This window comes from Laspinema palackyanum D2c, assembly GCF_025370875.1.
GTDB lineage: Bacteria > Cyanobacteriota > Cyanobacteriia > Cyanobacteriales > Laspinemataceae > Laspinema > Laspinema palackyanum.
In genome coordinates this window covers 339412-397082 of sequence record NZ_JAMXFD010000003.1, presented here as the reverse complement: position 1 = coordinate 397082, position 57671 = coordinate 339412, and the positions used below count along the sequence as shown (strand labels likewise).

The 57671-nt window shown below is 48.0% G+C and carries 47 protein-coding genes and 2 tRNA genes (1 of these 49 running past the window's edge); 19 read left to right on the top strand and 30 right to left on the bottom strand.

Going from position 1 to position 57671, the window contains the following annotated elements; genetic code table 11:
* A protein-coding gene (locus NG795_RS06800; protein WP_367287896.1) for a GumC family protein crosses the window boundary here: on the top strand, window positions 1-1560 show its 3' portion. It extends 762 nt beyond the left edge of the window; the window shows 1560 of its 2322 coding nt (coding positions 763-2322); its start codon lies beyond the left edge, outside the window; it ends in the stop codon at window positions 1558-1560.
* Between the two features lie 139 nt (window positions 1561-1699).
* Here NG795_RS06800 and NG795_RS06795 read toward each other — a convergent pair whose 3' ends face one another.
* The gene (locus NG795_RS06795; RefSeq protein ID WP_367287895.1) at window positions 1700-2119 is read right to left on the bottom strand and encodes a Tery_1686 family protein; all 420 of its coding nucleotides are present in this window, start codon (window positions 2117-2119) and stop codon (window positions 1700-1702) included.
* A 189-nt stretch (window positions 2120-2308) separates the two neighbouring features.
* Between NG795_RS06795 and NG795_RS06790 the strand changes: the two genes are divergently transcribed.
* On the top strand, window positions 2309-2695 hold the full coding sequence (locus tag NG795_RS06790; RefSeq protein WP_367287894.1) for a histidine kinase: 387 nt from the start codon (window positions 2309-2311) through the stop codon (window positions 2693-2695).
* Window positions 2696-2915: 220 nt separating this feature from the next.
* On the opposite strand, the gene NG795_RS06785 is transcribed toward NG795_RS06790, so the two are convergent.
* Together NG795_RS06785 and NG795_RS06780 are read right to left on the bottom strand one after the other, a co-directional pair.
* A complete protein-coding gene (locus NG795_RS06785) occupies window positions 2916-5318 on the bottom strand; it encodes a GAF domain-containing protein (RefSeq protein ID WP_367287893.1) in 2403 nt (800 codons plus the stop codon).
* Between the two features lie 490 nt (window positions 5319-5808).
* Window positions 5809-7317 carry a UbiD family decarboxylase gene (locus NG795_RS06780; protein ID WP_367287892.1) on the bottom strand — a complete coding sequence of 503 codons (1509 nt, stop codon included), beginning with the start codon at window positions 7315-7317 and terminating at the stop codon, window positions 5809-5811.
* A 68-nt stretch (window positions 7318-7385) separates the two neighbouring features.
* Here NG795_RS06780 and NG795_RS06775 point away from each other — a divergent pair, with 68 nt between their 5' ends.
* Both NG795_RS06775 and hppD read left to right on the top strand, forming a co-directional pair.
* Window positions 7386-9224: an NYN domain-containing protein gene (locus NG795_RS06775; protein ID WP_367287891.1), complete on the top strand. Its 1839-nt coding sequence runs from the start codon at window positions 7386-7388 to the stop codon at window positions 9222-9224.
* A 72-nt stretch (window positions 9225-9296) separates the two neighbouring features.
* The gene (gene hppD, locus NG795_RS06770) at window positions 9297-10430 is read left to right on the top strand and encodes a 4-hydroxyphenylpyruvate dioxygenase (RefSeq protein WP_367287890.1); all 1134 of its coding nucleotides are present in this window, start codon (window positions 9297-9299) and stop codon (window positions 10428-10430) included.
* Between the two features lie 111 nt (window positions 10431-10541).
* On the opposite strand, the gene NG795_RS06765 is transcribed toward hppD, so the two are convergent.
* The 5 genes from NG795_RS06765 to mnmA form a co-directional block, all read right to left on the bottom strand.
* Window positions 10542-12809 carry a caspase family protein gene (locus NG795_RS06765; RefSeq protein WP_367287889.1) on the bottom strand — a complete coding sequence of 756 codons (2268 nt, stop codon included), beginning with the start codon at window positions 12807-12809 and terminating at the stop codon, window positions 10542-10544.
* 278 nt (window positions 12810-13087) lie between these two features.
* Window positions 13088-13231 carry a hypothetical protein gene (locus NG795_RS06760; protein ID WP_367287888.1) on the bottom strand — a complete coding sequence of 48 codons (144 nt, stop codon included), beginning with the start codon at window positions 13229-13231 and terminating at the stop codon, window positions 13088-13090.
* Between the two features lie 54 nt (window positions 13232-13285).
* Window positions 13286-13507: a hypothetical protein gene (locus NG795_RS06755; RefSeq protein ID WP_367287887.1), complete on the bottom strand. Its 222-nt coding sequence runs from the start codon at window positions 13505-13507 to the stop codon at window positions 13286-13288.
* Window positions 13508-13701: 194 nt separating this feature from the next.
* Window positions 13702-14883: a sulfate adenylyltransferase gene (sat, locus tag NG795_RS06750; protein WP_367287886.1), complete on the bottom strand. Its 1182-nt coding sequence runs from the start codon at window positions 14881-14883 to the stop codon at window positions 13702-13704.
* Window positions 14884-15238: 355 nt separating this feature from the next.
* A complete protein-coding gene (gene mnmA / locus NG795_RS06745) occupies window positions 15239-16297 on the bottom strand; it encodes a tRNA 2-thiouridine(34) synthase MnmA (RefSeq protein ID WP_367287885.1) in 1059 nt (352 codons plus the stop codon).
* A gap of 192 nt (window positions 16298-16489) precedes the next feature.
* Between mnmA and NG795_RS06740 the strand changes: the two genes are divergently transcribed.
* The 3 genes from NG795_RS06740 (at window position 16490) to NG795_RS06730 (ending at window position 20978) form a co-directional block, all read left to right on the top strand.
* Window positions 16490-17308, top strand: a complete 819-nt coding sequence (locus NG795_RS06740; protein WP_367287884.1) for a hypothetical protein — start codon at window positions 16490-16492, stop codon at window positions 17306-17308.
* Window positions 17309-17433: 125 nt separating this feature from the next.
* A complete protein-coding gene (locus tag NG795_RS06735) occupies window positions 17434-19002 on the top strand; it encodes an NAD(P)H-hydrate dehydratase (protein WP_367287883.1) in 1569 nt (522 codons plus the stop codon).
* A 1337-nt stretch (window positions 19003-20339) separates the two neighbouring features.
* Window positions 20340-20978 (top strand): hypothetical protein, encoded by a 639-nt coding sequence (locus tag NG795_RS06730; protein ID WP_367287882.1) that lies wholly within the window; start codon window positions 20340-20342, stop codon window positions 20976-20978.
* Between the two features lie 6 nt (window positions 20979-20984).
* Here the strand turns inward: NG795_RS06730 and NG795_RS06725 are convergent, their stop codons facing one another.
* The 4 genes from NG795_RS06725 to murA all read right to left on the bottom strand — a co-directional run bounded on the left by NG795_RS06725 (window position 20985) and on the right by murA (window position 23837).
* Window positions 20985-21230: a hypothetical protein gene (locus NG795_RS06725; RefSeq protein WP_367287881.1), complete on the bottom strand. Its 246-nt coding sequence runs from the start codon at window positions 21228-21230 to the stop codon at window positions 20985-20987.
* A gap of 210 nt (window positions 21231-21440) precedes the next feature.
* Window positions 21441-21522 (bottom strand) — tRNA-Leu (locus NG795_RS06720).
* Complete coding sequence (locus NG795_RS06715) at window positions 21501-22376, bottom strand: M48 family metallopeptidase (RefSeq protein WP_261206399.1); 876 nt, start codon at window positions 22374-22376, stop codon at window positions 21501-21503. Before NG795_RS06715 ends, NG795_RS06720 begins: the two co-directional genes overlap by 22 nt.
* Window positions 22377-22460: 84 nt before the next feature.
* Complete coding sequence (murA, locus tag NG795_RS06710; protein ID WP_367287913.1) at window positions 22461-23837, bottom strand: UDP-N-acetylglucosamine 1-carboxyvinyltransferase; 1377 nt, start codon at window positions 23835-23837, stop codon at window positions 22461-22463.
* Window positions 23838-24205: 368 nt separating this feature from the next.
* Here murA and NG795_RS06705 point away from each other — a divergent pair.
* Both NG795_RS06705 and NG795_RS06700 read left to right on the top strand, forming a co-directional pair.
* A tRNA-Leu gene (locus tag NG795_RS06705) sits at window positions 24206-24289 on the top strand.
* A gap of 23 nt (window positions 24290-24312) precedes the next feature.
* The gene (locus NG795_RS06700) at window positions 24313-25110 is read left to right on the top strand and encodes a TrmH family RNA methyltransferase (RefSeq protein WP_367287880.1); all 798 of its coding nucleotides are present in this window, start codon (window positions 24313-24315) and stop codon (window positions 25108-25110) included.
* 24 nt (window positions 25111-25134) lie between these two features.
* On the opposite strand, the gene NG795_RS06695 is transcribed toward NG795_RS06700, so the two are convergent.
* Entirely contained in the window at window positions 25135-25392 is a 258-nt protein-coding gene (locus NG795_RS06695) for a hypothetical protein (protein WP_367287879.1), read from the bottom strand.
* 272 nt (window positions 25393-25664) lie between these two features.
* Between NG795_RS06695 and NG795_RS06690 the strand changes: the two genes are divergently transcribed.
* Entirely contained in the window at window positions 25665-25811 is a 147-nt protein-coding gene (locus tag NG795_RS06690) for a hypothetical protein (RefSeq protein WP_367287878.1), read from the top strand.
* 73 nt (window positions 25812-25884) lie between these two features.
* Here the strand turns inward: NG795_RS06690 and msrP are convergent, their stop codons facing one another.
* The 3 genes from msrP to NG795_RS06675 form a co-directional block, all read right to left on the bottom strand.
* Window positions 25885-26874, bottom strand: coding sequence for a protein-methionine-sulfoxide reductase catalytic subunit MsrP (gene msrP, locus NG795_RS06685; RefSeq protein ID WP_367287877.1), 990 nt, complete (start codon window positions 26872-26874; stop codon window positions 25885-25887).
* A 164-nt stretch (window positions 26875-27038) separates the two neighbouring features.
* Complete coding sequence (locus NG795_RS06680) at window positions 27039-28169, bottom strand: calcium-binding protein (RefSeq protein WP_367287876.1); 1131 nt, start codon at window positions 28167-28169, stop codon at window positions 27039-27041.
* A 309-nt stretch (window positions 28170-28478) separates the two neighbouring features.
* Window positions 28479-29861: a cytochrome P450 gene (locus NG795_RS06675; protein ID WP_367287875.1), complete on the bottom strand. Its 1383-nt coding sequence runs from the start codon at window positions 29859-29861 to the stop codon at window positions 28479-28481.
* A 124-nt stretch (window positions 29862-29985) separates the two neighbouring features.
* Between NG795_RS06675 and NG795_RS06670 the strand changes: the two genes are divergently transcribed.
* The 4 genes from NG795_RS06670 (at window position 29986) to NG795_RS06655 (ending at window position 37724) form a co-directional block, all read left to right on the top strand.
* Window positions 29986-30495, top strand: coding sequence for a DUF1648 domain-containing protein (locus NG795_RS06670; RefSeq protein ID WP_367287874.1), 510 nt, complete (start codon window positions 29986-29988; stop codon window positions 30493-30495).
* 190 nt (window positions 30496-30685) lie between these two features.
* Window positions 30686-31798 (top strand): pPIWI_RE_Y domain-containing protein, encoded by a 1113-nt coding sequence (locus NG795_RS06665; protein ID WP_367287873.1) that lies wholly within the window; start codon window positions 30686-30688, stop codon window positions 31796-31798.
* Entirely contained in the window at window positions 31799-35095 is a 3297-nt protein-coding gene (locus tag NG795_RS06660; RefSeq protein ID WP_367287872.1) for a pPIWI_RE_Z domain-containing protein, read from the top strand.
* The gene (locus NG795_RS06655; RefSeq protein ID WP_367287871.1) at window positions 35085-37724 is read left to right on the top strand and encodes a pPIWI_RE module domain-containing protein; all 2640 of its coding nucleotides are present in this window, start codon (window positions 35085-35087) and stop codon (window positions 37722-37724) included. The genes NG795_RS06660 and NG795_RS06655 overlap by 11 nt, the downstream gene beginning before the upstream one ends.
* A gap of 119 nt (window positions 37725-37843) precedes the next feature.
* On the opposite strand, the gene NG795_RS06650 is transcribed toward NG795_RS06655, so the two are convergent.
* Genes NG795_RS06650 through NG795_RS06635 form a run of 4 tightly spaced genes read right to left on the bottom strand, consistent with a single transcriptional unit; the run spans window position 37844 to window position 39168 of the window.
* Window positions 37844-38023 (bottom strand): HepT-like ribonuclease domain-containing protein, encoded by a 180-nt coding sequence (locus NG795_RS06650; protein WP_367287912.1) that lies wholly within the window; start codon window positions 38021-38023, stop codon window positions 37844-37846.
* A 12-nt stretch (window positions 38024-38035) separates the two neighbouring features.
* Window positions 38036-38161: a ribonuclease HepT family protein gene (locus NG795_RS06645; protein ID WP_367287870.1), complete on the bottom strand. Its 126-nt coding sequence runs from the start codon at window positions 38159-38161 to the stop codon at window positions 38036-38038.
* Window positions 38148-38465: a nucleotidyltransferase family protein gene (locus NG795_RS06640; RefSeq protein WP_367287869.1), complete on the bottom strand. Its 318-nt coding sequence runs from the start codon at window positions 38463-38465 to the stop codon at window positions 38148-38150. The genes NG795_RS06645 and NG795_RS06640 overlap by 14 nt, the downstream gene beginning before the upstream one ends.
* A 10-nt stretch (window positions 38466-38475) precedes the next feature.
* Window positions 38476-39168, bottom strand: a complete 693-nt coding sequence (locus tag NG795_RS06635; protein ID WP_367287868.1) for a Uma2 family endonuclease — start codon at window positions 39166-39168, stop codon at window positions 38476-38478.
* A gap of 52 nt (window positions 39169-39220) precedes the next feature.
* Between NG795_RS06635 and rsmD the strand changes: the two genes are divergently transcribed.
* Window positions 39221-39778: a 16S rRNA (guanine(966)-N(2))-methyltransferase RsmD gene (gene rsmD, locus NG795_RS06630; RefSeq protein ID WP_367287867.1), complete on the top strand. Its 558-nt coding sequence runs from the start codon at window positions 39221-39223 to the stop codon at window positions 39776-39778.
* A 77-nt stretch (window positions 39779-39855) separates the two neighbouring features.
* On the opposite strand, the gene petG is transcribed toward rsmD, so the two are convergent.
* Window positions 39856-39969 (bottom strand): cytochrome b6-f complex subunit V, encoded by a 114-nt coding sequence (gene petG, locus NG795_RS06625; RefSeq protein ID WP_254563350.1) that lies wholly within the window; start codon window positions 39967-39969, stop codon window positions 39856-39858.
* Between the two features lie 235 nt (window positions 39970-40204).
* Here petG and NG795_RS06620 point away from each other — a divergent pair, with 235 nt between their 5' ends.
* Entirely contained in the window at window positions 40205-40630 is a 426-nt protein-coding gene (locus NG795_RS06620) for a c-type cytochrome (RefSeq protein WP_367287866.1), read from the top strand.
* Between the two features lie 42 nt (window positions 40631-40672).
* Here the strand turns inward: NG795_RS06620 and NG795_RS06615 are convergent, their stop codons facing one another.
* The 6 genes from NG795_RS06615 to ffh all read right to left on the bottom strand — a co-directional run bounded on the left by NG795_RS06615 (window position 40673) and on the right by ffh (window position 47062).
* Window positions 40673-42430, bottom strand: coding sequence for an ABC transporter ATP-binding protein (locus NG795_RS06615; protein ID WP_367287865.1), 1758 nt, complete (start codon window positions 42428-42430; stop codon window positions 40673-40675).
* Between the two features lie 293 nt (window positions 42431-42723).
* The gene (locus NG795_RS06610) at window positions 42724-43485 is read right to left on the bottom strand and encodes a DUF6816 family protein (RefSeq protein WP_367287864.1); all 762 of its coding nucleotides are present in this window, start codon (window positions 43483-43485) and stop codon (window positions 42724-42726) included.
* 19 nt (window positions 43486-43504) lie between these two features.
* Window positions 43505-44458: a PhoH family protein gene (locus NG795_RS06605; RefSeq protein ID WP_367287863.1), complete on the bottom strand. Its 954-nt coding sequence runs from the start codon at window positions 44456-44458 to the stop codon at window positions 43505-43507.
* A gap of 222 nt (window positions 44459-44680) precedes the next feature.
* Window positions 44681-45118, bottom strand: coding sequence for a KH domain-containing protein (locus NG795_RS06600; RefSeq protein ID WP_367287862.1), 438 nt, complete (start codon window positions 45116-45118; stop codon window positions 44681-44683).
* The gene (rpsP, locus tag NG795_RS06595; RefSeq protein ID WP_261196634.1) at window positions 45099-45359 is read right to left on the bottom strand and encodes a 30S ribosomal protein S16; all 261 of its coding nucleotides are present in this window, start codon (window positions 45357-45359) and stop codon (window positions 45099-45101) included. The genes NG795_RS06600 and rpsP overlap by 20 nt, the downstream gene beginning before the upstream one ends.
* Before the next feature lie 272 nt (window positions 45360-45631).
* Window positions 45632-47062, bottom strand: a complete 1431-nt coding sequence (gene ffh, locus NG795_RS06590) for a signal recognition particle protein (protein ID WP_367287861.1) — start codon at window positions 47060-47062, stop codon at window positions 45632-45634.
* Window positions 47063-47726: 664 nt separating this feature from the next.
* On the opposite strand from ffh, the gene NG795_RS06585 reads away from it, so the two are divergent.
* Both NG795_RS06585 and NG795_RS06580 read left to right on the top strand, forming a co-directional pair.
* Window positions 47727-50162 (top strand): VIT domain-containing protein, encoded by a 2436-nt coding sequence (locus NG795_RS06585; RefSeq protein WP_367287860.1) that lies wholly within the window; start codon window positions 47727-47729, stop codon window positions 50160-50162.
* A 134-nt stretch (window positions 50163-50296) separates the two neighbouring features.
* Complete coding sequence (locus NG795_RS06580) at window positions 50297-52000, top strand: DUF262 domain-containing protein (RefSeq protein ID WP_367287859.1); 1704 nt, start codon at window positions 50297-50299, stop codon at window positions 51998-52000.
* Between the two features lie 22 nt (window positions 52001-52022).
* Here the strand turns inward: NG795_RS06580 and thiD are convergent, their stop codons facing one another.
* The 3 genes from thiD to NG795_RS06565 all read right to left on the bottom strand — a co-directional run bounded on the left by thiD (window position 52023) and on the right by NG795_RS06565 (window position 55352).
* Window positions 52023-52880, bottom strand: coding sequence for a bifunctional hydroxymethylpyrimidine kinase/phosphomethylpyrimidine kinase (gene thiD / locus NG795_RS06575; protein ID WP_367287911.1), 858 nt, complete (start codon window positions 52878-52880; stop codon window positions 52023-52025).
* A gap of 99 nt (window positions 52881-52979) precedes the next feature.
* Window positions 52980-54266, bottom strand: coding sequence for a cell division protein FtsZ (gene ftsZ / locus NG795_RS06570; protein ID WP_367287858.1), 1287 nt, complete (start codon window positions 54264-54266; stop codon window positions 52980-52982).
* Between the two features lie 189 nt (window positions 54267-54455).
* Window positions 54456-55352 (bottom strand): cell division protein FtsQ/DivIB, encoded by an 897-nt coding sequence (locus NG795_RS06565; protein ID WP_367287857.1) that lies wholly within the window; start codon window positions 55350-55352, stop codon window positions 54456-54458.
* 801 nt (window positions 55353-56153) lie between these two features.
* On the opposite strand from NG795_RS06565, the gene NG795_RS06560 reads away from it, so the two are divergent.
* A complete protein-coding gene (locus NG795_RS06560; protein ID WP_367287856.1) occupies window positions 56154-57536 on the top strand; it encodes a P-loop NTPase fold protein in 1383 nt (460 codons plus the stop codon).
* Window positions 57537-57671: the final 135 nt, after the last annotated feature.

Here is a 57671-nt window from a genome sequence, read left to right as displayed (position 1 = left end):
AAACTAGATGACCAGCTATTAGACGCTCAAGCTCAACTGGTTCAGCAGCAACAATTGTATGAAACGTTGCGGCGACAAATTGGACTCGAACCGGGGACAGCGATCGCCGCTTCAGTTTTAAGTGAAGCTCCCACCTATCAAGCTCGACTTAATCGACTCAAAGAACTAGAAAATAAAATTGCTGCTGAGTCAACTCGGTTTACCCCAAACTCACCCCAAGTCCAAGTTCTCTTAGAAGAGCGACGAACCATCGAGTTACTTTTAGGACAGGAAGCTTCGGAAGTGTTAGGGAGTCAGCTACCGGGCGGCGTAGTGGGTAACCCCCAAGCTCCCTTCCAAAACACGGTTCGCACGGGCCTGATTCAGGAAATGGTCAAAGCTGCCAGCCAAATTCAAGTCCTCCAGGTGCGAAATCAAGTTCTTGGGGAGGCGGCAAAAATGTTAAGCGAATACCGCGAACAATTTCCCATTATTCTCCGCCAGTACACAGATTTGCAGCGGGAACTCCAGATTGCTAACACAACCCTCACTGAATTATTAGCCCGTAGGGAAGGGTTGCGGGTGGATGCAGCGGAACGAGAGGTGCCTTGGGAAGTAATTTCCCAACCGACGATTCCTCGGGATGAAGATGGAAATCCGGTTCCGGTTTCGCCAAGTCTGCCTCGGAACATGGTTTTAGGGGCGATGTTGGGGTTGATGTTGGGATTTGGGGCGGCATTATTAGCCGATCGCTTGGATAATGTCTTCCATTCTCCGGAAGACTTAAAAGAGGCGACGCGCTTGCCGATTTTAGGGTTGATCCCGGCGAGCGATCGCTCGGTGGTTCTCCCCTCTGCGGATGCTCGCGGTAGTGCTGCCTTCCAAGATGTCCGCGATTTTGGCTTTTTAGAAGCATTCCGCGCACTCAATGCTAATATCCGCTTCCTGACTCCTGGTAAACCCCTGCGCTCAATGGCGATCGCCTCGGCAATTCCTGCTGAAGGTAAATCAACGGTAGCCGTCAATCTCGCCGAAGCTGCTGCCTCAATGGGACAGCGAGTGTTACTGGTGGATGCCGACTTGCGCTGGCCCCAAGTCCATAAACGATTGGGATTACCCAACCGTCAAGGGTTAACCCATCTGATTGCGACGGAAATGGATATGAATGAGGCCATTCAGCGATCGCCCGTGGAACCCAATCTGTTCATCCTGACTGCCGGTGCGACACCCCCAGACCCCATCCGGTTGTTGTCTTCTGAAAAAATGCACAACCTGATGCAGCAATGGCACGCTTTATTTGACCTGGTGATTTATGATACCCCTCCCCTCCTCGGGGTCGTAGATGGTCGAGTTTTAGCCGCCTATACCGATGGAATTGGGTTAGTGGTCAGCATGGGTCAAACCGAGAAACCCGCCCTCCAACAAGCGATCGCCGAATTGCAAACTGGCAATACCAGGGTCCTGGGGATTATTGCCAACGGCGTTCAAGGACAAAACAGCTCCTGGGACTATGGCGATCGGCACTACAATGGACGCGATCGGGAACTGGAAGCGGAGGAAGAAGAGGCTATTTCTCTTTAATCCCAAGGATAGGGAGAATACACAAGTTTGTAGTAACGACTTCAGTCGTTTCTTCGTGACTTGGCTCCAGCCAAGTCACGAGTATTGCTCCAACTCCCCGATCCACCAAGGACAAAGGATCTATCCCCGTCTCCTCAAACTACCCATTAAACAACTCAAAAGTCTGCTGGCAAAAGGTTTTTAACTTGTCCTGTACCTCAGTAACGGGCTCCGTTGCTCCTACAAAGCGCCAGTTTTCCACTGTTGAAAATCGCCATTGTTGTCCTTGATGATTGTAACCGGCTGATTCCACTCCGATCGCCCGGCGATCGCCATCCAAGGGGTCCTCATGAAACCGAATTTGAACTAAAATACTCCGACTCTGCAATGAGCGACTCCATCCGGGAAAGTGAAATCCAATATCAATGGAATCAGGATCCACCAGTTCTTGGGTATTGGGGTCATTCACCCAAGGTTTCAAATCCGCCCGTGCGTCAGGAAACTGTAACTTAAAAAGATTAACGACTGCCGCAATCTTGCTGGCGAGTTCAAAATTTTTAACCTGTTCTGCTGCATTCACGCCCAATTATCCTCCACTGACCAATAGATATTGATGTTAAAACGTTTAGATTGAGGGTCGTCTTTTACGACTCGGTAAAAATTTCATCGGTGTAAATGAACGGCACGGGGTGGCTTTAGGCCAAAATATTATGTTGATAACGGTATCGCAAGTATTGGTACCGTTTCCGAACGAGTAGGAATCACACCCATGTCTATACCCTGTCAAATCGTTGTAGAAGGAAATCCGGCAATCATCTATGCCAGTAGAAATGGAGCGCCGGACAAGGTTCGCCGCATTCTCAAACCCTTTCTCGGTAAATTTTGCCAAGAACGAGAGGCGGCTGGAGAATACCACGATACACCGGAGTGCTTAGTAGCGCAGATTGTAGTTCGTTTCGGCTTTGAAATCTGTGAGGATGATTTCTCTAACCTCAAAGTCACGATGAACTATGACCCCAATGCCGAATACATCTACTCGGTAGGAGCTGATTTAACCGTCCAGGTTTGGATTCCAGAAGAAGACTATCGTCAAAATCCCGCTTTGGGATTACAAGGGTGTCGTCTGTTACCCGAGGAAGGTTGGAAAATCGAGTAAATCTGTCAATCGGTCAGAATTGAGAGGGGCGTGAGGGTTTGCCCCCATCCGTCGTTCGGACTTATGCACTGAGACTGTGGAGAGGGGCAACCCTGTGGCTCTAAACCCTTGATGCCTAATCAATCATCAATCACTCATAATCCATGATTGTGTGTGGTAAGTTCGGTCTGCCCTCTACTGTAGCCAGACCCTCTTCGGGGGAACGGAGATCGCCATCCCCTCACTCACCAGGAGGTTGCGCGCCATTGAGTGCCAGATCCGGCAATGAACTGGGTGCAGGAAGAACCTGAACCCGGGCGAATTTGAGGCCAGAGACTCCGGGTTGGGGTTCGACAGTGCCAAAGTCAATCCGCTCTGCCACCCAACCTTCCCGGGCTAAATAGCGCAAATACTGTTCATATTCTTCCCATTCCTTGTTAGTCGCATAGACCACGGTTAACATCCCCGGGCGGGTAATCCGATCGCCGGTTTGTGCTTCTACTCCCTTATCAATTCGTTTTTTGACAATCTCATACCGGGTATCCCGGGTTCCCCGAACATCAAAAAGTCTCTCTGTCTTTTCATCATGAAAAATATCCACGGTGCAATCTTGCACCAAAACCAAATGGGTCACTTCTAGGGTCGTTTGGTAATCGGCTTGAATTCTCAATGCTACGCGAGCACAGTCACAAACGGCCCGAAGTTGTTCATAACGTAAACTGTGCAAATGAAAGCGCGAAAAGGATGGATTAATCGCTGCCCCTGCATAAATCATGTGATCAATGCCATCACTACATTCCACATCACAGTAATGAGGAATGATTTTTTGCATTTTCTCCTGCCAAATCTCCCAAGTGTCTCTTAAGCGCGCATTAATTTGATTGACGGTCTCGTCATAGCGCGATCGCGCCATATAAACGCACTCATGTTCATTATCACAAGCGGCTCGATAGGTTGCCACAGCCTCTGCTGCTAAGGGTGAACAGTGGGAAAAATAGTCAAAATACCCTTCCAAATGCTCTTTCAAATACTCGATCGCCGTGACTTCTGCATCCACGGTGACCCCCCGTTGGATCGCTTCAATTCGTTCTAACAAATCCAGTCTCAGTTGTTCCACAAAACTCTGTTTCTCCTCAGCACAAACCTCCTCTACCACGGCTAAGCCGAGGTGAAACTGCTCGATTAAATCGGCTTCAATGGCTCGGTTCCGCTCGTCTGAGGACCCGCGAATATCCGATATCCCATATAGCGGATAAAGTTCGGCAAAGACGATCGCCTCCGGTGGCAATCCCCAACTACGCCGTTCTAACTCCTGAATAAACCGCCATTCTACAGAGGGATGAATGTTAGTAAATTGGGTCAACTGTTGTTGGACAATTTGGCGTAAGGCCACCGTAAACGGCGCAATCAGTTCCTCTCCCCGGCGAATATCAATGGGATGGAAATGATGCGGATTGGTCTTGGTTAAACCGACTAATCCAACCATTTGCTGGGATTGGGACGGCGATCGCTTTGCTAATCCTGAATTATTTCCGCTCACTTGGACCACCAGGGGAATCAATAACAAGGAACGCACTCCCCCCTCGACCAGTTGCTTCTCGCATTCCCCGGTCCAATCGGCACTTAAATCGGTGACATTCCATATCCGATTGGCTTCAGCCGCTTGCAGGAAGTGGGACCCTTGGAGGGACTCCAGAGCATAACTGGTGACGCTCAAGTTTCTCGATTTCGTTTCTACAAACAGGCGGACGGGATCTCGTTCGGTACTGAGGATAAAGCTGTTGTCACATCTAAACAGGGATTTCAGGTGCTGATTAATTTGCCGAAAGCGATCGGGACGTAAAATCGAGTGGGTACTAATCAGTAACCGGGAAATCTCCCGAATGGTCTCCCGAAGGGTCACATCCACCCCTTCTAGGATGAGTAACCCTTCAACGCGATAATTCTCCCAACAGACTTGCTGTTCTAAGCTTTCTAAGGTAGAGAGGTCCGTAAAACTTTCTGAATTTTCGCGTCCGGAGTGCTGTTCTAGGCGTAAATCTGCAAACTCATCTTGAGCTGGATCGAGGGGAATAATTTTAAGTCCTGCCACATTCACCCAAAACTCGATCATCCTCGGTTCTGAGTAGTTGGGGCTATTAAAGCTAACGATCGCCGGTTCATCCCATCCCAACTGACTCTTGAGGTCAATTCCATAGCGATCGCCCAAAATTCGCAACAGCACTTGACGCCGATATAACTGTTCCAGGCCCTGGCGATCGCCTTCACTCAGGTGTTCCTGTAGCAAGTGGTGCAACAACATTTGGCGATCGTCCTGGCTTTGTTGATCCAGACTCGGCTGAATTCCCGCCAGTTGACACAAGGCTGGGTTGCCATAACAGAGGGTAAAATTTTGGGGTTCAAACGCTGCGATTAAGAGTTTCGTCCCCCGTCCCAATCGACTGAGACAGTCTAAATTGTTCTTCCAAATTCTAATTTTTTCCCCTTCCGACGATGCCGATAAATCCCCAGACAGGCTCTGCCACAGTGCATCCTCATCGGACAGTGATTCCTGATTAGCTGTCGGAGAAATTTCACCTGAAAGCGGGTCTATCTCCCCATAGGAGTCTATATCTCTATTGAAGATTGACGTAGAATCATTCATGATTTTGGGATAGATGCTGTTTGGGCCTGCTGGTCTTCACACTGATGCCGTTGCCTGGACTTTAGTTATTTTTGAACCCTGTATTCCCCCGCTTCTGGAGAGGCTCCCCTCGTGATTATTCGGTGACTCTGCTCCACTGAACCGGCGTAGAAATTAACCCTGACTTTAATGTATTATTCTTGGCTCCAGGCCATTTTCTCATTCAAGTGATATGACCAGCCTATTATATTTTCTTTCTTAGAATGATGATATCCGATTTCGAGGGAAGTGCCAAGCTAGAGTCTTCCCTCTGTTGGGAGGGGTCCGCGAAAATTTTTAGGCTATTTCTATTTGGCCCATTTGAGAACAACAGTTGAGCGGCTTAATCCTAAATCTAGCTGGGAAATATTGGTTTTAAATTAGCCCGCCTGGGCGGGCTTTGTGATTACCGATTCGACCAGACAAAGGTGAGGCAAGTTTTCATCGTAAAATTTGGGCTAATTTAACCGGCTTATTTAATGTCATATCCAAATAAGTTGGGATTAACTTCGGCCAATTTTAAATCAGCTAAACCATACTCGACCCAACGGCGATCGACCATTGCTGCTACCTCGGGATCTGACTCTAAAGGTTCTCCCCATTCATGTTCGGTTTCGGGTGGAATTTTGGTAGTGGCATCGATACCCATGCGTCCGCCTAAGCCAATTTTTTCACTGGCAAAATCTAAACTATCAAAGGGAGTATTGGGTAAAATAAAGACATCGCGTACCGGGTCAACTTTAGAGGAAATGGCCCAAACCACTTGGCGGGGGTCACGAATATTAATATCTTTATCTACCACAATTACAAATTTGGTGTAAGTAAACTGGGGTAAGGCACTCCAAAAGGCTAAGGCGGCCCGTCTCGCTTGGCCTGGATAGGCTTTATCAATGGAAATAATCGCCGCTTTGTAACTTAGGGCTTCCATTGGCAGGAAAAAGTCTACAATTTCCGAGACTTGTTGTCGCAAAATTGGGGTATAAATTCGATTGAGGGCGATCGCCATCATCGCTTCTTCTTTGGGGGGACGTCCGCTAAAGGTGGTCAGATACACCGGATTTTGGCGATGGGTCATGCAGTGAAAGCGGACCAAGGGGGAATCTTCAACCCCGCCATAATAGCCCATGTGGTCGCCAAAGGGTCCATCGGGGAGGACTTCCCCCGGGGTAATGGTTCCCTCTAGGACAAATTCTGAGTCTGCTGGAACTTCTAAATCCACGGTTTTGCATTTGGCGAGGGCGACCCCAGAACCGCCATAGAGTCCGGCAAATAGCCATTCGGAAAGGTCTACGGGAATGGGGGTGGCAGCGGCCATAATGATTAAGGGATCGACCCCGAGGGCGATCGCAATTTCCAGTTTTTTACCCTGTTCTGCGGCTTTTCGCAAATGTCTGGCCCCACCGCGTACCGATAGCCAATGCACCGTCATGGTATTGTGAGATTGCAACTGCAAGCGATACACGCCGACATTAGGCGTTCCTGTCTCACAATCTTTGGTAATCACCAATCCCAAAGTGATGATTTTCCCTGCATCTTTGTAATAGGGACGAATTAAGGGTAACTGGTTTAAGTCTAAGTCATCCCCCTGAATCACCACTTGCTGACAAGCGGGGAAAAAGTCCCGTCCGGGTTTTGCCTTGAGGACATCAAAGAGCACTTTGCCAAACTCTACCGCCTGGGCAATTTTTTTCGGGGGTTTAGGCTGTTGTAATAGGGCCAGTTTCCTGCCGAGTTCCTCTAATTCTAGGGGTTTTTCCATGTTCATCGCCCAACAGACTCGTTCCTCGGTCCCTAAGAGGTTGATTGCGACGGGATGGGCTGATCCTTTAACATTCTCGAATAGGAGTGCGGGTCCTCCAGCTTGTAGCATCCGGTTGGAAATCTCGGCTATCTCTAAATCCGGGTCAACGCAGGTGGTAATCCGCCGGAGTTGTCCCCTATTTTCTAGGAGGTTCAGGAATTCCCGTAAATCTCGTGCCATGTTTATCCATCAATCGAGCTATCGTCTTTTATTATGATGGAATACTGTCACTTTCTACGGGAATCGCTATGCGAGACGATCCGAGTTTGACTACTCATCAGGGATTAGAGGCGATCGCGCCTTTAAGTCGTTTAATTTCTCAAACCCTTTTAATCGCCTATCAGCGCCATCCCGAATGGCTGCATGAAAAATTTAGAAATTACTCCTGGCATCGCCCCGAATTTTCAGATAAATTATCAGAAAAAATTGCCACTGAACTGGGACAAAATAATCAGGACATAGACACCTTGGTTCGCAAATTCATGAAATTGTTAGAATCGTTCATGAAACCTCCATTTTTTGTGTCTTATGAATTTTTAGAATTAATCCAAAACTTTCAAGCCTTACTTAAATTTCCCGCTTCAATGGTCCCGGGTGAATCACCCCTGGCCCCGGGTACTCTGACGGTTCAATCAGACCTTGAAACTCAAAGTTTAGAACAATTTGCCCTACGCTTGGGCTTTAATCTGCCCGAGGCCGTATCTTTGGGAATGGCAGCCCACTTTAATGCATTCAAAAAATCCTCGGTAGGGGGGATTGCTATTTTACTTTTAGATGCTGAGAATTTATCCTTAGATGAACAAGCAGAAAAATTTTTAAAACAAGTCTGTCAATATGATTTACAAATTAAAATTGCGTTTGCTAATTGGCAAAGAATGGGAAAAAAGGATGTTCAACTCCATAAGCGTCATTATGAACTGATTCATGTTCCCCCGGGGAAAGATAGTGCGGATGTGAAAATGGCAACGGTGGGTTCCTCTATTTTTGTCCACTATCCCAATGCAAAGGAGGTGTTAGTTTGTTCATCCGATGGAGTCATGACTCATTTATGTACTACGCTTCAGACTCACGGTTTAAGGGTTTATTTAGTTCGCAAACAGGGAAAAATTTTAACCGTTTTAAACACACAGACGGGTAAAACTCAGACTTATGGGATGGAGGAAATTAACCCGGTTTTTTCGGTGGAAGAATGCGTTAAAATGTTCAAGGGTATCCTCACTGCTGAACAGACAAGAAGCGGTAAACAGTGGATTAAATTTTCCCGAGTTTGTGCGCTATTTCAGGACCGTTATCACATCCCCCTGAGTCAAGTAACGATCGCCTCAGAACCCGGGAAAAAAGCCCGGGACATCTTTTGCGATCGCCCAGATGATTTTGTGGTCCATCAAGTCCCAGGAGATCCAGAATTTTATATTGCTTTATTCGATGGCATGGCGTTAAAATCCAGCCCAGATTTTAATGCTCAAACCCTGTGTCTAAAACCCCCTACGATACCGCAGGATTCCCTCCCCAATGGGTTTGATGGGAGAGAAGAAGTCGAACTGGCATTAGAACGGGCGATCGCTTCCCTGCACAAGAAATATCCCGGAATGCCTATTTCCACCGGAATGCTAGGTTCAGAATTTAAAGAACTCTACGGTCAAAACCCGAATTGGATTATTAAAAAATTAGGACTCGGGGGAAATTTTAGTAAATTTTTACAGTCAAGTTCCAGATTTTCCCTGACCCCCTCCCTTCAGACAGGTGAAGTCATTATCCGGGAAAAACACAGCCCTACTCCTAAAACTTCACCCCTGATATCGGGCATCAATTCTGCATCTTCTTGGGTCATCAATACCCCGGCCGACTTAGAAAAATGTTTAATAGACTTACTGGTGAAATTAACCGAAAATTCTCCGGGAAATTCCCTTCCTCTCTCCGCCCTAGCGAGTGAATTTAACGCGGAATATGGAGTGCCTATTACCCAAATTATGAAACCCTTGCAAATCAAGGGAAAATTAACCCGCTTTCTGGATTTATCTAAAGCCTTTAAATTAAAAAAAATCGGACAAGTCTATCAAGTCGCCCTAGTGTCCCGCACTCCTTAACCCCTCCGGTTTTTGAGGAAACGAGTAAAATTAAAGGGCATTAGAGTTATTGAGGGCAGTGATATCGGATTCATGGAAATCGATCACATTCACTTTTACGTTAAAGATGCTACGGCACAACGGGACTGGTTCGTAGATTACCTAGGATTTGAGGCAGTCGCCAGTTTCACCGACACCGACACTCACACGGAACTGATTCAAAGTGGTTTAGTTCGGTTTGCACTCTCTTCCCCCTTGTCTGTTGCTTCTCCGATTGCGGAATATCTCGATCGCCATCCTCCGGGAGTCGCTGATATTGCCTTTGCGGTTCAGGATTTAGCATCCTGCTTGAATCAAGCAACTGCTGCCGGTGCCAAAGTCTTACAACCCATCCAGGAACAACCCTCGTCTTTTCCCCCCTTAAAATGGGCAAAAATTGCCGGATGGGGAGAATTGAGTCATACCTTAATTCAACGGGGTGACCCCAAGGGGGCGATCGGGAATTTTACTAACGAGATTTATCCGTTTTGGACCGAGGAAAACATTGAAGAATCAATCTACTCTGACCCCAAAAATCTCGCTCACCCTATCTCTCTCCCTCTCCCTAATAGTCTTTATCTCAATATCGACCATTTTGTTTTAAATGTCGAAAAAGGAGACTTAAAAACTGCTTTATGCTGGTATGAAAAAGTTTTCGGTTTTCAAGGTCAACAAACCTTTGATATTCAAACCGAACGGTCTGGATTACACTCTCAGGTGATGATTTATCCCGACAGTCTAATCCAGTTCCCCATTAATGAACCGACATCCGATACTTCTCAAGTTCAAGAATTTTTAGAACTCAATCGGGGTCCAGGAATTCAGCATATTGCCTTAAAAACGAATAATATTCTGGGAACCGTTGCTCAGTTACGGAAAAATGGAGTCTCATTTATTGATGTGCCACCCACCTATTATGCAACCCTGCGCCAACGTCTGGGATTTGATGAAGGGTCGGCAGAGTGGCAGGACATTCAAAGGAAAAAAATTTTAGTAGATTGGCTTGCTGAAACCCCCAATTCCCTGTTACTGCAAACCTTTACTCAACCCATTTTTGAACAACCGACTTTCTTTTTTGAAGTGATTGAGCGCCGAGAGGAGGCGGCAGGATTTGGCGAAGGAAATTTTCAAGCTTTATTTGAGGCAATCGAACGAGAACAACTGAAACGAGTGGAACATTCGGCCTAATCTCCCTAATCGAACTAGGTTGAGGCCCTGAAGAGAAGAAACCGGGTTTTTTACCGAAATTGGTTACCAATTGCCAAAGATGGGGTAAAAAACCCGGTTTCTAATGCCCTGTTAAATCGCCCGATAGATAAAGCTGAGAGTGGCCCAGTGATCCACATGAAGCGCCCAGCGATCGGGGGAAGAGTTGGCATTAGGGAGACTGGCAATGCTGGCAGTATGGAGGTCCTGTAAAATCGCTTGCGCGATCGCCAGGGGATTGGTCACGGGAATCAGGGGTTGGGCATCTCCTTGGGGACGCATGACACCGGATAAGGCGGAAAAGGTTTTAGCAAACGGACTGGATGAAAAAATTACTTGGGTTTCTGTTAATCCCGCTTGACCATGAACCACCCAGGATCCGGTTCCCGAACCCGTAGGAATCGTCAAAGTTTCCCCGGGAAGCAGTAGATTTTGTTCTAAGGTGGGCTGAGTTTGTCCAGTATTAGAACTGTTCGGGTCATCAGACGGATAGAGAACCACCGCATTGCCACTGTTTTCTAAGGAAAACAAGAGGCAGTACAGGGGGCGATCGCTATAATTAAAGGCCCGATACCGAATCCGACTCCCCAAGGGAACCCCTAACGGACTATTCCCGTTCCGCGACAGAGGAACCGCAGATAACTTGGGGGCTTCCCAAGGGGCGCGACGGGTTTCGCTTTGGACGATCGCCTTGCCGTCAGGTCCCAAAGTTTCCAAGTTGACCCGCACTCCCAACCGAGAAGACCCCTCATTAGCAGTCAAGCGCAATAATTTAGTTGCCAGTAACGTTTGCAGTTGCGGCACTAACCGTTGAGCAGAGGATTTAATCGCTTCTCCCTGTTCTCCCATCGTATTCAGCAGCAGGTTTTTCCCCAGGGAAAACAGCGCATAACTGCCGGGGGGAATTATCGGTAAGGCGGAACTCGGCAGTTGCGCTAACATCGCCTCTTGAGCTCGCCCAAATAAATAGTCTGCCGGTTGTTCTCCGGCAATCACCGTGGTCACTCGGGGAATTCCAGCAAAGGCACTGGTGGCATCCACCCGTTCGATGCGTTGCAATCCAGCATCTAAGGCAATGGTTAAGTTGATATTCCGGGGAATGGTCCGGACTGTTTCTTGGACGACTTGACCGACTTTCACCGGGTTGGGAGACGGAGGGGTTGATTTGTCCGACCCTAAAACTTGCGCTTTAATGGTTAATCCGTCTCGCGATCGCACCTGTAAGCGGTAGGATGGCGCATCGGTTCCAGCTAAAGCAACCGGGGTTAACATTGAATTGACTTCTAAGGATTCGATCGCCTGGATCGGAAGTCCTCCCAACCATAAAACTGCTGTTTGACCATTGTCTTCTATCGCTGTAACAGCACCCTCGGCACTCGGTTGATTAAAGGCAAAACTCGGTAAGGTTTCATCAGGAGGATTGTTCCCTTCCCCAGGCGGTGGCGCTTCTAATGTTTTTAAAAGTTGGGGTTGTTGCAGGGGAAAACCTGCAATTTGCTGGACGGAACAAGAGGCTTTTTGGAGACTAGATTGCAGCGTATTAGCGGGAGTTGCTAACCACAGTTGCTGGGTGATGGCATAAGTAAAGACTCCGGCGCTAAAGCCATTCCATCGCCCTTCCGTGGCTAACTGATTGGCACCGGAGGCGGCCAAAACTACCCCTTTAAGGGAAGAGGGCGATCGCGGAAACAATAAGGTGGGTTTCGGGCTAATGGTTTCCAGAAAGGCAAGTTCGGCATCACTGGGATTGCCTGTGGGAACCCCTTGCTGGGAACGAATTCGGAGATTTCCTTGGAGGGTGGTCCCCGGATAGCTGTAGCTGGTATCCAAGACAGCGATCGCCCGGTCCGTTTTCAGCGATCGCAACAGTTCCCAGAGGGTCGCTTCTAAAATATCATTGGCCGGTCGTCCCCCACTGCCGGTTCCCCCATCCACCGGCATCAAACTGGTTTGCAATCCCGTGGTGGATTGGTCCCAATTAATCCGCCGCCCATATCCACTAAAGTGGAACACCACCAAATCCCCATTTGTGGCTTGCTGTCCCAAGTGATTGATAAAAGCATCTTCAATATTGGCACGAGTGGCTTGTTCATCGGTGAGGATGACGATATCCCGGGGATTGAACCCAAACCGATAGATCAACAGTTGTCGTTGCAGTTCCACATCGGTGACACAACCGGAAAGGGGATTTAAGCCCGGATAGGCGTTGATCCCCACTAATAACGCCAACTTGCCAGAGGCGGGTGCTGCCAAAGCTTGGTAATAGCGCTGGCTCGATTTCCAGATGATGGACTCGCTAATTCCCAACCCGGCTAGGATGCCGCTTGCCCTGCGTAAAAATTCTCGTCGCTTCAGTCCCATTCCCTAAATTGTCCTTCTTACCCTTATAACGCTTATTTTTAAACGGGAATGGACTCGTGGCAACCCGAGGGGCTGTTTCTTTCTTCGGTGACTCATCACGGGTTGATTCTGGTCTAATCCTGGGGAGTCCATTCCCTAAGTTCGGTCCTGAGAACCACTTTATACCGGGATCCGTTGCGATCGCCCGTGGGGTCTTCCTTCCCCTAGTGTCTCTTCACCCCTCTGGGATTCAGCGAGGTTTATCCTCTCCTAGAACCCGCATCTTTAATATTCTTTTGTTAAGAGAGTCTGGCAAACAAAGCTAAACTTTGCATTAAGTCTTTGGCAATTTTGCCCATATCTTCGTCACCACTCGCCAGTTTTCTTCTAATATTTTCCTGGCGTTCTTTCTGTTGTATTTTCCCGCCGTTTCCGTCTCCCAATGGGGACAACCAGACCAAATTTTAGCGATTGTTTCGCAATGTTGAGGCAGGAAATTATTTCCTCTTTACTATATAGTACCCCTTCAATGGCGATCGGTCAAAACCATAAGGAGGAATTTTGCTTTCCCTGGGTCTAACTGCGGTTTCATAGGGAGGCGATCGCTCCATCAGGGGAGGGGAGGACAAGGCAGTGCCTTGTCCCGAGAGCGATCGGACATTCTTTGGGAGTGCCTCAGTACAGGCTTCGCCAACGCACTCCTCAAGAATCAAGCGCATCTGCACCTCATGAGTCCGGGAACCGCTATACCCCTGTCTTCCAAGTCAGTTAGGGTATTCCAACAAATAAATCATCCAAATCTGATGGTTAAGCATCTAATTAGACTGTATTAGCCCGCGCAGGCGGGCTTCGTCCGTATAGCCCCAGGCTTCAGCCTGTGGGTTTTTTGCAGAGTTTATTTAATGGAGTTCCCTTAGTAAGACTCCACAGCCACCCGCATCGCCCGGGCGAGTTCGGCAGCCACTTCTGGACGAGAAAACTCTGGCGGGGGTAACTCCCCATTCCGCAGCATCTCCCGCACCTTAGTTCCTGACAGGTGAATCCGCTGATCCGGGTTACTTGGACTTGTTTTCGTCGTTGCCATACTCTTGGTCAACTTACAGAAGAAAGCGTGCTCAAACTTCATGGGCACGATTCCTAATTCCCCGGGTTCAAACTCATCAAAAATATGTTGAGCGTCGTATGTGCCGTAGTAATCCCCCACTCCGGCATGATCTCGACCGACAATAAAATGAGTGCAGCCGTAATTTTTCCGGAGTAAGGCGTGGAAAATCGCTTCTCTCGGTCCGGCATAGCGCATTGCTGCGGGGTTAATTGCCAAAATTACCCGGTCTTTCGGGTAATATTTTTCCATGAGAATTTCATAACAACGCATCCGAACATCGGCGGGAATATCATCCCCTTTGGTTACGCCGACTAAGGGATGCAGGAATAAGGCATCCACACTTTCCAAGGCGCATTTTGTAATATATTCGTGGGCGCGGTGGATGGGGTTGCGGGTTTGGAAGGCAACGATGGATTTCCACCCTTTTTCCCGAAATAGTTCGCGAGATTGCGCGGGGTCGATTTGGTAATTGGGAAATTGGGGATGCGCTTCGCGATCAAGCAACCAAATGGGTCCCGCTAGATTGATGGGTCCTTGCTCATACAAGACTTTGACCCCGGGATGATTCTGGTCCTCGGTGCGATAGACGTTAACCGCTTCTAATGCCTTGTTGTAGCGATATTTTTGGGTGAGTTCCAGGACGCCGACAAATTTGCCTTCGGTGTCATCTAAGCGGATCCAACTCCCTTCTTTCAGGGGTTCAGCGATTTCTTCACTCACCGGCAGGGTGATGGGAACGGACCAAGGGAGACCATTCGCCAAGCGCATATCTGTGACAACGGGATCATAATCTTTTTGATCCATGAAACCCGTCAGGGGGCTAAAACCACCAATAGCAATTAGGATAAGGTCACAGAGTGCGCGATCGCTCAGTTGCAGGCGAGGCATGGTTTCGCCTTGGGCAAGAAATTCCTGCTTTTGAGCGGGGCTGACGATACGATTAATCAAGTGACCGCCGTGGGGGGCGATCGCATCTGGATGTTGACTCAAAACGATCCCTCTTTCAGATATAGTTCAATTCTTAAGCTTTGCTAATTTTTTATGATACTGGTATCTGGGACGTTTGACACGCCTCGATTCCGGCGATCGCATTCACCCCAACATTGCCCCAATATCAACAACCCGGCTTTGTTGAAAAACCGGGTTGCTGATATTGGGGCTTTTAAATTTTTGAGGGCAAAAGTACACAACAGGTTAGAAACCGGGTTTCTTTACTTCATTTCTGGCAAGTTGCCGCAATTCAAGGAAGAAACCCGGTTTCTGGTCCCTGGGGTGAGAAACCGGGTTTCTTCAGCCCATCTCTGGCAAGTTGCCGCAATTCAAGGAAGAAACCCGGTTTCTGGTCCTAGGATAACTGTTCGATAATCCCACCACCGAGGACGCGATCGCCGTCGTACCAAACTGCTGCTTGTCCCGGGGTTACCCCAAACTGTGGTTCGTCAAACACCAGTTTGGCGCGATGTCCCCGATCTTCAGGAATCACCGTCACCGGAACAGGCGAGGTTCGATACCGAATCTGCACTTCTGCCCGAATCGGTGCAGTGGGAGGGGCGATCGACACCCAATTGACCCGATCTACGGTGAAACTTGGTTCTGTTGCTGACTCGCGATCGCCGACAATCACCCGATTCTTCACCGCATCCAATGCCACCACATATAAGGGTTCCGCTGCCGCAACCCCGATCCCTTTGCGCTGTCCAATGGTGTAGCGATGGATGCCGTCATGCTGTCCGAGGACCTTCCCCTCAACATCTACAATCTCCCCTTTTTGGGGCTGAATGTACTGTTCCAAAAAGGTCTGCATTGACCCGTGGGCTTCCACCAAGCATAAGTCTTGACTTTCCGGCTTTTCAGCCGTTTGCAGTCCATATTCCGCCGCAATCCGCCTGGTTTCTGTCTTGGTGATTTCACCCAAGGGAAACATACATCCCGCCAGCAATTTTTGGGTTAAGTCGTACAAAAAGTAAGATTGATCTTTATTGCGATCGACGGCCCGCAGTAATTCATATCGTCCGGTCTCTTCGTTATAGTTGACTCGGGCATAGTGTCCCGTGGCAATTTTGTCAACCCCGAGTTCTTCTTGGGCATAACTTAACATCGGGCCAAATTTCACCGCCCGATTGCACTGGGAACAGGGTAACGGGGTAAACCCGGCACTATATCCCGCCACTAAGTAATCGACAATTTTTTCTTGAAATAACTGGCGAGTATCGACGATGTGATGGGGAATGTCCAACTCTTCACAAAGCGAGGCAGCATCGACCATCCCCTCAGAGCAGCATTGACCTTTCCCCTTCATTAACCACAGGGTAAGACCAATCACTTCATATCCTTGATGATGTAGGATGGCGGCTGCGGTAGAACTATCCACTCCGCCTGAGAGGCCAACGACGACTTTGCTCATAAATTCCCATAAAAGGCCGCTATCTACACAATTCGGCCAGACAATAACAATCTCTTTCTAGGCTAACAGATCGAGTTTGAATTAACAGTCAAATTCATTGAGATTTTTGGTTCTTTTGGAAAATCGCTTTAATTTCCTGTGCTAGAGTGGCTAAAAACCTCTTGATCCTGCTTGGTGAGTGGATATCCCTATATGGAAAATCTACGATTCGGTTCGTTTAGTTCTAGGAATCGTGAATGGAGTTCGACCCGATCGCCTGACGTCTGGGTAGGGGCGATTTTAGGGTTGGGTTTAACGGTGGGAGTCGCTGCTGAGTTGTTGCTACTCTCTCAACGGGCGAGCGCTCAATCACCCCTCCCCCAAATTCCCGCTGCTCAACAATTTCCATTACAACAGCCGCAACAACAGCTACAACCATCCCTCCAACTTCCGGTGCCCGCGCAGCAACCCCCCTTTGCAGACCCCGGACCGATTCCCCAGTTTGATCTCCCTCCGGCCCCACCCCCGCTGCCTCCACTCCCGAGTTCTCGTCGTTATGTGGTCTATATCCCCACCAATAACCCCATCGTTCTCGCCCAAGTTCGGTTAATCGAACCGGAGGCATTTATCAAGGATTTGGACGGAAAAACGGTGATTCAAGCGGGGATGTTTGTGAATAACTCCAATGCCTACCGACGGGCGCGAGAGTTAGAGTTATTAGTTGGAATTCGCTCAGCGATCGGCACAATTGAGCCAATCTCCCCGGCGATCGCCACTGCTGCTGATCCAGGTGCCTCTGTGGGCATTTCTAATCCCTATTTTGTGGTAATTCCAGGTAACGCTAATGACTTTTCCCGGATTACTACTCAATTAACCACTGCGGGAATTGCCTCCCAAGAAATCTCGGTTCGCACGGCTCCTTTTGGACCGCATCTGGCGATCGGACCTTACCCCAATCGCATCACGGCTCAACAAGAAAGCGGCTATATTCGTAATTTTGGCATTGATGCTCGGGTTCATCAATATGAGTAATCAACCCAGAAACGCTCAAGCTTAAAATCAAGCACCAGCCCGATCGGGAACAAGATGCTCCCACTCCTGGAAACCCAGGCTTTCAACCGCCCTCTGAGTTGCCCATTCATTCACAAATTCGGCCCGTGTTACCACAACAAAACCGCCAAAACCAGATTAATCAATTCATCGTGACTTCATCGCAAATGAGCGCAATTGAAGAGCGAATCTTTGCCGCAGGAATGCCGGTGGCTGCATTGATGGAAAAGGTTGCCCAAGCTATTTTTAAGCGCTTGGTTGCCCTCTATCCTCGTCCCGGAGTCCAACGAGTTGGAGTTTTGGTAGGTCCGGGTCACAATGGCGGGGATGCTTTGGTGGTCGCCCGAGAGTTACATTTTTCCGGATATGATGTGCTGATTTATCGACCCCTTTCTAAAAGTAAGGAGTTGACCGAGAAGCATGGGGAATATGTGGCGAGTTTGGGGGTGGAGTTTTTTGACCAAATCGAACCCCTCCTAAATTGCGATTTGATTGTGGATGGATTATTTGGATTCGGATTAGAACGGTCAATTTCTGGAGAGATTGCTCCGGGAATTGACCGAGTAAATGAACAGTTTCAACCCGTAATTAGTATTGATTTACCCTCGGGGTTGCATACGGATACGGGAGCAGTTTTAGGAACAGCAATTCAGGCGAATCATACTTTTTGTTTGGGATTATGGAAGTTAGGACTATTTCATGATCAAGCGTTGGCTTATGTGGGGAAGGCGGAATTAATTGATTTTGATATTCCTTTGGCAGATATTCACGCAGTGTTAGGCGATCGCAATCCTATCCACCGAATTACCTCAGCGGAGGCCCTCGCCCATCTCCCCCTTCCCCGTCCACAATTGACCCACAAGTATAAGGAAGGACATCTCCTGGCAATCTGTGGTTCTCAACGCTATATGGGTGCGGCCCTATTATGCGGATTGGGCGCGAAGGCATCGGGGGTGGGAATGTTGACGATCGCCGTTCCTAAATCGCTCAAACCTTACATGAGTCAGCAATTAGCCGATGCGTTGATTGTCGGATGTCCCGAAACTGCATCCGGGGCGATCGCCCATTTGCCCGATAGTATCGACTTGAGTTCCTTTGGTGCGATCTCCTGTGGCTGTGGTTTGACCCCGGATGCAATGGCAGTAGTCCAAGCCGTCTTAGAAAGCGATCGGCCCTTGATTTTAGATGCCGATGGATTAAATGCTTTGGCGCAATTGGGGACCATTCCCACTCTCTCCCAACGAGACGCCTTTACCCTGTTGACTCCCCATCCCGGAGAATTTAAGCGTCTGTTTCCCGAGGTTGAAGGAGAAGCGGAGGATGGGGTGCGGGCTGTACGTCGGGCTTCTGAGCAAAGTGGGGCGGTGGTGATGCTCAAACAAGCCAGAACGGCGATCGGCTATCCCGATGGATCGGTTTGGATTAACCCAGAAAGCACCCCGGCATTGGCGCGAGGTGGGAGTGGAGATGTCTTAACCGGGTTATCTAGCGGATTAATTGCTCAGGCGATCGCCCGGAAAATTCCCATAGAACCCCTCGTGCAAACCGCAGTCTGGTGGCACGCCCAAGCGGCCATTTCCGCTGCCACGATTCGCACGGAATTAGGGGTAGATCCAGTGACGTTAAGCGAGTATTTACTAACGGTTTTACCCCAGTTCCTGCGATCGGGCAATTAGAAATTTTGCTCCAGTCCCTGGAGAACAACCCTAAAGTCTCAGTTGAAAATCTGGTTTCCTGGCAACTACCCCCCAAACAAAACAACACCCAAGACTTACTCGCTGAGTGATTTCCTCTTTTTTGCAATGTTCGCAGTCTACCTAACTTAAACAGTTTAGGATTATTTCTGCCGAGTCCACTATTTGAGGAAATATCAGCCCTTAGTTTGGGTGTTGTTCGGGTTTTGGTACGAGACAGATGTTAGATTAAACAGCTTGAACCTCTTTATGCTAATTTGAACTTGGCTGTTGTAATCTGCCAGGGAAGCTCTTTGTTGCTTCCATATATTTAATTTAGCACGCTTTTGAGTAATGGCAAGGGAATGATATAAAACTTTACTTAATTTACCAGAGGCTGGGTTACCTCGTAAATTGATCTGAATTCAGGGCAGAACCTCGGATGAATGCTTGTTTCCGAAGTAGATTCTGATTAGGGAGCAGCGCGATCGCCACTTCTCCTCTTCTTCAAGAGACTCCATCCGATCGCCTCCGGAGGGATTTTAAAAATTGAGTTTCCGGGCAACTGCCGGCCAAACAAAACAACACCCAAGACCGACTTGCTGAGTGATTTCCTCTCAATTTCAATGTTCGCAGGCTGCCTAACTTAAAAAGTTTAGGAGTATTGCTGCCGATTCCACGATTTGAGGAAATATCAGACTTTGGTTTGGGTGTTGTTCGGGTTTTGATACGACGAGACAGATGTTAGATTAAACAGCTTGAACCTCTTTAAGCTAATTTGAACTTGTCTGCTGTTTTCTGCCAGGGAAGCTCTTTCCGCTTCATTTATTAATGTATCATCATTTTTCGGGAATGCAAGCCTTAGAAATAAAGGTTTACATAAATCTGAGCAAAGTATCTCGAAAGTATGAATTTAAGTAAACATTTCTTTCCCACCCGGGATCACTCCTGTACAAGAGGGTTGCGGCTACCTAGTTGGAGACCTTTCTCTGGAGTATTGGTGTATCAGATGCAAGGCACAGGAAATCGGGGTTCTGCCCTAAAATTTAGGAGGACTCAGTAGGGAGTTGTCACCAACAAGGCTCCAGTTGGAGAAAACTGAGCACTCAGCCCCACTCCATTGCTCCAAACCACTCCCAACCGCAGAAATATCAAATATCAGGGGACCCACTCCAGCTATCTACTTCTCAAGAAAGATGCGCTATCCCTGGATTTTTTCCTAGAGTAAGTCTACTTATTATCAACGATCGCCCGGGTTAACTTTGAGAATGGGGATACCCGTGGCAACTTTGTTTTCAGGGTCAGACCCATTCTGACCGCTTTTATTTGGAGGTTTCACAATGTTAAATAAATTTAACAAGACATCCCTTAACAAACGCAGCCCTCTGGTTGGCGTATCTTCCCTGTTTGGAAAGGTGAACGGGGCGATCGCCCTCGGACTGATGCTCCTGGTGCTGCCTGCTTGCGACGCGGCAGATCAAACCACGACTACGACGACCACAGAACCCGGAACTGATACCACAATGACTCCGGGAACTGACCCCACAATGGCCCCAGGAACTGATACCACAATGACTCCGGGAACTGACCCCACAATGGCCCCGGGCATGGGGACCGCTGGAATGACCACGGACCTTGGAGAGGTGGCGGATAATCCTAACCAGTTTATGGGTCAAACCGTGACCCTCAATGGTGAAGTGGCAGAGGTTCTCGGACCTAATGTTTTCCGGATCCAAGAAGATGAGGCCATTGGTGGGAGTGATATTATTGTGATTACGACGGACTCCCAAATGCCGGTGATGGAAGATAGTCAAGTCCAGGTGACGGGAGAAGTTCGTCAATTGGTGATTACTGAAATTGAACGGGATTACAATAATCTAGGCTGGGATGATACGTTACGCACTGAAATCGAACGGGAATATACCGATCGCCCTGCGATCGTGGCCCAGTCAATCGCACCCATGACGACTACTCCTTAATTAGACTCAGGCGATCGCCTGCTGAGTCTCTAAATAAAAAGAGAAGAGAACCGGAGTTCTCTTCTCTTTTGTGTTGGTGGGGTTTTGGGATGGGATAGGGTTGCGATCGCCCTTTATAGGTTCCCCTTTTAATTTCTTCCGCAACATCTGCTGCTGCTTCTTAAGTTGTCGTTGCCTTGCGCTGCCGCCTTTGCCCTTGGTATTTCTCCCCTGGCTACGAGGAGACTCCCAACTTTTGAGACGTTGAGCCATTGTCTTAATCCTTCTGTGTGTAATCTTGATTAATCAAACTATTTTACCATTTTAGCTTGGCTTTCCTGGGACTTGTCAAGTCCGCCGTAGAAAAATTGGAAAATCCCTGCGTCTGGAGTTCAGGTCCAGTCTCTCTGGCAGAAAACCACAAAATAGGGGTTCTCAGCTTTTGACTGAGAACCCCTATTTTATTCTTCCGATTTTAGAGAGTGGGCGAGGCGAGAGTCGAACTCGCACGACCGAAGCCGCCACATTTTGAGTGTGGTGCGTCTACCAATTTCGCCACTCGCCCTTTTTCTCGGTTTCACTACTATAACACATTTTTCCCTTTTGCAACAAAGTTTCATAATCTTTGCTGCTGGCCCAGCGATCAATCTCTCTAGCCCTTAGTACAGGCAGAGGATGGGTGAGTTGGCCGGTTTGGGCTTCCTTGAGCAGAAGGCCGAGTTCTGTACTACTGCTCTCATCGTAAGCCCGAGCTTGGGCGAGAAAGGCATCCAAATTGAGTTGGGGAGCCAGAGTAGGAGAACCCCCGGCCAATTTCATTAGGACCGAACTCACGACTCGCGAGTCCTGAGTGGCTAATAAGGCAGCGCGATCGCAGCTAAACTCGGCGCATCTTACCCACTGCAAAATTTGACTTTGGAGAGTTTGAGCAATCAAAGCCCCCACCGTCGAAAGTTGTCCTGCCGCTAACATGATCAAATTCGCCAGGGTCAAATAAACCCCATGTTCGCATTTGAGATGCCCCAGCTCATGTCCGATCACCGCCTGGATTTCCGCCGGTGTCAGCAGTTCAATCAGCGAGGTGTGAATCACCACAAAGGGTTTTTTGCCCCGCATCGCGAAGGTATAAGCATTCGGCATCGGATGTTGACGAACATAGAGCTCCGGGGTCTCTAAATCCAAAACCTGGCAGGCTTCCTTGAGCAACTGATGCAACTCGGGCAACTGTTGCTCACTGACCAAAACGCTAGAAGCAATATTATCCAGGTAAAAAAATTGTTCGCCAATGGAACCGAGCAACTGGCGGACGATTAAGTCTAGTCCAGGGAGTTGCTTGAGGGATTGGGTTGCTTCTAGATCCAGAGGATGACGAAAGCCATCTGCTTTGAGTCCGATCAGGGTTGTTTTTGGGAAAGCCATACCAGTTTAGGGACTAAGGTCTGATGACAGAGAATTCAGAGGTTTTCATCAGAAGAAAATACTTCCGTAAACCTCTATGCCCTTTCATTTTAGTGCGGATTGAGAAGATTGGATGGCGGTTGAGTTAGCTTCGCTCTCAGGAGGAGCCGGTTCGCGCTTGATCCGAACCCCGAGCTGTTGGAGTTTGAGGTCGAGGTTTTCGTAGCCGCGATCCAGGTGCTGCAACCCTTGAATGGTGGTTTTACCCTGAGCTGCGATCGCCGCGATCGCCAAGGCTGCCGAGGCGCGAAGGTCTGTTGCCATGACCGGAGCACCGGTCAGATGGGGGACACCCCGCACGATCGCCGTATGGCCTTTGACGCGAATATCTGCTCCCATGCGATTTAACTCAGCCACATGGCGCAGGCGATTTTCAAAGACGGTTTCGCTAATCAGGCTATCGCCATTACTCACCGTTAGCAAGGCCATAAATTGAGCCTGCATATCCGTGGGAAATCCCGGATAGGGCAAGGTTTCGATATCCGTGGCCTGAATGATATCCGGTCCAATCACCCGGAGGCGATCGGGGCCTTCAGCAATGATTTGAGCGCCGGTTTGCTTTAGTTTGGAAATTACCGGAGTCAGATGGTCACTGATCACGGGATAGAGACTGATATCCGAGCGAGAAATTGCGCCAGCGACTAAGAAGGTTCCGGCTTCAATGCGATCGGGAATGATGGGATAGTCAGCCGTATGCAGCCGGGGAACCCCTTCAATGACAATGGTTTTGGTCCCCGCACCGCGAATTTTTGCGCCTAGAGCGTTACAGAAGTTAGCCAAATCGATGACTTCTGGTTCTTGGGCGACATTATCCAGGATGGTTTCTCCATCAGCGAGGGTAGCCGCCATCATCAGGGTTTCGGTGGCACCGACGCTGGGATAGTCGAGATAAAATTTAGCGCCTTTTAAGCGGCGATCGCGTCCAGGAACGGACGCATGAACCATACCATGCTCGATATAGACATTAGCACCGAGGGCTTGCAGGCCCCGAACGTGGATATCTACAGGTCTAGCCCCGATCGCACAGCCCCCGGGAAGGGGAACATGGGCTTCTCCCAATCGAGCCAGTATCGGTCCAATGGCAAAGAAACTCGCCCGCAGTTGGCTGACTAATTCATAAGGGGCTTCCGAAGTCGTGATATCCCGAGCGTTGATATCCAGGACATCGCCGTTCCATTGCAGATCGACGCCGAGGGCCGAAAGCACTTGACCCATGCGAATGGCATCGACCAGGGATGGCACGTTCCGTAACCGACAGGGTTCCGGACAGAGCAGGGACCCGGCCATGATGACTAATGCGGCATTTTTGGCCCCGCTGATTTTGACTTCTCCTTGCAGGGGATGGCCTCCCCAAATGTGCAGGACCGAGGGATCAGCTTCGTGAGAGTTGGTGATGTTGAGCGAACCGAGAGAGGCAGTAATAGGTCTATCCTCCAGAATCAGTGGATGTGGTACACCTTTCGATTTGGTTTTGATTCTACCGGAAATATTTTAGATGTCCAGATTTATACCTAAAAAAATCTATTCCGGTAACCCCTGATACCAATAGAATCTTACCGTCAGCTAGTTTGTGTCCCGTGATGCGGATTTCACGGCGAGGACCTCCTCACGGTCCGCATCATTTGGGAAAACTATTCTAGCGGGTGTCTACTGGTGTACCTTAACTGGACATTCCTCAAAAGTGTAGTAGGTAGATGACGTAATTGGGAAAAAACTTTTTTAAATTGACCCCTTGACATCTAGGAGGAACTGAGGCACTATGGTAAATCGCAGTGCAAAACTGCTTTTTCGCGGAACTGGCGGAATTGGTAGACGCGCTAGATTCAGGTTCTAGTGTCCGCAAGGACTTCCGGGTTCAAGTCCCGGGTTCCGCATCTACACTCCATTTAATACCCCAATGTTGACGAGCCTTCAGAATCCTCTGGTCAAGCAGATGCGGAAGTTGCACGCGGCAAAGGAACGCGATCGCCAGCAACTGTTTTTGTTGGAAGGGACGCATCTACTGGAGGAAGCCTGTGGGGTGAATTATCCCCTAGAGGTGGTCTGTTTTACCCCGGAGTGGCAAGGGCGGTATCCTGAATTATGGGAAACCGTGACCCAGCGATCGCCCCGGTGTGAACTCGTCAATGAAGCAGTCCTCAAAGCAATGGCGACTACAGTCCAACCCGATGGGGTCGTGGCAGTCGCCAAACGGCGCGAGTCGGCGGTCCCCTCGATTCCCCAATCCGGGTTGACCCTCGCCTTGGAAACCCTCCAAGACCCCGGCAATCTTGGCACCCTGATTAGAACGGCTGCTGCCACCGGAACTCAAGGCATTTGGCTGAGTGCTGATAGTGTGGATGCAGCCTCTCCAAAAGTGTTACGCGCCTCTGCGGGACAGTGGTTTCGCTTGCCGGTTTCCGTCAGTGCGGATTTGAAGAGTGATGTCATCCGCGCACAACAACAAGGGGTGCAGGTCATTTCTACCACCGCCGATGCACCCCTAACTTACTGGGAAATTGATTATCAGCAACCCACTTTAGTCTTACTCGGCAATGAAGGCGCAGGATTATCTGCCGACTTACTCTCCACCGCCGATTATCAAGTTCGGATCCCGTTGCAGTCTGGGGTCGAATCTTTAAATGTGGCGATCGCCGCCGCTTTGATTTTATATGAAGCCCTCCGTCAAACCAGCCATTCGTCCCCGGTTTCTTAAACTGAGGCGATCGGACTCAACACCCTAAATTGATGAATCTTCAGTGGCGGGTTTGTGCAATTCCTTAAAAAATTCATCAATATCAGCCACTGCCTCTTCCAGATCATGGATAGTAAAAGTTGCCTTCTCTTCTTGTGCAGTCTTAATCGCTTGCCGTTCAGCTTCCCGAGCAGATGCAGCCTTCTGGTCCTCAACCAATTGCAAACGCTCTTGCAATGCATTTAGAGAATCTAAGAATGCCTTCTCCGCTGCCTCCCGGTCTTCGTGCTGATGGTTACTCATAACAAATTGACTCCCAATTGAATATGCACCACCCCGATTACCTCCGATTCCGGAGACGGGGACGAGTACCAATACTATGCCCTCGGTCGTACAGTGCAGATGCATCCCTAAATTCCTAGGGCATCGGTACAGTCGTAGAGAACAAAAGACAAGAAACCAGGCTTTTGGCCTCGATTTGTTGCTCTAATGTAGAGAGTTTGTAAAAAAACCCTTGTTTTAACCTCTACTGTACCGGCGCTCTTTTAGAGTGGGGCGGAGGGTTTTACTCCACTGTGGCAATGTTGCCAAAGCTGCGATCTCCCACCCAATCTAATGGTCTAATCTGGGTCCGATTCCGTTCCCGGAATAAAGCTGAGTTTATCCCCTTTGGAGAAAACTGGCTATTTTGCGATCGCCATCACGCTACAGGCAGCAGTTAGGCCGGATGGGGTGGGCAAGGCCAAACATTCCGGGGGTGAGAACCACCGCCTACCCTCGATGACAGCAGTTGGTTCAGGTGGAGTACAAGTTGGCAACCCATTCCCCATACCCGTTATAAGGAAGGGTTGGCTGACGTTTCCAAGATAAAGCTGGTCCGGTATCAACAATCCGTTCCGTGGCCTGGGACCAGCGCGGATGAGGCTTAGTTGGGTTGACATTCGCCTCAAAATCGTACTCGCTCGGCACTAAAGTATTCCAATAAGTCGCCGGTTGTTCGGCTAAAAATTCGATTTTAACAATAGATTTAGCTCCCTTAAACCCGTATTTCCACGGGATTACCATCCGCAGGGGTGCTCCATGTTGTTTGGGAAGGGTCCGACCGTAAATTCCTGTAGCAAAAAAGGCCAGTTCGTTGGCCATTTCTTCAATGCGTAAACTTTCGGTGTAAGGCCAAGGTAAGGTTCCTAAATGAAACCCGGGTCCCGGTGTGATTTCTGGATCATAAAATGAGGTAAATCGCACAAATTTAGCTGCGCTGGTGGGTTCCACAGCTTCGATGAAGCGTTTCATCGGGAATCCAATCCAGGGAACAACCATTGCCCAAGCTTCTACACATCGCAAGCGATAGATGCGTTCTTCTAGGGGAAATTGGGTTTGAATTTCGTCAATATCATAAATGCGGGGATTTTTGACCAGTCCACCGACTTCAATTTTCCAGTTTTCGGTGGGCAAACTTTGGGCAGATTTCCAAATTGATTTAGTCCCGCCAAATTCATAAAAATTATTGTAACGAGAGGCAAAGGATTGTTCCGTTATGGGCCGATCGCCTTCTATAAAGTTGGGGTTGCGCGGGATATTGGCTAAGGGAGTGGTATTTTGGATGAGTTCGCTCAGGGAATCGGAGTTGGTTTCACTTTTACAGCCACCCATCGGGAGAACGGTCGCCCCGATACCAGCGGCGATGGCTGTCTTCAAAAAGCGCCGACGGGACAAAAAGGCTGTTTCTGGAGTGGTTTGGTGTTCGGGAATTTCCCACGATTTGAGGATGCGGATGAGAACCATGATTGATAAAATTGGCAGTCGCCTTAAGTGTTTTTGAATGGAATCATCAAGAAAACATAGAAAAATTATAGAGTAAACTTAGCAGCCACTGGAGGGGCAATTCATGAATTGTCCCTCCAGTGGCGAGCAATGGTGAAAGTTTAGGGCGATCGCAAGTCGGTGATTTATCCGATTAAATTAATCCCTAAATCTTCTGGACTGACCAATTGGACAGAATTTAGCAAGTTAAACTGAGAAATATCCACATTCATTACCACGCCCAAAACTCGGTTATTAGAATCAATGATAGCCGTATCTCCAATACCATCCCCATTGACATCTAATGCACCAAGGGTAATTTGAGCGATATCGGTAACGTTGACTAATTTAATGAGATCACCTTCTGCAGCATTAAAATCTAAAATGCGATCGGCAGTGGCAGCATTTTGACCCGAAACATCACCCCGCAGGATAAAATCATCAGCATCAGCACCGCCCGAGAGAAAATCGGAACCGATATCTCCAATCAGAACATCTCGGCCCGCATCTCCATATAACATATCATTCCCTTGACCGCCTCGGACCAAGTCATCTCCCGCGCCGCCTTGGACGGTATCATCTCCTAAATTGCCATTGAGGACATCATTTCCAGGTCCTCCATCAAGCATATCCTTTTCTCTGCCACCTCGGAGAAAATCATCGCCCTCGCCTCCAATTAGCGTGTCATTTCCTTGGTTTCCATTGGCGATATCCGAACCACTACTGCCCAGAATGCGATCGTCCCCGTCCAGGGCGCGTAATCCTCCCTGCCAATTAATATCGTCTAAAGCCATTTCGATTAAGTTACTGGCTGAATCAGCGTCAATAAATCGCCCGAGTTGACTCCCCTGAGATGCTAAATTAATTAATTGAGAAAATCCGGTTCGTAACGCTCCATTTTGAATAAAGTTGGTATTGACAAAATCGGTGATTTGTGATGGTGAAATTCGTGAGGTAATTTCTGTGCTATTGACAAAGTTTTGAATTTGTCCTAGAGCGGAATTAATCAATTGAGTGGGATTGATGTCGGTGGGATTGGATTCAACTAACTGAGTAACTCGATTGAGGAGTTCAGAACCGACTTGATTGATGTCAATATTGTTCACTAGCCGAGAGAATACTGAGCTGAGAACAAAGCCAGTAGGCCCTAGAGTGATAAATTTAGCCGTTTGGATGGCAATATCTCGGGCCGCCTGATTTTCTTGCTCATTATCTTCTCCGACTCCCGGTAGAAAATCTAAAAATCCGTTAGGAATAACGTTGTTCAAGAAATCCATTGCTATTCTCCTTGAATGGGGGGATTAAATCTATAGTATAGAACATTTTTAAAAGCAGACATCGGGACGATTTTACCTAGGTCGTCAATTTTTTACTCGGAAGATTCAGTCATTCTAGGCGATCGCCATCAATCAGTACCTCCCTTCCCTTATTTTACCTCCCCCTATTGAGCTGGTTTAACAAAACTAGAACTAAGACGACATCAGAAAGGGGGTGTTGGTTTTCGGTTTCAATCCCCCTTTTTTTACTCTGGATAAAGTCTACTTACAGAATTGGACAACCTCCATCCCGGGGTTCGTTTCAGGGTTTTAGCGGACTGAGTTGACCAAAAGTCTCTCAACGGGAGTGCGATCGCCAACCTTCATCATTTTAATTCCTCCCGTCGGGGATAAAGTAACACCTCGGCGCTGGGGTTTGACTAAACTCCCTTCTCCCAATTTTAAATCATAGCCCGATAAGACTGTGGCTAACACTAACTTCATTTCATAAGCCGCTAATGCTGCTCCAATGCAGCGACGTTTACCTCCACCGAAAGGCATAAATTCGTAGGGAGAAAATTGCCGTTGTAAGAACCGTTCCGGCTTAAATTGATAGGAATTGGTATATAAATCTTCCCGATGGTGGAGTAGATAAATACAGCCGACTAAATCAGTTCCGGCTTTGAGCGAGTATCCTAATAAGTCCATCGGTTCTTCGACTCGCCGGGGAAAGGTTAACATACCCACAGGATAAAGTCGGAGAACTTCATTACAGACTGCGGTCAAATAAGGTAGGCTAAAAATATCCATCGGTGCGGGATTATCCCCGAGAGTAGCAATTTCCTCACGGAGACGATTTTCTACCTCGGGAAGAGCATGAACCCAATATAAAGCCCAGGACATGGCACTGGCAGTTGTTTCGTACCCAGCAAACAGTAAGGTCAGCAATTCATCCCGTAATTCTTTATCGGTCATGGCTTCACCTTCCGCATCCCGCGCTGACATTAACAGGGAGAGAATATCGAGGCGATCGCTAATATCCTGTTGACGGCGAGTAGAAATTTCTGCATAGAGTAATTTATCAATTTTTTCTCGAATTCTGAGAAAATATCCCCAAGGACTCCAAGGGCCTAAATCCACTTGTAACTGCTTAAAAAACAGGAGGGCCGAAGCAGCCGGAGTGTTAAAAACCTCTAGCATTAAAGTCATCAGATGTTTTAATTCCTGATAATTTTGCTTCGTTAAATCTAACCCAAAGACAGTTTGTAACATGACTTGGGATGAAATTTGAGCCATCACCGCACGGGCGATAAAAGGCTGAGAGGTTGGCACTTGTCTCATGACCGTTTCAGTAATTTCTCGAATCATTTTGCCATAAGATTTCATGCGATCGCCATGAAACGGAGGCATCAATAATTGGCGCTGACGACGGTGGCGATCGCCCTCTAACATAATCACCGAATACTCTCCCAGCAAAGGTTCCACAATTTCATTCACCTTTCCAGGGACACTCAATTGCTTGTTATCGTGGGTTAAAATGTATTGAATGGCTTGGGGATGAGAGACGAAAACAAGGGTATTGCCAAACCCGACAACCTCGGCTTGAAATAGGTCGGGATATTGTCGAACATGGCTTTCCATATATCCCACAGGATTCAGGATCCACTGTAATTTTTGCAACAAACGGGGGGTCCCTAAATGAGGTAGTGTCATTGATCTTGTGAAGGAGTAGTTTTATCAATTTTAAGAGATTTTCTGAAAAATGAACCCGAATGGCTGACTTAACTGATAAGAAGCGGTGCAAGGATCATATTTTTACCCCCTGGGAGAAACCCTTATGAAAGACAATCAACAACGACCTGTTATCAAGGCGATCGCCTACTCCCCCTTAGAAATCGTCCTGGAAATTACCGCCTTGATGGGTGTCGTTGCCAGTCTGGCGATCGGCTTCTACTATTGGCATCGCCTCCCCCCTTCAATTCCCCTCCACTTTGGTATCACAGGCAAACCCGACTTATGGGGACCTAAACTAACTTTCTGGTTAATTCCCAGCATCGGATTCATCAGTTATCTAGCCATGACAATTACTAATTTCTTTCCCAATACCTTTAATTATCCAGTCCCCATCACCCCAGAAAACTTACCAACTCAATATAAAATCGCTCGTCAGGTTTTGCTGTGGATGAAAGCAGAAGTTATGGGAATTCTCCTCTGGATTGAATGGGGAATGATTCAAGTGGCCTTGAAACAATCCACTCATTTATCAATTTTTTATCTGCTGGGCTTTTTAGCTTTGTTATTTTTAACGATTGGGTTTTATTTAAGGAAATCTTATTGCGATCGGTAGGAGTGTCAAGATAGAAAGTTGAGGCCAGCTTCCTGTTGCCAGTCAATTTTTCTAACCGGCAACTGCTCTCCTAAGCCGGGTCCGCCTCAGAGAGAAGCCTCCAGTCGAGCCTCTCCACTACTTATGGGATTGACATAAAAATCAACCCTTGATATAGTGTAAATAAATACCACAGAGACTAGGAGGGGCAATGACAACTAGCTACCTCGAACCACAACTGATGCCTGATGAACTGACACTCAGACTGATTGCCAGTGGTGTCATTCAATTATCGGAGACCGTTAAAAACGGCCAATCCCTGACACTTCCTTACCCCCGAACACTGCAACGGGGTTTAGATCGACTGGTTTTAAAATGCTTGAATCAGTGTCAGCCACCGCCACAGGGTGTACCCGAGTTGCTGGACTGGTGTCGCCGTCCTCTGTCCGAGTGGCCCTTGCAACTGCCCGACGATGCAGGAATCGCAGACACCCTACTGGATGGTCAAATACCGACGAGTATTTGCGAGGAATGGGCGATCGCGAGTCCAGATATCGAAGCCGAACTCACCCAGCAGCAGTTACTCCTTAATGTAATGCAGGTTTGCAGTTCGGTTAACGCTCCCAAAGCCTATGTTGCGTTCAGATATCTGCTAATCGATAAGCCCGTACTCACTGAAGTTGAGTTACTTCAGCGTTGTATCGACCCGGTATTAGAACCGCTTGCAGAACAGATTCATACGGCTTACGAACAAGCACCGGATTCTTGTGCAGTAGAAGGTTATTTTCACTGCTGTGCTAACTGTGACAACTTAATGCTCCGCACCGATAAAGGCGATCTAATTTGTGTCGAGGAACGCTGCCGCAGGAAAGGGACTGCCAAAAGCGATCGCCCCTTACCCCAAAAACAGAGAGTGTTATGGCTCAAGCGAGGATTGCGGCGATTCGTTGCTGCACCAGGTCGTGCGGAATTAAGGTTAGCCGAGAAACTGGAAAAATTAAGTTTGACCGTTGAACTCTGGCCGAATTTTGACAAATACGATCTGCGAATTGAGTTTCCGGATCGAGAAGCTTGGGCGATCGATGTCAAAGATTGGGCCAATCCATTTTTACTAGCTCAGAAAGTGAAGCAGCAAAGTCCAATGATTCCCAGCCAACCCTCTTGGAATAAAGCTTATTTTGTCTTCCCCGATGATCGCAAAGTTCAACGTACCGATTATTTACGCGCTTTTCTTAATCATTGTCCACTCCCCAAACATATTAAGGCAAAGTTTGAAACTGAATTTATCACAGATGTTAAAAATAAGCTGCGGAGGTGCAAGTAAATGCGGAATACAAGTTCTTGGCGACAGAAGCTGACTCCTTTGCTTCGCAAAGACTGGCCTCAAAGTGTAACAGGTTTAAATATCCCCACATTTTGTGACATTGAACTGGGGCTTTATTTATTGTCCGAACTTGCACCACAATCACCAGCACGGGCTTTGTGGGTGTTGCTGACTGGCTATCCCTTTCCAGGAGAAGAAGTACAACACTGGAACGATGAACACCATCGAATGGTGGGAAACGCACGGCACATTTTAAGCCAGTTTAGAAGCGAATACAAGTGGGAGCAAGCTTTGAAGCGCTATCGTCAAATAGACGAGCGACTGCGAGGCTACCAGATAGATGAAAAATTAGAGACCTTTTCCCGGCAAGAAGTCAGCATTTGTTCTAACCGCCAGGAAATCTACGCCAAAGCCCTCAAACACCCACTACCCCACAGTACAGAGTCTGTCAAATGGACAACTGTTGGCACTTATGAGTGTTCCGATGGCAAATATCGCGTCACGGTTCCGATTCCAAATCATTTAATATTCCCACCACCTTCAGGTCACAATTTGGTAGGAAAAACAAAAAAAAAGCCGTTAATCGTTCCTTGGAGCGAACTGATAGAAACAGCAGGTTGGATGGACAAACAATCATCCGGGAAGTGGGAACAGCGTCTTTCCCGAGTCCGTTTAGACTTGTTTGGTTCTGATGGTAAGCTTGCCCGTGCTGACACCTTGACGTTAGATGGGTTAATGCACCTAATCGGCATGGTATCTTCGGGTAAATCAACCTTAATGGATATCTTGGCAGTTTGGGCAGCACGTAAGGGACTTCATGTGACAATTGTTGTCGGAGATGTGATTGGGGCGCTTAATCGGGCTAGACTATTTGCTCAGTTCGATATTCCCGTCGCTCCCATCCTGGGTGCATCCAATCGGATCCGTCATACGAACCGCCTGCACCGCACACTGACTGCGGAAGAACCTCTCGCTCAGTTAGCGCAAGAACATATCGGTTTCCGGTGGCTGAGTACCGCCTGTCCGGTCAGCGAACTGCGTCGAGATGTCAGTAAACCTTTTCAAATGGGTAAGCAGCCTTGTCTGACACTGTTTCCGGCCACTAATTCAGAGCCAGAAGAAGGTGAAACAGAACAACCCAAACCCTACGCCTGTGCGCTATATAGTGCCTGTCCCTTTCATCAGGCACAGCGAGACTTGGTAGAGGCAAAAATTTGGATTGCCACACCTGCGAGCTTGGTGTACACTCGCGTTGCCAAACAACTCAACCCCCAACAGATTCGGTTTTTCGAGTTGGTGTATCGTCACAGTGATCTAGTGATTGTGGATGAAGCGGACCAAGTTCAGGTCCAACTCGATACTCTATTCAGTCCTTCTCAGAAATTATCTGGGATTGGAGGAGATGGCTGGCTCTCTCAAGTCCAGCAACCTGTGGTGCAGCAACTGAATCAACACGGACATCGCCAACTTGCCGATCCGGAAATTGAACGCTGGGACAAAGCCCATGATGTAGTTCAGACGATGAGAAGTCGCTTGTATGGGTTAGTCCAAAGCCAACAAAAAGCGTTAAACCAATGGATCGAGAAGGGTGACTATTTTACCGATTGGCTGATTTTGGACAAGTTAGCGATCGCGCTAAGTGGTGCATCGGCAACAACTCGCGATGAGCATCCGGGCTATCGCCGACTGCGGCAATTATTTGATGAATATTTGGATGACCCCCTTGGAGATCGCACTAACCACCCACTCTCGCAATTAACCAGCAAGTATCCTTTAACGAACAATGAAGAGGCGATTCGAGAGCAACTTGGGGAATGGATCGAGCGGCACAAAGAGCCTAACGTTATCCTGACGGAGCAACAATTAAAAGATGCGGTTTTCCAACTGGAATTTGCCATGTTAGTGGCGGTGCTCTCAGACCGACTCAATCAAATATTGCGCGATTGGAAGCAAGTTGAGGAGCCATTCCAACTGGCTGGTCAAAGTTCGATGTTGTTTCAGAGTCCACCGAGGGACTATGAAGCGATCGTTCCTGCTTCTGCAATGGGAAATGTGCTGGCATTTCAATACGTGCGATCGAGCAATAACGGGTCCGGAGATTTACGCTTTTTCAAGTGTACAGGCGTCGGACGCTGGCTGTTGCTGCACCTCCACGATGCCTTTGCCAGTGATGGGATTGTTGGGCCTGATGTTTTGTTGCTTTCTGGGACAAGTTGGGCGGGTACAGCACCCGGGTATCACGTTCAAGTCCCTGTAGCAGGAGTGCTGCGATCGCCAGAAGAAGAATTACAGGCGATCGCCACCAGTTCCTTTGAATTCAGCCCATTCTATGACAATGAAGGAAATCCGATTACTGTATCCGGTGCTACGGGTGAGGGGAGGATTCAAGCTCTAAAAGAACTGCTCAATAAACTTGCCAAACCAGGGGGTTTAGGGGGTCCAAGTGTGCTAGAAGTTGAGCGAAAGCAACTCCCTGAAGGACGACAAAGAATTCTACTCCTCGTGGGAAGTTATGAACAAGCCAAACGGGTACACGAACACCTGGATACTCTTCGTCCAGACTGGCGAGGGCAAATCCTTCACTTGATGCGGGATGATGATGAATTTGGCACTCAGTGGAATTCTGATGAAAAGGGAATTCAGCGGGGCCTAGTTCATGAATTTGCCAAGACGGAAGCGTGGATTTTGATTGCGCCATTGATGGCGATAGAACGGGGACACAATATTCTCAACCAAGAGGATAAGGCTGCGATCGGCGCGGCATATTTTTTAGTTCGCCCTCATCCCCGTCCCGATGATATCAGTTATGCGATTCATTCCATTAATCGCTGGGCAGTAGAGCGCTATTCGGATACTGCATGGTTGTCAAAAAATTGTCCAGAGGGTGTCCTTAATCTTGAAAATATTGGTCATGCTTTCCGACATGAGGCATATCGACGCTGGCTTTATCTTCTCCGCCTGCCCATGATTTACAGTACCCTGCCCGATACCGAACGAGAAGCTGTAACCTGGAATCAACTCGTATCGATTTGGCAAGTTATCGGGCGTTTGATACGGGGTGGCGCTCCTGCTCGTGTATTCTTCTGCGATGCGGCTTTTGCGCGTCGTACCGCCTTCCAAGACGAACGACTTGACGAGCCATTGAGCAGTCTTTTAGTCAGTATCAAACAAGTTTTACGCCCTTATTTTAGTCCCGATTCAGGGATAAAACCCCAAGAGCGAGAACTGGTTCAGGCACTTTATGGGCCATTTTATCAAGCCATTGAAAACATAGGAGGCATCGCTGATGAGTTATGACCAATTACGCACCCTCTCGTTCCGGCTGGCGGAGGGACAAAAATCCGACTTCCATTCTTTTTACCTTCTCAACTTTCCGGAATCCTGGAAGCATGAGCTAAAAAAATTACAGGGTGAGCTAAAAAATCGCCCACCTGATAAAGTTAACTTGCCGATCACTTCGTTGAATAAAGCAATGCGGGCGCTAGTACCCGATCTCATTTATATTGAAAAAAATTCAGGCAAATTAGAAGTACAACGTTGGCTTTACAGTTCACGGGCGATCGACCCAACGGCTTTATATTTAATTATCCATGCTTGGGTCAAAACGGAATTTGCCAAAGCGTCAGATTCTCGACTCCAACAAATCCTTTCTCAAATGCGAGTTGAGGATTTATCCTGGGAACAGACCACCTTGGATATCACACAATGGACAACTGCACCCAACGGCACCGCCCAACCGGGAAATCAGGATAGTTTTATCTTGCTCCCTCATGTTTTGGCAGCCAAATTAAGCCAAGATGATGTAGTCATTGAATTTGAGTCAGAACCCCTGCGTTTTCGCCGCGCACCTTTATCAATTGGCAGCCAAGGAGCGGAACTGGTTTCTTGGAAACCTTTGGAGTATAAAGGTTGTTACTGGTCGGTTGTAATCACTTTCACGATTCAAACCGTTCCCTTTCAGAATTTTCCTGTCCTCCATTGCGATCTAAGTTTGCGGCGCTGGGTTAGTCTGCAAAAGAGTTATATTCCTGGTGGCAAAGAAACCAGTGTTTATTTACTGACTGAAGTGCCTTGGATTGATGGGCTACCCTATTCCAATAGCTTTCAGGTTGCTCCCATTGGATGGAAGCGGGTGTCTGCATCTAAGCGACAGGAGGCCGACTGCTCTAAGCAATTAATCTGGGGTAGTCAGTTAGCGACGTTACTTGACAAGCTTAATCCTCAACATCGATTTCCTGACCCTGCTAAAATACTGGCGGATCCAGTTTCAGCCCTTAATTTTAGTGGGAGTCCAAGTGCCGCAGTAACGTATCGAAATGATATTAAACCAGAGCATCGAGTCAATCCAGGCTTAAATCCAGGACACCGTCGTTTGGTTGCAGAACAAATTGCACAACTTTTGGGTCCACAGTGGGAATTTGTACAGGCTCCTGAACGGGTTAAATTTAGCTGTAAAGCCCCAAAAATTCCCATTCTGCCAAAACCGACACAAGATGATAGTGAAATTGCAGAGACTAAGCTAGAAACCCTGACAAAAACTCAATCTCTCTACCGCCAAGCTCTTAAGAATACACTAGGCGATCGCCTGACGGTAGAAATCTGGTATCAAGAGGAAGCAACACACAACACTTTGCTCCAAGGAATTCGCTACTGTCTGGGAATTCCCGATTCAGTATCGTTTCCCTACCAATTCCCAGAATCAGGATTTGTTTTGAATCTATGTTCGCAGCGTTTGGGTTCCCTTGGCGATCGCTTGGAGCTTGATCATCAGATCAAAAAGCAAACAGAGCAACTGCGAAAAGCAATTATTAAGCGGGGAGAAGAAGTTGGAAACAAGGTTTCACCAGCATCTGAAATAACGGGGGCATTTATTGAAATCAGACCGAAAGACAGATTTCAGAATCGCAATGAAGATCCCAAACAAGCTTTGCGTCGGGGATTCGCTCTAGTCAATCGTCTGACACAATTTATCAGCACCGAAAATCCTAATTTATCTCAGAGTGTTATTACTGCATTTCTTGATTTACTGCGTCAGCTTGGAGTACAGATCGAGCCGCTCACCGTAGAGATAAGCATTAAAAAACCTAAAGAGCAATCTAGGAAAGAATTCACTGCCCACTCCAAAAATAATCTTATACCGGAAACCATCAATTATGTTGGTGTGTGGTTAATTAAACATAACTCTCCAACCAGCGCAGATAGTAGTATTCAGCGAGTGCCAGTCATGATTCACATGGCATCAAACACGAATGAAATTCAAGTAAAAGCTCCTGGTTTTGATGGATGGTTGCTCTATAGAGATGCTCTCCAACAAATTGCCCGAGGAGAAAAAGTGTTTGGTATTGCTCGACTAGAACAGGCAGTTCCGTTCATCGAGCAGACGCTCAAATGTGATATTTTACCTCTAGGAGATACCCTTTTACTCTGTCATGCACAGAACCTTAGAAGTGGCTGGAAATGGCTTCAAAATGGTAAAATAACACAGGATATGGTGGCATTTGGTATCCAGAAACCCTTGCCCATTCAACGATTTAAGGGACTTCGTATCGTGCGATTGCGGGATAGCCAAGCCCACGAAACCCCAGAATGGTTCGTTGCCAAGGAGAATCAAGAAGCAGGCTTTACAAAAGGTTTATTTGTAATGGGTGAACGACTTTTCGCTAGTACCTACAATACCCCTAAACAGTTTCCGTTCAATCGGAACGTCTTTAAGCCGAGTACCTATTACTGGAATCCGGGTTTATTGGAGCTGACGGTTGCCTGCATTCAGCCGGATGATGAGGCATTCGCTTGGGCAGCACTGACTCATCAACTGCGGCATCTTGCCCTCCAATTTGATGAACCTCTCAAACTCCCGTTACCGCTTCATTTGGCAATGAAAATAGAAGAGTATGTAACGTTGATTGATGTCGAGGATGAAGAATAAAGTCTAAGTTTTGGGAAAAGTAGCGGCGATCGCTTTCCTCAAATAAGCGCTCAACAGAGTGATGAGAAAGCGATCGCTTCCTGATCTCGCCCTATGTTTGCTCTTTCTTTCACTCTTCTTCATATTGGCAGTAGGGGTGCGATCGCTTCTAACAATTCCGGAATATCCCTTTGAATTGCTTCCCACACTTCCTCTAACTTCACGATATCGTATTGATGCGTCACTTTATCCCTCATCCCTGCAATTTCCGGGTGCTGACTGCGAAATTCCATTGAAATTCGTTTGACCGCTTCCCCGATTATCGTCAGATACTACAAAACAGCGGCTTGGGTTTTAATATCCCGATTAAATTCATCTTGACTCAGGCTTTGGGTGAATTCTAAAATTAATCCAGAAAATCTAGCAATATCTAAAAGTGATGCCTTATCCCGCAACATAAAAAACCTCCGCAGTTCCTAAAATTTCTTTGCGTCGAATCCAGTTCGGGCTTTGGGCGATCGCCTCTTTATCCACACAGTCTACTTCTCGGCCAAAAATGGTTTCTAATTCTTGCTCCATGCGGACAGAATCCAGCAAACTCCAATGAGCATCCGGTGCAAAAGTAACCAGGACATCAATATCGGTATCCGGTCGAAAATCATCCCGTAAGACTGAACCAAACAAGGCAAATTCAGTAATTTTCCACTGTTGACAAAATGCCTCTATTTTCTCTCTCGGGAGTTCAACTTGAGTTTTGACCATATTTCCTCCTTTATTCTTGATTCTGCAATTGCGCTTTCACCCAAGTTCTAAATGCTCGCAATGCTACCATTTCTCCCATGCTGGGGCTTTTCTGAATAAATTCTGGAATCACCGTCGTAACGGAAATCGGTGAGAAGGTGGGACTGAAATCCCGCTGCACATATTCCTCACCCTGCAACTCAAAGATTTCTAAACCTCTGCGCCGGTATCGCCAAATTTCGGGAATTTTTAAGGATTGATAAATGGGGAATTTATTGAGAGACCCACTGGTAATATCTACCTCAACAACTAAATCTGGAGGCGGGTTTACACTCAGGTCAATTTTGAGTTTACTTCTCACCCGAGGTTCATTCTGAATGTAATAGCATTGATCGGGTTCTAATCCTCTTTGAATATCTTCTTTTTTTAAGGTGGTAGAGCCTAACTGCCTTAAATTGAGGCCGAGTTCATCGGCTAAAATCACAATAAAATTGTGAATCGAGATACTATACCCTTCATGTTCTTCTGATGGAGCCATAATTTCTAACGTTCCTTGATCATAGGCAACCCTCACCCCACCCCTATCTTGTAAGTCCAATAAGAGTGCTTCGTAGGTTTGCCAACGGATATTGGGTAAAATAAGGATGGAGTTCTCCTCTGTAGCGCCTAATTCTGGGGCTGTTGTCTGGGGTTCTCCGGTGGGGTTTGGTGAAATTCTTACCATTCTTTTTCCTCCAGATATTCGGGTTAGACCTGAATCGACTATTCTAATTATTATGAGTCTTAGAATTTATGGTAATCGGTTACTGAAAACTTTACCCGGTGAGCAAACTCGACCGACTGCGGCACGGGTGCGGGAAGCGGTGTTTAATGTTTGGCAAGGAAGTATTGCTGGATGTCGGTGGTTGGATTTGTGTGCCGGTGCGGCTACGATGAGTGCAGAGGCGTTATGTCGAGGTGCTGTAGAAGTTGTGGCGATGGAACAGTCCCCTCGTGCGCTGGCGATTATTCGGGAAAATTTGCAACGGGTGAAGCAGGCGGATCAAGCGGTGGAAATTCTGCGCGGTGATGTGATGGCGCGGTTAAAGGGTTTGCAGGGTCGCCAATTTGACCGGATGTATTTCGATCCGCCTTATGCCAGCAGTCTCTATCAACCTGTGTTGGCAGCGATCGCCGATTATCAACTCCTGGCACCCGATGGGGAAATTGCGGTGGAACATCGCAGCGATCGCCTCGCCATCGACCCCATTCCCACTCTGGAAATCCTGCGGGAACGGGGCTACAGCAATACCACGGTGACGTTCCTCGGGTTATCCGATGAGTCATCAAATTAAAACAGCGATCGCCTCTGGCGGGTTCAGGACCCAAAAGCGGCGATCGCTGTTGTTTTAGTCAGGAATTCGTGATGGATTTACAAACCCAAATCGTTCCCGCGCTTGTACTGCTGGTAAGCGGCGAAAAACAAACCAGCTAGAGTCACCACAATCAAACCCAACACGATGCCAGACAGTAACGGTTCAACCACGTCGATAAATCTCCTTTGCAACTAGGGTTATATTTTAATATGTAAAGGTTTCTTGCAATTCTTTCATCTAAAGACAGTCGCCCACAATGGCAGCATTGGCATTTTCTGAGGCAGGGATCTCCGGATGCGCGGATTTCCTCGTCTCCCGATGGTTTCCCAGAAATTGCCGTAGAATGCCCATTCTGATCGCAAATGTTAAGCTATGTTATAAAATCATACAATATTTGTACATCCCTTGAAAACGACCTTACCCTTGACTAACGATCTCGCCAAACCTGAAGCAGCAGAACCTTGTCCCGTCACAAGTGGGGCGATCGCCTTTGGTGCGCGTAGCACAGTCATTGTCTTTATTCTGGTGGGTATTGTCCTCGGGATTATTCTCGCCCTACAATTACAAGTTTCGGATCCGTATGTGAAAACCGTCCTAACCCTGGATGGAGACTCGCTGCGGGGTCATGCCATTTTCCAAATGAACTGTGCCGGTTGTCATGGCATCCAGAATGGACGGCAGGTAGGACCCAGTTTAACTGCCGTTTCTCAACGGAAATCCCCTGTTGGTATTATTAATCAGGTAACGGGAGGCAAAACGCCGCCAATGCCTCAATTTCAACCCAACCCGCAAGATATGGCGGATTTGTTGAAATATGTTCAAAGTCTTTGAATGGAAAAACCCCCGAAGGGTTAAATTTTCGGGGGTTTTGAGTTATGTTCGCTCAAACTGTTGGGCGTAAAATTTGGCATATTGTCCCTCTCGTTCCAACAGTTCTTGATGGGTTCCGGATTCAATAATTTGGCCTTTTTCCATCACTAAAATGCGATCGGCACGACGCACGGTGCCGAGACGGTGAGCGATAATAAAAACAGTGCGGTTTTGCATTAATCGTTCTAATGCTTCTTGCACTAATGCTTCCGATTCTGAATCTAAGGCAGAGGTTGCTTCATCTAAGATGAGGATTCGTGGATTTAGAAGTACCGCCCGGGCGATCGCAATTCGTTGGCGTTGTCCCCCAGATAAATTAACCCCTCTCTCTCCAACCCAACTCTGATATCCATCAGGCAGTTTTTGAATAAATTCATCGGCATTGGCAATTTTTGCTGCTGCTTCTATCTCGTCTAGGCGATAGTCTAGTTGTCCAAAAGCAATATTTTGGGCAATACTTCCGGTAAATAGAATGGTTTCTTGAGGAACGATGCCAATTTGACGGCGTAAACTGGGAATGGTGACTTCGCGAATGTCAATTCCATCAATCAAAATTTGTCCCGATTTCACATCATAAAATCGAGGTAAAAGATTAACTAAGGTGGTTTTACCGGCACCAGAAGCACCGACTAAGGCGATCGCCTCTCCGGGAGAAGCAACTAAACTTAACCCCTGCAATACCGGCACTTCTTCTTGATTCTTGGGATTGAAAAGCGGTTGCGTGGCGTAGGCAAAGGAAACATTCCGATATTCCACCTTTCCCGTTACCGCAGGTAAGGCGACTGCGCCAGGTTTTTCTACCACCGTTGCTTTCACCGCAAACAACTCAAAAATTCGGTCTACCGATGCCTCTGCCTGTTTAAATTCATTATAATTACTCGTCGTCAAGGAAATGGGATTAATCACTAAAGCCACTGCCGCTACATAACTAACAAATTCACTCCCCGTTAGATTTCCTTGAGAAATTTGCCATCCTCCGAGAAAAAATAGCGATAACACGCTTAAAGCTTCTAAAAATCCCACTACAGGAAATTGAATTGCTTTTAATTGTTCTGCCCGATATTTCATCCGGCGATTATGTTCGGCTTCTTTAGAAAATCGCTCAATTTCATAATCTTCAGCCGCAAAAGCTTGAACTAAGCGAATTCCACTAAATACTTCAGAAATTAACGCTGATAAATTAGAAATTTGGGTTTGACTGCGCCGGGAAACAATTAATAATTTATTGCCGAACCAACTGACAATAACTGCCATTAAGGGAGCAATGAGCAGAGTAGCAAAGGTGAGTTGCCAATTCAAATAAATCATATATCCCACCACTACTACCAGTTGCAAAACGCAGGGTACAAATTGATGAAAAAATTTATTGACCACTTCCCCAATCCGGTCAATATCTTCCGTGAGGCGATAGGAAAGGTCGCCGGTTTTGGCAGTTTCAAAAAAGCCGAGATTGAGCTTGTGGAGGTGGCTATAAATGGATTTACGAAGGTCAAGGGCGATGGAAAGGGCGGCGGAAGCCATTAGGGAATCCTGACCATATTGGACAATTCCTTGACCGAGGAAAATTAGCGCACCAATCCCCGCTAATCGGGCGATCGCCACCACATCCCCGGCCCCGATAAAATTAGCAATCCGACCGGCTAACCAGGCTTGTAAAGGCCAAAAGATGGTAAAAATCAATGTACAAATCAGCGCCCGGATGATGGTGTTCCAGTGGGGACGCAGGTAAGGCAGCAGTAACCAATAATGCGATCGAGACAATTTTAGGCGTTAATATTGAAGGTTAATCTGACATCTTGGACTTGCGGCAACAACCGACGGGGGTTAAAACCCCCGCCTCATAGCTAAAGTCGGTTAAAAACCGACTAAAAACACCATTGGGTAAGGCTTTCAGTCGGTTTCAACCGACTTGAGCTGTTAGGCGGGGGTTTTAACCCCCGCCGGTGTTGAGAATGGTGCAAGATGTCAGTTTAATCTTACTTTATTCGATCGCCATCCCTAGAACCGATCCCCTTAAGGGTGCGAGTTTTTACCAATGCTGATTGGGGTATCACCTATCGGTTCAGTATGGCAACCGGGGACAATTCTAATTGATAGCGATAAAGAGCGATCGCCTTGCCTCCGGCAGCAAAGTAATCGGGGTCTTGGGGTGATAAATAAATCGCCGTGATTTGATTGGCAGTGATTTTCTCCGGCGTATCCTTCCCCCGTTGATAGTGGGTAGTAGTTTCCACTTCATTGAGATAAATCTGCGGTTGGCGGCGAAAAATCTGCTGGGTAATTTCTGTGGCGATAAACTCATCCGGTGCAGGAATTTCGCTGCCTCTACCCGTAACTAGGGATACCAGTTGCCGATCGCCATTCAAAAGAGTAATCTGCTGGTTCGGATCCGCTGGATCAACTTTCACCGATTCTACCGCCCCATCGCCTAAATAAGCTTGGGCAATCTTTAACCCATTAAAGGCGCGATCGGCAACTACCCCTTGATTCTGAGTCACCGGAATCGGAATTCCCTGCCATCGCTGCCGATATCGGCTTGACCCCTCCACAAATCGCACCTGAAATTTAACCGGCTGATTCAAATAGGCTTGATTTTTCTCAAATCCCGGGGTGACAAGACTTGGCGCAAGGGGAGCAATCTGTTCCACCAAGGTACTTGTCACATCCCAAGTCCCTTTGATCCAGTCGGGATAAATCAAATCTCCCTCTGCCACAGAGACAGCCGGTTTACTCTGCCAATTGGGAAAGGCTTGCAAACGGTCCGCGAGAGGTCCCGCTACCCCATTGCCAGTGTTCCACAGCAGAAGGAACACCATCAAACAGAGGGTTATTCCCCTATTTATCATGGCTTTCATAGGCGGCGACGATACGCTGAACGAGGGGATTGCGGACGACATCAGCTTGAGAGAGGTTGCAAAAAGCAATGCCTTCGACATTTTGCAGGATATTTTTGGCGACATTTAAGCCAGACTGCTGATGGAAGGGTAAATCGGTTTGGGTGATGTCTCCGGTAACCACCATGCGGGATTTAAACCCGAGGCGGGTGAGGACCATTTTCATTTGGGCGGGGGTGGTGTTTTGCGCTTCATCAAGGATGACAAATGAGCGATTGAGGGTGCGTCCCCGCATATAGGCGAGGGGGGCGACTTCAATGATGCCGCGTTCCATGAGGTTGGCGATTTTTTCGGGTTCGATGACTTCATAGAGGGCATCATAGAGGGGGCGCAAATAGGGATTAATTTTCTGTTGCAAGTCCCCAGGAAGGAAGCCGAGTTTTTCCCCCGCTTCTACGGCAGGGCGGGTTAAAATTAGCCTTTCATATTCATTGGCGAGGAGAGATTGGGCAGCCAGGATGGTGGCGAGAAAGGTTTTGCCGGTGCCTGCGGGACCAATGCAGAAGGTGAGATCATGGCTGCGAATGGCTTTGATGTAGGAACGTTGGCGAAAGGTTTTGGCGCGAATTTCTTCCCCTCGACGGTTTTTGGCGAGGATATCTTGGCGCATTTCGCTGAGTTCGTCTTGGCGCTGGGTATCCAAGGCATGACGGGCGGTGAGGATATCAACGTTGGTGATGGGTTTGCCGTGGATCCAAAGGTCCGAGAGCGATCGCACTAATCGAGTGCAGAGTTCGATTTGGTTGGGGGTGCCTTGGATGAGTAAATCTTGTCCACGCAGGACGACTCGGGCTCCCGTTTGTTTGGATAAGAGTTTGAGGTTTTCCTCGCGATCGCCACTGAGGGCTAAGGCGCTTTCTTGAGACGGGAGTTCAATCGTTGTGTTTTCTTCCATGCCATATCCATTACAGGTAACGTTTTAAAAAATGCAAAAAGACGCCTTTTTTGCAAATTGGGCTGCAAACAGGCGTCTTAAGAGAGGACTCCAGCAATATCTTTGGTTGAAAAAGGGATGGGTGTTGAAGAAGCGGGGCTGGAACCAGACTGCGATCGCCCCACTCCCGACTCCAGAAACTTGGGGCGATTTTTCCCCAAAGATGCTGGGCGATCGCATCTCCTAGGAGCGATCGGCGAGTTTGGGTCCAGGACGAACCGGACCATTTTTTACTGCAGGACTCGTCGTGGTTTTAGACCCAGGTCCATCGGATGACGAAGCGCGATCGCTCGGCCATCCCCCATAGATATCTAAATAAATCGCTTCCCCCGCATCCTTCGCCGCTGCTTCTAATATTGTTCGCACCGCGTGCATATTGCGTCCGCCACGGCCAAACACGCGCCCTTTTTCTGGATCCTCAAACGCCATGCGAATCCAGACTTTAGGGACGCCAGCCAATAACTCGCAATCCACTCGTAATGATTCCGGCGTTTCTAACAACGGTTCCACCAGAAAACGTACCAACCCGCCATAATCAGGGCTAGGCGTTTTTTTCTCACCCTCAGATGGTTCTTGGGGAGTCAGTGGTTCGTTGAGGGAATTAGGAAGGGGTTCTGGCATTGACCTGTTCAAAGACATTAGCTTTCTCAAGAATGCGACGCACGGTTTCTGTGGGTTGAGCGCCCTGTTGCAGTCGCTTGACCAGCGCGGGGACATCTAGACGAGTTTCATCATTTCTCGGATTGTAGAATCCCAATTCTTCCAAAGGACGTCCATCTCGGCGAGTCGTGCTCTGCATCGCTACAATCCGATAGCTGACTTCTTTTTTCTTGCCGAATCTCTTCAATCGAATTTTGATCATCTTGCTCCTACTTCTTTTTCGTAACCATTCTAGGCCATCAAATTACAGCTTACCTGCTTCTGGGGGTAAGCACCTACAGCGTTCGATCTACAAATTTCCGCTGCAAAGTCATTCATTATAGCACCTTGTAGGGCATCGATACAACAGCGGCAAGACAACCGGATTTCTTAAAAAAATCTCTGTCACTTGCCCCCAAATTAGGGCCAGAAACCCGGTTTCTTCTTGGGGTCCCAGAACCGACTTGAAAACCCGAGACCCCGAGAACAGGCCAGTTACACCTCCCCAAACCCTTTTTTCTTCTTGGCTTTCTTTTTCTTCTTGCCCGGACCCCCAGGATAGCCCCCGCGTCCCGGTTGTCCCCCTCCGGGCCCGAACATTCCTCCCATTCCAGGCATCCCGGACAAGTCCCCTTGACCCATGCGCTGCATCATCATTCGCATTCGGGAGAAATCCGTCACCAGCTTAGTCACTGCTGCATCATCATGACCGGAACCCCGGGCCACCCGTTTGCGCCGGGAAGGAGAACCCGCTAACAAATCAGGATTCTGCCGTTCCTGGGCCGTCATGGAATTAATCATCGCCTCAGCACTTTTAAGCTGAGACTCGCCCTGGGACAACTGCTCATCGGAGATTTTCCCAACGCCGGGAATCATTTTCAGCAATCCGCCCAATGACCCCATATTCTTCATTAAGCGCATCTGCTTCAAGAAGTCGTTAAAGTCAAATTGCGCCTGCAAAATCTTTTGCTGCATCTTCTCGGCATCGGCAAGGTCCACTTGTTCTGCCGCCCGTTCTACTAGGGTGAGCACGTCACCCATGCCGAGAATTCGAGATGCCATGCGATCGGGATAAAAAGGCTGTAGGGCCTCTACCTTTTCCCCAACCCCCACAAATTTAATCGGTTGTCCCGACAGTTGCCGGACTGAGAGGGCCGCCCCACCCCGGGTATCCCCATCCAATTTGGTCAGAATTGCCCCGGTGATGCCAATTTCATCATTAAAGGTCCGGGTTAAATTCGCCGCCTCTTGACCCGTCATGGCATCCACCACTAACAGGGTTTCGTGAGGTTGGATGGTCTCTTTAATCTGGGCCAACTCCGCCATCATATCTGCATCAATTTGCAGACGACCGGCAGTATCCACAATGACCGTATCCACCCCGATCGCTATGGCGTGTTGAATCCCCTGCCGTGCAATTTCCACCGGGTCCGCATCAGTCCCGAGTTCAAACACCGGCACATCAATCTGTTTCCCCAGGGTCAGCAATTGGTCGATCGCCGCAGGTCGATAAATATCCGTTGCCACCAACAGGGTCGTGCGATTTTGCTTCCTCAGATGTAAGGCCAGTTTAGCCGTCGCAGTGGTTTTACCTGTCCCTTGCAATCCGGCCATCAACACAACCGTCGGGGCCGTCTCAGCTTGCGCCAGGGGCACGTTACTTTCCCCCATCACTTCCACCAGTTCATCGTAAACAATCTTGATGAACTGCTGGTCAGGGCGCACCCCCGAAACCACTTCCGCACCTAGCGCTTTCTCTTCCACGTCGGCAATAAATGCTTTGACGACCTGAAGGTTGACATCGGCTTCTAAAAGGGCGCGCCGAACGTCCCGCAGGGCTTCTTGAATGTTGGATTCGGAAATTTTGTCTTGCCCTCGAAGTTTCTTCCAGGCTCCTTCTAAGCGTTCAGCAAGCGCGTCAAACATGAATTTATGGTTACTCTCGAATGTGACTAGGAAATCAGTTGTAGTTGTGTCCCTGCAAGGGATTGGTCCAGCGTCAGACCCGCCTAGTTTAACATATTGCGGTCTTCTTTCGAGCCTGGATTGACGGGGGGAAAACTCTCGGGTGTCAAGGGCGTTGAACCTCCTGTTCACGGCAGGATGGGATGTTTCCCCTTTACCTGTTGGATAATTTTGATGAAAATCTCTTGCATTGGGATGATTGTTTTGGAATTAATTTAATTTTTAATTGAATGAATAAAAGCAATCTTCGCATAAATTAAAGAGACGAATGAATTCGTCACTACGAACTAAAACAACCTAATTTTCCCCCTTTGTAGTAACGAATTCATTCGTTATCCCCATCCGGAAAGAGACGAATGAATTCGTCACTACGAACTAAAACAACCTAATTTTCCCCCTTTGTAGTAACGACTTCAGTCGTTATTTCCATCGGAAAGAGACGAATGAATTCTTCACTACAAACTAAGAAAAGCTAAATTTCCCCCGTTTGTAGTAACGACTTCAGTCGTTATCCCCCACCCCTACGAGATTTGTTACAAAAAGTGTAACCTCCGGCTCATTTCCCCCAGTCTGTGCCATCCTAGAATCCATCACATTTTTCAAATTTCCTCAAAATGAGGTTTCTATGAAATTACTCTATATTTTTCCAGCCTGTTTAGTCCTGGTTGCAGCAGTGGGAACAGCCGCCCATTTAACCTTAGCCGAAAATTCGCGATCGCTCCCTAGTTCAACGCTCTCTCAAAGTAATAATACCCAGACCTCATCGGACTCCCAAGATGTAGGGGGCTTGTATGTTTTATCCCCAGAAGGAGAAAAACAAGCCTTTACTCTCACCCATACCGATGTTAAAGCCCGGATTGATGGCAATGTCTCCCAAGTTGCCGTAACTCAACGGTTTCAAAATCCCTTTAATGAACCGTTAGAAGCCATTTATGTCTTCCCCCTTCCTGATGAAGCGGCGGTTTATGATATGGAGATTAAAATTGGCGATCGCATCATTAAAGGGGATATCAAACAACGGGAAGAAGCCCAACGCATTTATGAAGAAGCAAGGCAACAAGGACGAACCGCAGGATTATTAGAACAAGAACGGCCTAATATTTTCACTCAATCCCTGGCTAATATCAAACCCGGAGAACAAATTGAGGTCACCATTCGCTACAGTGACAGTCTCCCCTTTGAAGGGGGAAATTATGAGTTTGTATTCCCTATGGTCGTTGGTCCGCGCTATATTCCCGGCACTCCAACCAACCCAGGAACAACTAACACCAACCAAGTCCCGGATGCCTCACGGATTACGCCTCCGGTCCTTCGTCCTGGCACAAGGTCCGGTCATGATATTAGCGTGGCGGTGGAGATTAATGCGGGAGTTCCCATTTCTAATATCCAATCCCCTTCTCATCAAATTGTCACCTCTCAAGCCGGAGAAATGGTTCGGATTGACTTAGCAAAGGCGGATTCTATCCCGAACAAGGATTTAATTTTGCGGTATCGCGTGTCAGGCGATCGCACCAAAGCAACCGTCCTCACCCAATCCGACGATCGCGGAGGACATTTTGCCATTTACTTAATTCCGGCCTTAGATTACAACCGCAATGAAATTGTCCCCAAAGATGTCATCTTTCTGATGGATACCAGCGGGTCTCAATCTGGTGACCCTCTGTTTAAATCTCAAGAATTGATGCGTCGCTTTATCAATGGCCTCAATCTTAATGATACCTTTACCATTATTGACTTTGCCAATACGGCTACAGCACTCTCTCCGCGACCCTTAGCCAATACTCCGGCTAATCGAAATATGGCAATCGATTATATTAATCAATTGCAGGCCAATGGCGGAACGGAGTTATTAAATGGAATTCAAACCGTTTTAAATTATCCCCCGGCAGAAAATGGGCGGTTACGGAGTATTGTCTTATTAACTGATGGTTATATTGGCAATGATATGGAAATCATTGCCGAGGTCCAAAAAAAGTTACAACCGGGCAATCGGTTATATAGCTTTGGGGTGGGGAGTTCAGTGAATCGGTTTATCCTCGATCGCCTTGCGGAAGTCGGACGAGGAACCTCCCAAGTGATTCGTCAGGATGAACCCACAGAAGAAGTGGCGGAACGGTTTTTCCGACAGATTAATAATCCAGTTTTAACGAATATTGAAGTGACTTGGGAAGGCGGAGGAGAACCGGCAGAAGTTTATCCAGGGTTACCGCCCGATTTGTTTGCGGAACAACCCTTAGTCTTGTTTGGACGAAAAGGCGATCGCGCCCGGGGACAGTTACGAGTGAAGGGAATTACTGCCAATGGCGATCGCTATGAAGAACTCTTTCGCATGGCATTTGAGGAAGACGGCAACCCGGCGATCGCGCAATTGTGGGGTCGCCATCGAATTAAAGACTTAATGAGTCAAATGTATGACGGAGAAACCACATCCGGGGTAACTGCCGTAACTAATACCGCCCTCGCCTATCGCTTGCTGTCTGCCTACACTGCTTTTGTCGCCGTCAGCGAAGAAGTCCGAGTCGATCCCGATGGTACCACTCGCCGGGTTGAGGTTCCCGTAGAATTACCCGAGGGCGTCAGCTACGAAGGGATTTTTGGGGCAGAAAGTGAAGCAGATGCAGCAATGGGAAATCGGAGTCGGACTACCAGCGCCTCTCCCCCACCGCCACCCTCTGCCTCACCTGTGCAGTTGTCTGGGGGTGCTCGTCAGGGTGCTGGGGGAGTCCAACCCCTGGATGAATCTTCCCTAGAAGGAATTATGCCATCACCCGAAGGTAGCGATCGCATTCAAGTGATAGATGGGGATGACTTAAATGCGGAGGCGACTGCAGATTTAGAAAACTTACTCCAATTTGTGACCCTCTCCCCAGGACTTTCTGGTGAGGTGGTTTGGGAAATTGTAGTTCGGCAGGGTCAAGTGGTGCGTGTGATGTTGGACGATCGCGCTTCTACCTTAAGTGATCAAGAGGCGATCGACCAAATTCGCCAAACGTTACAAGGTTGGCAACCCCCCCAATCTCTCTCCGGAACCCTCCGGATTAAACTACAAGTTCAACCCTAATTCTGGATTGGGATGGGTTTTCCTTCCTTGATGTAAGGTGCGTCAGAATGTTAACTTGAGATAAGTATCATTCACTTGACTATCTGACGCACCGGACAGAAACTAGAAACTTTTATAATTTACCTGAATCTTTTATGGCTCGAATTAATTTACTTGATACAAAAACCACCAATTTTCGCGATTTAATTGGCAATGGTAAAATTTATAGAGTCCCTCTTTTTCAACGCGATTATTCCTGGCAAGTGGAAAATTGGGAAGACCTCTGGCAGGACATTTTGATGCTTCACCAGGACCCGGAATCCAGTCACTACATGGGAGCTATTGTTCTGCAAAATTCGGCCAATTCTGACAAAGAGTGGACGATTATTGATGGTCAACAGCGGTTTGCTACCCTCAGCATTTTGGCGATCGCACTCATTGATAAACTCACTCAACTGGTCGATTCAAGACAAGAACCAGAACAGAATCGGGAGCGGCAAGAGCTTCTAAAACGCACCTATTTAGCGGATAAAGACCCTCGCTCTCTTCGCTATTCCAGTAAGTTAATTTTGAATGAAAACAACAATGATTTTTATCAAAGCAATCTGATTAATTTAAGAAAACCCAGGCATCTTCGTTCTTTAACTCATTCTAACCAACTCTTATGGAAAGCCTTTGATTATTTTTGTGAAAAAATTAGTGAAGATATCCCTGAAGTGGTGAGCAGTGGAGAAAGTTTAGCAACCTTTCTTACGGATACAGTGGCGCAGCGCTTATTGTTCATTCAAATTAATGTAGAAGATGAACTAAATGCTTATACGGTATTTGAGACCTTGAATGCTCGGGGACTGGAACTGAGTGCCACAGATTTATTAAAAAATTATTTATTTTCTCTATTCCAAGGACCAGATGATTTACGGGATGCTCAACGGCAATGGAAAAGAATTATTACAACGGTTCAACTCGAAAAATTTCCTGAATTTCTTCGGTATTATCTGAGTCTTACCTACACGCGAATCCGTCGCGAGCGCCTCTTTAAACAAGTTAGGAATTCTGTTAAAACGGCTCAACAAGCGTTTGATTTACTGGAGGAACTCGAAAATTATAGTAGTCTTTTTGTGGCTTTGGGGAATGCCAATGATGAGTTTTGGCGAGATATTCCCCAAAATCAGGAGTATATTCGAGAATTGAGCTTATTTCGAGTTAAGCAAGTTTATCCGACTCTGTTTGCTGCTTATGAAAAGTTCTCTCCTGATGACTTTACCCGCTTGTTAAAGTTAATTGCAGTTGTCTCATTTCGCTATAGCATTGTCAGTTCTTTAAATCCTAATGACTTGGAAACGATTTATAATAACCTGGCTATAGATATCCAAAAAGAAACGATTAAAACTCCCCGGCAGGTATTTGAACGGTTAAGCTCTTTTTATGGAGCGGACGAAAAATTTCGTCAAGACTTTTCCTTATTAGAAATTTCAACTAAAGGACAGAAACGCAAGTTAGTTCGTTATATTCTTTGGAAGTTGGAAACTCAGGTATCGGGAGTAAAAATTATAAAAGATAGTTTTTCTATAGAACATATTCTACCAGAAAATCCCGCTAATTCATGGCAACAAAATTTTACAGAAAAGCAACAAGATGAAATGGTCTATCGTTTGGGAAATATGACACTTTTGGAAGCGGCGTTGAATCGGGAAATTGGCAATCAACCTTATGTTAAAAAGGTAGAAAAATATCAGGAAAGTCAGTACCGGCTCACTCAGGAGGTTCAAGCGGAAGAATGGACGCCGGATGCGATCGCCAATCGACAGCAGTCTCTAGCGCGTCTGGCAGTTCAAGTTTGGCGTGCGGATTTTGCCTAATCTGATTTATCTTTATCTCTGCCTAACTTATCTCCCCCTCACTTAATCTTCCTGCTTTAAATAAGGGGAAAAAGTGACCGACTGGACCGGGACCTTGGCCAATCTCCAAGGCAAAGTGTAGGGCTTCGGTGACATAGTTTTTGGCATTTTTGACCGCTGTCAGAGCATCTTGACCTAATGCTAAATTGGCGGCGATCGCCGCTGACAACGTGCATCCGGTGCCATGAGTATTGCGCGTTTCTACCGTTACCGTTCTCAAGGTTTCCAGGCAGTCGCCATCAAACCACACATCTACCCCGCGTAATTCTCCCGCCATGCCGCCTCCTTTGACTAAGACCCCAGAAACTCCGCATTTATGGATTCTCTGAGCAGCAGCGCGCATATCATCTAAGGTATTAATTTGTAACCCGCTGAGAATTTGGGCCTCATAGCGATTGGGGGTGACGATCGCCCCCAAAGGCACCAAGACATCCCGCAGCAATGTCACCGCTTCATCATCAATCAGTTGTGCTCCCGTGCGGGACACCATCACCGGATCCACCACTAAATTTTTCAGATGCAGGGACTGCACCCGTTCCGCGACTGCTGCAATAATCTCCTGATTCAGCAGCATCCCCGTTTTGACCGCCAGCACCCTCATATCCTGCACCACCGCATCAATCTGAGCGGCGATCGCCTCCACCGGCAACCCATCCACCCGCGTCACCCCTCTTGTACTTTGAGCCGTGACGCAGGTGAGGGCGCTCGTGCCATGCACCCCATGAAACGCAAAAGTTTTCAAATCCGCTTGAATCCCGGCCCCTCCACCACTATCGGAACCGGCGATCGTCAAGGCGATCGGGACTATCGGCGGCTGTGAAATTGCTTGTAGATCAGACATCATTCCACCCTGGACCCTTACATATTGCTCAAAAAAATCAACTGCTCACCCAGTCGAAGGGTCAGCAGCGATTCATTCCAACTCATCATTCCTAAATCGTTAGCGCGGAGGGCGACGCTTTTGCAGGAAATCAGGAATATCCAATCCAGGTGGCTTACCACCACGGGAAGGATCCGGAGTCGGAGGCGGGGGTGGAGACGCGGCGGGAGGCTTAGGAATGAACCGTTGGGGTTGCACTTGAGGAACCACCCGGGCAACCTGGGTTCCAGGTTGGGGGGGGTCTGAGGAAAAGCCGGTGGCAATCACGGTGATGCGAATTTCCCCTTGGAGGCGTTCGTCAATCACGGCACCAAAAATAATATTGGCATTAGGATCAACCACTTCGTACACCGTTTCCGCTGCGGCATTCACCTCATGCAAGGTTAAATCAGTGCCGCCGGTAATATTCAACACGACGCCCTTGGCCCCTTCAATCGAGGATTCGAGTAAAGGAGAAGAAATGGCACTCAGGGCCGCTTCTCGGGCCCGGGATTTACCCGAACCCACACCAATGCCCATTAAGGCAGACCCAGCATCAGCCATCACCGCGCGCACGTCGGCAAAGTCCACATTCACTAGACCCGGAATCGTAATAATATCTGAAATCCCCTGAACCCCTTGGCGCAGGATATCATCAGCCACTCGAAAGGCTTCCTGGACTGGAGTTTGTTCAGAAATCACTGAGAGCAATTTATCGTTCGGGATGACGATGAGGGTATCGACCCGACTTTGGAGGGCGGCGATCCCTTCTTCCGCTTGGTTCGTGCGCCGACGGCCCTCGAACATAAACGGACGGGTGACCACCCCGACAGTCAGCGCCCCAACTTCCTTGGCGGCTTCAGCGACGATGGGGGCGGCCCCAGTGCCGGTTCCACCCCCCATCCCTGCGGTAATGAAAACGAGGTCAGAATGTTCTAAGGCATGAGCAATCTCATCGCGAGACTCCTCTGCGGCTTTTTGACCGATGGCCGGATTGCCACCTGCGCCGAGACCTCGGGTCAGTTTTTGTCCGACTTGTAGGCGTTTGGTTGCAGTGGATTGGACTAGAGCTTGGGCATCGGTATTCACCGCCCAAAATTCTACTCCCGAGACTTCACTTGCAATCATGCGGTTGACAGCATTGCATCCACCGCCGCCTACGCCAATGACTTTAATTTTGGCTATGCTACTCGGCACAATATCGTTACTCCTGGTTTCTTCCCCGGGGAGCCGGTTATCGCGATTTTGACCCAATATTAACCCTGTGTTGTTAAAAGGATTGGAGTTGTCCACTGCCACGGGAAAACCTGTCGGTTCTTCAGAATGAGGGCTTTCATTTCCAACCCCTAGTTTACTATTAAGTGTCATTGGTATTGGGAACGGTAGAGATACAACTTCTGAAATGAGGGCAGATCAAAGTCAACTATAGGCTATGTTGCCCAAGATTACCAACTTTAGCACTGATTAGTTTTGCCAATCTGTCAAGGGTAATCATACTGACCCCCGCGTGAACCCAAACTTGAGCCGGACTTATCATGGCTTTGAGTGGGGTTTTTTTCAAGGATTTTCAGGGGTGGGGACGGTTTGAGGGGCAGTTACACCTATGCGTTGAAGGGAGGGGCGATCGGGATTGGTCAAGTCAATATAAGCAATTTGGGCTAAATCAATTTGGTTGGGTAAATCCCCCATCTGTCCCAAGCGGGTCACTTGTTCGGCAAAGCGAGGGCTGTAAGGGCCACAATGAACGAGTCCGAGTTCGGTTTTTAAAATCAAATTCGCCGGGTCCTGCCAATTGATTTCATGAATTTTGATGGGACTGCGACGAATGGATTGATAGACAGACTGCCACGACGAACGGTATTGCTCCAGGGGGCCGATGACCCGGAGTTGGGGCAGTTGAGCGGTGGGGTCTAGGGTGGTGTAGCTTTCCAAGGGCATCCACGTTCCCCGTTCATCAAGCAAACCCACCGATCGCACCCCGGGAGAGCCTACGGCGGGATTAGGGCTGAGTCCGGGGGGAGTAGCGGTGGGGACCCCTGGGCCGATCGCATTTCCTTCATTGGCAATTGCCACCGGATAGCGTTCGTGGACCGTCACCTTGAGTCCCGGGGGAAACAACTGCCGGGAAACGGTTGCTTTAGCGATCGTCCCGGCGGATTCCAACTCGCGGGCGAGTTCTTGCGGTCGAACGTGCAGGATAGATCGGGGGTACGACAGCGGCAACAGGGAGCGAATCGCCCGGTCGGATAAAAATTCATTCCCGTCGATTTCCACTTGTTCAGGGGTGTCAATCACTAAAGCCGGTGAGGTGGTGGTCCACAATAAAAATCCGGCCAGGGAACTGACTGCTAACAGTTGCCAACCGGCTTGGAAAACTTTCTGACGCCGCGATCGCCTCAGTTGACGACGGCGACGCACTAACTCGGACTGAGAGACCGTTCCGATGGTATCCATCCTAACCGTTTAAGCTAACTGGGACACAACTAAATACACCCAAACTTTACCTCTTGTCAAGGAATAACCTTGATCCTTTTGCAGGGGAAACCCTCCTGATTCCCACGCCGTAAACCCACTGGGGAATCCTTTTGTGATGAAATCCAGACTTCAGATTCCCCTTAAAAATCTACCATTAGCAGGTTTCCCTATGGAGAGGGCTGCTCCATCCTGTTTTTGTTCACTTATTTTAACCTCCCGATTCGGGCTTTTAATGGAGGCTATGCCAGGTCAGATTTGTACCATCCCCCACTCACCTCCTGGGCTAGGATTCATTTTTGAATCCAATCCGCAAACTTCGGTCCCCCGCTTCTTCCGACGGAGTTAGGAGTTGCTGGAGTGATCCATCTCTTCTATTACAGAGTAGGGACAATTCATAGACTGCCCCCAGCGATCGGGTTACATCGGCTTAACCGCGTAAATCCTTTGTGATAGGAGCGCTTCTGTGGAATCCCACTGGCGGCGTCCTCAAGTTGGAACCCTTGTGGCGGTGTGATAGACTCCTAACTTCTCCACCTTTGCAGGCGATCGCCCTCTTATCTAAGGCGATTCCTAAACAAAGGGGTATGGATCACTCAATTATTAATCCCCTTTTCCCCATCCTTTCACTCCTGAGTCGGTGGATGGTAAGTAAAGATCACTTGGGCAATCCTAGGTTAATCATCATCAGTAAGGTTAAGTCATGAAAATTGTTACGGAACGACAACCTATACCCGAGAAATATCTGGAGAAGGGATCAGCCGTTGGGGAGAGTTAATTAACATGAAACTAGATTTGCCGAGATTTTATAAAGCTTGTAATCCCAGTAAAGTCTTGGATATGGCGAATGAGGAAGACCGAGAATACTATATTGATTTTTCTTCAGTTCGAGGCGGAAATATTATCCGAGAACTGGGTAGAACGATTAGTTTACTCTCTGGAAATGAACCGACCTGCCAGCTATTTACTGGACATATTGGCTGTGGAAAATCCACGGAATTATTCCGACTAAAAAAAGACTTGGAAGCGGAAGGATACCACGTTGTCTATTTCGAGTCTTCTCATGATTTGGATATGGCTGACGTAGATATCACTGAAATTCTCTTGAGTATTGCCCGTCAAGTTTCAGAAAGTTTAGAGAAGATTAACCTCTGCGTTGAACCTAAACGGGGGTTCCGGGATTTACTCAAAGGCGCGGCGGATCTGTTGCAAACTCCCATAGAACTGAGCGGTGAAGCCTCGCTTCCCGGGATTGGAACCTTTAGTGCCAGCAGTGAGGGAGAACTGGGCTTTTCCTTGCCTGGAGGGATTGGTTCAATTACGGCCAAAGCTCGACATAGCCCTCGATTGCGGCAACAGTTGCGCCAATATTTAGAGCCACGCACTAATAATATTTTGGAAGCGATTAATAGTGAATTGCTTCATCCGGCGACGGAGATTCTCAATCAGCGGGGGAAAAAAGGATTGGTGGCGATCGTGGATAATTTAGACCGGGTGGATAGCGTCAGAAAGCCTTCGGGACGGACGCAACCGGAATATCTCTTTGTCGATCGCGGTGAGCAATTGCGGAAGCTGAATTGTCATGTGGTTTATACCATTCCCTTGTCTTTAATTTTTTCCAATGACTTGGGCCGCTTGAGTTCTCGATTTGGGGTAAAACCGAAGGTTTTACCGATGGTTCCGATACGGGAACGGGATGGGAGTGTCTATGCTGAGGGGATGAAGTTACTCAGAAATATGGTCCTCGCCCGGGCATTTCCCCACATTCCGGCATCGGAACGAGAGGACATGATGGCGATGGTGTTTGACTGTTCGGAAACCTTAAATCGTTTGTGCAGCGTTAGTGGGGGTCATGTACGGAATTTACTGGGACTGCTTTATAGCTGTCTACAGTTACAAGACCCACCGTTTTCCCGCGACTGTCTGGAAAATGTGATTAAAGAATATCGCGATGATTTAATTGCGGCGATTACCGATGAGGAGTGGGAGTTGTTATTTCAAGCGTTGGAACAGAAGCACGTCCAAGGGGATGAGGATTATCAACTGTTGTTGAGAAGTATGTTTCTGTTTGAGTATCGCGATCGCGATGGACGGTGGTATTGGATTAATCCCGCTTTGGCCGAAGCCCCTAAATTTAAGGAATGGATGTCAGAATATCCCGCCTAAATCCGGGTTCTCTCCCTTTATCCCGATCTTTTTTATCTTTCCCTGAACACTGTGATGGCTTAGGTAGAAGTCTCACCAGGGGATTGAAAAATTTTTCTGGCCCATGCAGGCAAGGCAACCGTACTATCGCACCCC

Coding starts and splice junctions, on each gene's coding strand:
- NG795_RS06790 (WP_367287894.1), top strand. CDS start 2,309: ATGTCTATACCCTGTCAAATCGTTGTAGAAGGAAATCCGGCAATCATC.
- NG795_RS06785 (WP_367287893.1), bottom strand. CDS start 5,318: ATGAATGATTCTACGTCAATCTTCAATAGAGATATAGACTCCTATGGG.
- NG795_RS06780 (WP_367287892.1), bottom strand. CDS start 7,317: ATGGCACGAGATTTACGGGAATTCCTGAACCTCCTAGAAAATAGGGGA.
- NG795_RS06775 (WP_367287891.1), top strand. CDS start 7,386: ATGCGAGACGATCCGAGTTTGACTACTCATCAGGGATTAGAGGCGATC.
- hppD (WP_367287890.1), top strand. CDS start 9,297: ATGGAAATCGATCACATTCACTTTTACGTTAAAGATGCTACGGCACAA.
- NG795_RS06765 (WP_367287889.1), bottom strand. CDS start 12,809: ATGGGACTGAAGCGACGAGAATTTTTACGCAGGGCAAGCGGCATCCTA.
- NG795_RS06755 (WP_367287887.1), bottom strand. CDS start 13,507: ATGCGCTTGATTCTTGAGGAGTGCGTTGGCGAAGCCTGTACTGAGGCA.
- mnmA (WP_367287885.1), bottom strand. CDS start 16,297: ATGAGCAAAGTCGTCGTTGGCCTCTCAGGCGGAGTGGATAGTTCTACC.
- NG795_RS06740 (WP_367287884.1), top strand. CDS start 16,490: ATGGAAAATCTACGATTCGGTTCGTTTAGTTCTAGGAATCGTGAATGG.
- NG795_RS06730 (WP_367287882.1), top strand. CDS start 20,340: ATGTTAAATAAATTTAACAAGACATCCCTTAACAAACGCAGCCCTCTG.
- NG795_RS06725 (WP_367287881.1), bottom strand. CDS start 21,230: ATGGCTCAACGTCTCAAAAGTTGGGAGTCTCCTCGTAGCCAGGGGAGA.
- NG795_RS06715 (WP_261206399.1), bottom strand. CDS start 22,376: ATGGCTTTCCCAAAAACAACCCTGATCGGACTCAAAGCAGATGGCTTT.
- NG795_RS06700 (WP_367287880.1), top strand. CDS start 24,313: ATGTTGACGAGCCTTCAGAATCCTCTGGTCAAGCAGATGCGGAAGTTG.
- NG795_RS06695 (WP_367287879.1), bottom strand. CDS start 25,392: ATGAGTAACCATCAGCACGAAGACCGGGAGGCAGCGGAGAAGGCATTC.
- msrP (WP_367287877.1), bottom strand. CDS start 26,874: ATGGTTCTCATCCGCATCCTCAAATCGTGGGAAATTCCCGAACACCAA.
- NG795_RS06680 (WP_367287876.1), bottom strand. CDS start 28,169: ATGGATTTCTTGAACAACGTTATTCCTAACGGATTTTTAGATTTTCTA.
- NG795_RS06675 (WP_367287875.1), bottom strand. CDS start 29,861: ATGACACTACCTCATTTAGGGACCCCCCGTTTGTTGCAAAAATTACAG.
- NG795_RS06670 (WP_367287874.1), top strand. CDS start 29,986: ATGAAAGACAATCAACAACGACCTGTTATCAAGGCGATCGCCTACTCC.
- NG795_RS06665 (WP_367287873.1), top strand. CDS start 30,686: ATGACAACTAGCTACCTCGAACCACAACTGATGCCTGATGAACTGACA.
- NG795_RS06660 (WP_367287872.1), top strand. CDS start 31,799: ATGCGGAATACAAGTTCTTGGCGACAGAAGCTGACTCCTTTGCTTCGC.
- NG795_RS06655 (WP_367287871.1), top strand. CDS start 35,085: ATGAGTTATGACCAATTACGCACCCTCTCGTTCCGGCTGGCGGAGGGA.
- NG795_RS06645 (WP_367287870.1), bottom strand. CDS start 38,161: ATGTTGCGGGATAAGGCATCACTTTTAGATATTGCTAGATTTTCTGGA.
- NG795_RS06640 (WP_367287869.1), bottom strand. CDS start 38,465: ATGGTCAAAACTCAAGTTGAACTCCCGAGAGAGAAAATAGAGGCATTT.
- NG795_RS06635 (WP_367287868.1), bottom strand. CDS start 39,168: ATGGTAAGAATTTCACCAAACCCCACCGGAGAACCCCAGACAACAGCC.
- rsmD (WP_367287867.1), top strand. CDS start 39,221: ATGAGTCTTAGAATTTATGGTAATCGGTTACTGAAAACTTTACCCGGT.
- NG795_RS06610 (WP_367287864.1), bottom strand. CDS start 43,485: ATGGTGTTCCTTCTGCTGTGGAACACTGGCAATGGGGTAGCGGGACCT.
- NG795_RS06605 (WP_367287863.1), bottom strand. CDS start 44,458: ATGGAAGAAAACACAACGATTGAACTCCCGTCTCAAGAAAGCGCCTTA.
- NG795_RS06600 (WP_367287862.1), bottom strand. CDS start 45,118: ATGCCAGAACCCCTTCCTAATTCCCTCAACGAACCACTGACTCCCCAA.
- rpsP (WP_261196634.1), bottom strand. CDS start 45,359: ATGATCAAAATTCGATTGAAGAGATTCGGCAAGAAAAAAGAAGTCAGC.
- ffh (WP_367287861.1), bottom strand. CDS start 47,062: ATGTTTGACGCGCTTGCTGAACGCTTAGAAGGAGCCTGGAAGAAACTT.
- NG795_RS06585 (WP_367287860.1), top strand. CDS start 47,727: ATGAAATTACTCTATATTTTTCCAGCCTGTTTAGTCCTGGTTGCAGCA.
- NG795_RS06580 (WP_367287859.1), top strand. CDS start 50,297: ATGGCTCGAATTAATTTACTTGATACAAAAACCACCAATTTTCGCGAT.
- thiD (WP_367287911.1), bottom strand. CDS start 52,880: ATGTCTGATCTACAAGCAATTTCACAGCCGCCGATAGTCCCGATCGCC.
- ftsZ (WP_367287858.1), bottom strand. CDS start 54,266: ATGACACTTAATAGTAAACTAGGGGTTGGAAATGAAAGCCCTCATTCT.
- NG795_RS06565 (WP_367287857.1), bottom strand. CDS start 55,352: ATGGATACCATCGGAACGGTCTCTCAGTCCGAGTTAGTGCGTCGCCGT.
- NG795_RS06560 (WP_367287856.1), top strand. CDS start 56,154: ATGAAACTAGATTTGCCGAGATTTTATAAAGCTTGTAATCCCAGTAAA.